This window comes from Streptomyces sp. AB3(2024) (assembly GCF_041862025.1).
Classification (GTDB): Bacteria; Actinomycetota; Actinomycetes; order Streptomycetales; family Streptomycetaceae; genus Streptomyces.
In genome coordinates, this window is the sequence record NZ_JBGWAB010000040.1 from 1 (window position 1) to 55,471 (window position 55,471).

Genomic DNA, 55,471 nt, shown 5'->3' on the forward strand with positions numbered 1-55,471 from the left:
CGATCTCGCGGGGCTGCCGGGGGCTCCCCGGCGGCCGGGCCGCGGCCCGCGCGGCGCCCTCACCGGGGAACACCGCCGGCGGCCACTGGCTAGCGCAGGGCGTCGGCGACCTCGCGGGCGGCGTCGACCACGCGCGGGCCCACCCGCTCAGGTACGGCGTCGGCCAGCATCACCACGCCGACGCTGCCCTCCAGCCCGGTGATGCCGACCAGCGGGGCGGCGGCACCGCTGGCGCCCGCTTCGAGTTCGCCGTGGGTCAGGGTGTAGCCGGGCTCTATGAGCGTGCCCTGGCGGGCGGCCAGGATGGCCCGGCCGGCCGCACCGCGGTCCAGGGGGTGCCGGAAACCGGCCCGGTAGGCGACGTGGTAGTCGGTCCAGGTCGGCTCGACGACGGCGACGGCGAGCGCCTCGGTGCCGTCGACGAGGGTCAGGTGCGCGGTGGCGCCTATGTCCTCGGCGAGCGAGCGCAGCGCGGGCAGCGCCGCCTCCCGCACGAGCGGGTGGACCTGACGCCCCAGCCGCAGCACGCCGAGCCCGACGCGGGCCCGGCCGCCGAGGTCGCGGCGGACCAGGGCGTGCTGTTCGAGGGTCGCGAGCAGTCGGTAGACCACGGTGCGGTTGACACCGAGGCGGTTGGAAAGCTCGGTGACAGTCAGACCGTGGTCGGTGTCAGCGAGCAGCTTGAGGACTCTCAGCCCTCGATCGAGAGTCTGGGAGGTTTCCGCGGTCACGACGCTTCTCCCTCTCCTTCGGGTGGGCGGCGGTGACTCTCACGGGGTGGAGCGCTGCCGGTCCCTCGGCGACGCACGGAGAGGCCGCCGGTAGCGGCCATGGCACCGGCTGCGCTCCCGCGGCGGCGCTGCCACGGGGCGTTCGATGCGGGGACAGTAGCGAGCAGGTTCGCTCAGCGGAAGGCCTCGTCCAGAATCCGGGCGCCTACTGTCGGTTTGTGTCATTTTCTGAGGACGGCTGTGCCAATTCGTAATGTTCCTCAAGCGAAAACCGCTTTACAGCACCCTTAGTCTGATCACGTTCAAAAAGATTTTTGGGGGTGGGCAGGGCGTGCAACGCCGTGCCCACGTAGGGGAAAGAAGTACAAGTGAAGCTGAAGCGCATGGCCATCGTCGCCGCCGCTGCCGTGGTGGGCCCGACGGTCCTCATGGCCACGCCCGCCATGGCGGACGAGGTCCAGAACCCGGCGATCACCACGCCGGACGCGGCTCCGGCCGCCGACGCCGCCGCCAAGCCGGCCGCGGAGGCCCCGGCGACCCCGGCGGAGGCTGCCAAGCCCGCCGCGGAGACCCCGGCCGCCGAGACCCCGGCCGCGAAGCCCGCCGCCGAGACCCCGGCGACCCCGGCCGCCGACGCCGCGAAGCCGGCCGCGGAGACCCCGGCGGTTCCCGCCGCCGACGCCGCCAAGCCCGCCGCGGACGCCAAGCCCGCCGCCCAGACCCCGGCTCCGGCCGCGAAGGCCGCGGACGCGGCCGACGCCAAGGACGCCGCGAAGTGGGTGGCCGACGGCCCGAAGCTCGCGATCAAGGACCTGCCGTCCTCCTTCAAGGCCGGCGGCGGCTGGCAGGAGTTCACCATCCAGGTGGACAACACCGGCGGCAAGGACCACAAGGACTACTCGCTCGGCGTCGACCTGCTGACCCGTACGACGAAGTTCGACAACGGCTACATCGCCCTTGAGGTCTACCTCCCCGACGAGGAGGGCAACTGGGACTGGTACCCGGCGGAGTCCAGCGGCTCCGACGGCGTGTTCAACCTGGACTTCGGCCGCGGCGCGATCGCCAAGGACGACAAGTTCGACATCAAGCTCCGCCTGAAGTTCGCGAAGAACGCCCCGGCGGACGACATCGCGATCACCCCCACCGGCTGGAGCAACGAGGAGGGTGACGAGAGCTTCTCGAAGAACAACTACGTGACCTCCAAGCTGGAGGGCGCCGGCTCCAACGGCGGCGGCAACACCGGGAACGGCGGCCACACCGGCAACAACGGTGGCGGCCACACCGGCGGCGGCACCAAGCCGAACGGTGGTACCTCCACCACGCCGATCGTCGACCACAACACCGGCACCGGCTCCACCGGCACGGGCACCACGGGCACCACCACCAACGCCGGTGGTCAGCTCGCCGAGACCGGTACCGACGCGGCCACCACCTGGGCCCTCGGCGCCGGCGGCGTCGCGCTCGCCCTGGGTGCGGCCCTCGTCGCGGGCAACGGCCGCCGTCGGCGCGTCGGCGCCTGACGGCAGCCGGTAAACAGCCAGTAGGCAGTACGGGAACGGGGTCCGTGCGCAGCAGCGCAAGGACCCCGTTCCGCGTGTCACACCCCCCGCGGACGCGCTACCGCATCCGCGTGGCCCACTCCTGCACCTTCTTGATCCGCTCGCGCAGCTGCCCCGCCGTCGCCTCCGCGCTCGGCGGTCCGCCGCACACCCGGCGCAGCTCCGTGTGGATCACCCCGTGCGGCTTGCCGCTCTGGTGGACGTACGCACCGACCATCGTGTTCAGCGACTTGCGCAGCTCCAGCAGCTCCTTGTGCGAAACCACCGGCCGCCTGTCGGCCGGCAGCTCCAGCAGGTCCGCCTCCGAGTCCGGCTTGCGGCGGCTGTGCGCGATCTGGCGCGACTGCCGCTTCTGGAGCAGCATCTGCACCTGGTCCGGCTCCAGCAGCCCCGGGATGCCGAGGTAGTCCTGCTCCTCCTCGCTGCCGGGGTGCGCCTGCATGCCGAACTCGGCGCCGTCGTAGAGCACCCGGTCGAACACGGCGTCGGACTCCAGCGCCTCGAAGGACATCTGCTCGTCCTCGCCGGTGTCCTCGTCCTCCTGCCGGTTCGCCTCGTCCATCTCCTTCTCGGACTCGGCGTACGGGTCCTCCTCGCCCTGCTTCTTCGGCTTGTCGAGGACGTGGTCTCGCTCGACCTCCATCTCGTTCGCGAAGCCGAGGAGGTAGGGGATCGTCGGAAGGAACACGGACGCCGTCTCGCCGCGCCTGCGCGATCGCACGAAACGCCCGACCGCCTGCGCGAAGAACAGCGGCGTCGAGATCGTCGTCGCGTACACGCCGACCGCCAGGCGCGGGACGTCGACACCCTCGGACACCATGCGGACCGCGACCATCCAGCGGTCGTCGTTCCCGCTGAAGGTGTCGATGTTCTTCGAGGCGCCCGTGTCGTCCGAGAGCACCAGGGTCGCCTTGGTCCCGGTGATCTCGCGGATCAGCTTGGCGTACGCGCGTGCCGAGTCCTGGTCGGAGGCGATGACGAGGCCGCCCGCGTCCGGGATGCCCTTCCTGACCTCCGTCAGGCGCTGGTCGGCGGCGCGCAGCACGTTCGGCATCCAGTCGCCGCGCGCGTCCAGCGCCGTGCGCCAGGCCTGCGAGATGGCGTCCTTGGTCATCGGCTCGCCGAGGCGGGCCGCGATCTCGTCGCCCGCCTTGGTGCGCCAGCGCATGTTGCCGCTGTAGGAGAGGAAGATGACCGGCCGCACGACGCCGTCGCCGAGCGCGTTGCCGTAGCCGTACGTGTAGTCCGCGGAGGACCGGCGGATCCCGTCGTTGCCCTCCTCGTACGTGACGAAGGGGATCGGGTTCGTGTCGGACCGGAAGGGCGTGCCGGTCAGGGCCAGGCGCCGGGTCGCCGGGTCGAAGGCCTCCAGGCAGGCCTCGCCCCAGGACTTCGAGTCGCCCGCGTGGTGGATCTCGTCGAGGATCACCAGGGTCTTGCGCTGCTCGCAGCGGTTGCGGTGCAGCATCGGGCGGACGCCGACACCCGCGTAGGTGACGGCGACCCCGTGGTAATCCTTGCTCAGCGGCCCGGCGGAGTACTCCGGGTCGAGCCGGATGCCTATCCGGGCCGCCGCCTCCGCCCACTGCTTCTTCAGGTGCTCGGTCGGCGCGACGACGGTCACCTGCTGCACCACGTGGTGGTGCAGCAGCCAGGACGCGAGGGTCAGCGCGAAGGTGGTCTTTCCGGCTCCGGGGGTCGCCACCGCGAGGAAGTCGCGCGGCTGCGTCTCGATGTACCGGGTCAGGGCACCCTCCTGCCAGGCACGCAGCTTGCTCGCGGTGCCCCACGGCGCGCGGCCGGGGAAGGCGGGTGAGAGGTGGTGGGAGGCGGTAGTAGTCACGGTCTCCGGTTCGTCTCAGTCACGGTCGCGGTCGTACGTAGGACAACCGGGCCACCTTACCGGCCCCCGCCCGCCCCTTCCGGAGGGACAGGCCCGTGACCTCGGCGGGTGCGGCGAGCGTCACATCGCGCGCAACCGCTCGGCGATCACGGCGACATCGGCCTCGTGGCCGGCGGCCACGTCGATGACCAGGTCGTACGCCGTGTCCTGGTCCACCGCCGCGAGGTCCACGCCGTTCACGGCGAGGAAGGTGGCGGCGGCCAGCCAGGCGGTGCGCTTGTTGCCGTCGACCAGGGGGTGGTTCGCGGCGATGCCGTGGAGCAGCGCGGCGGCCTGCTCGTACGGGTCCTCGTAGGCGGGCGTCCCCAGCATGCGGGCCCGTGGCCGGTGCACGGCGGACTCCAGCAGCCCAGGGGCGCGCAGCTCCACGGGCTGGTCCTGGGCCAGGCAGGCGTGCCGGGCGAGGTCGAGGACCTCGGCGAGGGTGAGGTGGCGCACGGCAGGGGTCTCGCTCACTGCCCGAGCCTCTCCAGCAGCGGGGCGTGGGCACGGGCTAGGCGCGCGGCGGCCTCCCCGACGCGCTCACGCTCCGCCCGCAGGTGCTCCCGTACGGCGTCCAGCGCGAGCGCCTCGGGCGTGCGGCCGGTGGCGTCGGCCAGGTCGGAGAGCTCGGCGCGCTCGGCGTCGGAGAGGGGGACGTTCAGCTCGTACATGCCGCCGAACCTATCCCCTCGGGCCGACCGCCTCCTCAGCTTTTCCGGGTGCCCGTCCCGGCGGGGGCGGGAGCCGTCCCCTGGCTCTCCGGGGCGGGGTCCAGCCGGGTCGCGACCCACGCCCCCACCAGCGCCACGCACGCCATCGGCAGGAACACCGCCAGGAAGGCGGCGGGGTGCGAGGCGGAGGCGGCGCCCCCGGTCGGGGTGTGCCCGGCCGACCCCACCGCTCCCCCGCCGAGCCCGGCGAAGGCCGCGCCCACGGCCGCGAGCAGCACCACGTTCGCGAGGGCGTCGGAGATCTGGAGCGCGGCGGAGTTCGCGCCGGCCTCCTCGGGCGCCGACAGTTCCAGCAGCAGCACGCTGGTCGGGCCGATCACCAGCCCCATGCCGAGGCAGCCACCCGCCCACGCCAGCGCCACCGTCCAGACGGGGACGGCCTCGATGAGCACCGCCGGGGCCGCCGCGATGGCGAGGGCCACCATCACCATCCCGGCGACCATGAGCCGCTCCCGGTACGGCGCCATCCGCCCCTTGGACTGCACCCAGGAGCCGACCGCCCACGTCACCCCGCCCAGCGCCAGCGAGAAGCCGGCCATCGTGGGGCTCAGCCCCCGCTGGGTGACCAGCATCAGCGGCACGAAGCTCTCGGCCCCGATGAAGGCCCCCGCCGCGACCCCGCGCAGCAGCACCACGGACGGCAGACCGCGCCGGGCCAGGTACGTCCCGCGCGGCATCAGCGCCCGCACGGCCGGCACCAGCAGGGCCACGCCCGCGGCGCCGGGCAGCAGCGAGAGCCAGCACAGGTCCTGGGCGGCGTACTGGAGCAGCCCCGCGCCCAGCGAGATCCCGAGGGCGAACCCGATCCGGCGCCGGTCGAACGCGACGGCCGCCCCGGGGTCGACGGGCCCGGAAGCGGTCCGCCGGATCGCGGGCAGGGCCACCACCAGCGGTACGACGACCAGCGCCGGGATGCCGAGGAACACCCAGCGCCAGCCGAGGTGCTCGGTGACCGTCCCGGCGGCGAGCGGCCCGACGATGGACGGCACGACCCAGCTCGCGGCGAAGGCGGCCATGATGGCGGGCCTCAGCCGCTCCTCGTAGGCCCGGCTGACCACCACGTAGAGCGCGACGATGACCAGCCCGCCCCCGAACCCCTGCACGGCCCGCCCGAGGACGAAGACCTCCATGCCCACGGCGGTCCCGGAGCACACCAGCCCGGCGGCGAAGGCCCCGATCCCGACGGTGAGCGGCCGCAGCGGCCCTTGCCGGTCGGACCACTGCCCGGACAGGACCATGCCGAAGAGGCTGGTGGTGAAGTAGGCGGAGAACGCGAAGGCGTAGAGCCCGATCCCGTCCAGCTCCCGGGCGGCGACGGGCATGGCCGTCCCGACGGCGGTGGCCTCGAAGGCGATCAGGAAGATGACGGAGATCATCCCGACACTGAGCGTCCGGTACGCGGGCCCGAGAACGCCGCCCTGCGGGGGCGGGGCGGCGTCGGGCACGGATATCCGGGGTTCAAGGGCGCTCATCGCCCCAGAGTAAGGCCCGCACCGCGCTGACGCCCCTGTCTTTTGGGCTGATCCCTCCTCGTCCCCGGGACCTAGGACTGTGAACGCGACATGGCAGTCACATTGCACCCCACCCGCCACCCTTCCCGGCTCCGCGGACCACCCGTAGCGTCGTACGCGTCACCACCACAGCCGTGTGCCCGAGTGGTTGAGGGACTCGCCTGCAAAGCGAGTTACGCCGGTTCGATTCCGGTCACGGCTTCTCACCGAGGCCGCCCGGGGGATCCGTCCCCCGGGCGGCCTCGCCGGTGTGCGGGACCCTACGGGGCGGGGCTTCCGGCGGGCGCCGAGCCGGCACCGGCCGCCGGCGGCAGCTCCTGCGCCCGGGCGGGGAGCCCGCCGTCATCCACGCACCCGAGCGCCTTGGCGACGGCCAGCGCCGCCGAGTGGGTGACGGCCAGGTAGTCCTGAGCGAGGGCGGCCGCACCCTTGCTCGCCTGCCACTGCTCTTGGAACGCCGCGGTGACCTGCAAGGGAACGTCAGAGGTCGAGCCGACCCGCGCACTGACACAGTCAAACGTGAGGTCGACCGACTTCCCCTGCGCCCAGACCCTCGGCCCCCGAGCGCTTACTCCCGGAAGATCGGCCGGGTCTGCGTCGTACTTGCTGTATGCGGTGAACATGACATGCGCTATTGGACGGTAACCGCCCTTCCCCATCCCTACGATCCTGCAGACCGGTTGAGGTGCGTAATGGATCTTTGAGCCGGAGCGGTAGGCGTCCTCCATGGCCCGCGCGACCACCCCGACCTCCGGGTTCCCCTTCTCGTCGCGGACCTGAAACTCCGTGGATTCGAGAATCCGCTCCAACGCCTTCCCTGCGTCGTCCGCGAAGAGCCCGGCGCAGACCTGGCTGACGGAGAGCAGCGGCTCAGCGGTGGTCGAGGCGGCGCGCTCCGGCTCAGCGGCAGAGCAGCCCACCACCGCCGCACCGAAGGCCGCCCCCCAGAGCATCAGGGCAACCGGCCGCCGCGGTATCGGGCTCCGGCTCACTCGACACCCTTGGTCTGGGCCTCATGGCCCTGCTGACGGGCGATGGAGTTGCCGGTTTCGTACCCGATGCGCATCGACTCGACGAAATCGTTCCCGAAGTCGCTGTTCGGATCGATGCGATGGCGCTCCATGAACTTCCGCATGGGCGCCTCGGCGCTGTGCTCACCCGCCTGGAACATGGCCTTGTTGCTGTCGTGTGTCGCGCCGTCGATCTTGTCCTTGTGCTCTTCCTTGACCTCGTCCGACCACTCTCCCACGACCCCTGAGACCGCCTGCTCGGCAGCACCACTGCCGAGATCGATGGCCAGCGGAACGACGACCGCTGCCGCTCCCGCTGCTGCGGCCGTGGCGGGCAGGAAGGCCACACCGCCCGCGATGGCCGCCGTCGTCCCGAACTCGACCCAGGCGGACTGCTGTTCGTGCGCCCTCTCGTACTCCTCGTGCTTCTTCTCCCCGACGCCCTGAACCTGTCCCGCTCGGGACTCGTCGAGGATGCCCTGCACCTCCGCCGTGGTCCGGATCGTCGAACGGGCCCGGCCCTCATCGATCTTTCCGTCGTGCTCCGCCTGGCCTTCCAGCACGCTCGCGGAGTAGACACGCTCTGCGGTGGAGACGGTGGCGTATGCATCGGGATGCTGCCCGAGCACGGCCAGCAGGTCACGGGCGCCGTCGCGCTCGAATTTCACATGGGCCTGGTCGTCCCCGTCCCGTGGGGCGAAGACGCTGTGGTCGGGGTCCGAGCTCAGCGCGCGGTTGACGTCATCGATGTACCCGGCGGTCATATTGCCCAGGCTGTCGGCCAGGACGTCCTGGTGATGGAGGAGTCCGGCGTCGCCGCCGTACTTGGCCGCGGCCGCCGCCATGACCGCCGCGCCGGTTTCGGTCCGGTGGAGCTCAGGCTTCGGGTCGTCCCAGGCATGACCGAGGGCGGCCGCCTCCAGGGCATGGCCCAGGGCATCCGGCATGTGCTTCTCGACCTTCTTCAGGTCGTCGAAGTTCGTGCCCTCCATGTCGATGGTGCAGTCGTAGTCCTCCCGGGCGAAGAAATCGAGGTAGCCGGTGATCGGCTTGCCCTTGGCGTCCTTGCCCAGGTTCGCAACGCCGGGCTTCTCCGTGCCGTCCTGGTTGTAGGCGTGCGGAGGCCGTTCGGGGTCGAAGAACGCGGCCGAAGCCTCCGGGCTGTGCCCCAGTGCCTCCAGGAAGCTGACCACCGGGTCGTATCCGGCGCCGTTGATCCCGGAGGGGTTCAACAGGTTCTTGCCGAGACCGTCCAGGCGGCGGGTCCCGTTGAAGAAGTCGGGGTCCTTCGCGTGGATCTGGGTGGCGTGTTCGGCGATGGGGACCAGGAACTTGGGGTCGTAGTTGCCGTAGCGCATGATCCCGCCGAGCAGCTGGTAGCCGTAGGGCGGGTTCTGGTCGTACTTCGCCAGCGGGATGTGCTGGGTGCCGAGCTTGCGCAGCTCCTGCGCGTAGCTGTCGGGGAGGTGCGGCTCGGACGTGGAGCGGGTCGCCGTCGCGAGGTTCAGGCCCAGGTTCTTCTGGAGTTCCTGGACGTCCTTGAGCCGCTGTTCGTCGACCTTGCCCCACTCCTGGGTGTCGGTCGACATGGAGCCGAAGAACTGGAGCGCGCCCTTGGGTCCCAGCTCCTGGTAGAAGGCCGTCGAGAACTCCGGAGCCTTCGCGTTGTCCGCCAGCAGCTCGTTCAGCTCCACGAGCTCGGCGTGGGAGAGGTCCCGCCCCTTCTTCGCGAGGGCGGCGGCGTGGCCGGCCTGCTCGGCGGCGAGGCCGGCGTACTTGGGTGAGCCGAAGTTGTGGTCCTCGGCGACGTTGGCGCCCAGGAGACGGGCGAGCGACTGGTCGACGTCGTCGCAGGCGTCGACGGCCGCGTCGATCTTCGCCTGCCACTGGGGCAGGTTGACGCGGATGGACTCCTGGTAGTCGGGGTCGTGCCGGGCAGCGTAGCGCTCCTCCCCGGTGACGAGGGGGGCGGCCTGCACCTTGCCCTTGGCGTCCACCCGGAAGCCCGCGGCCGGCACCTCTTCCTCGGAGAGCTTCTTCAGCCGGTCACGGGACGAGGTGAACGTGGCGTGGGCCTGGGTGAGCGCCTGGTGGATGCCCTTGGCCTCCTTGGCGGCGTCCTCGAACTCCTTGGCCGTCTTCGCCACGAATGGCCGTGCCACCCCGGCGGTGACCCCGCTCCACTCGGCCTTGTCGGCCTTGGCCTTCATGCCGTTGCGGGCCGCCTCGGCCAGCTCCTCCAGCTTCGCGGCCATCGCCTGCCAGTCGGTGGCCGCCGTCTGGAGCTTGTCGACCGGAGCGTTGAGCACGTTCTCGTACGTCAGCACGGGCGCCGCCTACTTGAGGTATTCGTCGAGCTTCGAGGTCGTGAACTCGGCGTAGAGCTGCTGCTCTTCCTTGTTGTGCGAGGAGAGGGAGTAGTTCAGCCCGTTGGAGATCTGCGCGCAGGCGGCGACCAGGGTCTTCACCTGGCTATCCCAACGAGAGTTGAGCTTCGTCAGGGCCGCCCCGCTCGCGAAGCCCTCCTTGCCGAGCGCGCCAGCCGCTTCGGCGGTGGCGGTGGCGGCGTGCTTGCCGTCGGTCTGGAGGCGGGAGTGCAGAGTGTGGGCCTCGGTGCCGATGGCGCCGATGTGGTCCTGGTTGAGTTCGAGGTCCTGGCCGCCGGTGCCCGGGGCCGCCTGGTTGAGCCGCATGGAGACGTTGGCCGCTGCGGTGGTGCGCGCGGCGGCCCATTCCTCGTCGAACGACATCCGGGCCTCCATGGGCGGTCGGTTCGGTTCAGCGACGGTTGCGACGTACGACGACGGCGGTAACGGCTCCGCCGATGACGACACAGGCACCCAGCCCGAGGGCGATCCACGGGAGGCTACTGCCGTCACTCTTTTTAACGCCTGCCTCGGGCTGCGGTACGGGCTTGGACGCGCCAGTTTCCGCCGTTTTCCCGCCAGAGGCGCCTGCCGCCGCCAGATCAGGAAGCGGATAGACGTCCGCGGGCCCCGGATCCCCGGGCGTGGGTACGGCAACGCGCGGCCGCACGACGCCGTACCCGACGTAGTCGTTCCGCGCGGCACCGTCGACGGGCTTGCCGGCGGTGTTCAGCAGGACCCGCAGGACCTGGTTGTTGGTCCAGTCGGGGTGCGCGGACCAGAGGAGGGCGGCGGAGGCGGAGGCGAGGGCGGTCGCGTCACTGGTGCCGTGGCTGGAGCAGAGCCCCGTCTTTCCTCCGCAGGCTGTGACGATGTCCATGCCCGGGGCCGCAATGTCGACCTGTGGGCCGTGTTGCGACTCCTTGGTGGCAGCGCCGTCCTGGTCGACCGCCGCCACTCCCACTACTCCCGGCGTCGCAGCCGGGTAGAGAACCGAGTTCGTCGTATCCCCGTCATTGCCGACACCAGCGAAGATCAACTTTCCTTTGGACAGCGCATACTTCACGGCGTCCGCCCGTTCGGGATCATCCTCGCCAGTCACCAGCGAGATGTTGATGATCTTGGCATCCGAGTCCGCCGCATACCGAATCGCTGCCGTAAAAGTCGGCCTCGTCGAATTCATTTCGTTCGGCACCCGAATCGGAATAATCTTGGCCCCTGGCGCCAGGCCAAAGGCCCCATCGCCGCTCGGATGCCTTCCAGAACCGGCAATCACGGCAGCCATAGAGGTACCGTGCTTGTCGTAGTCGGTCCGCTCATCGCCCTCGTAACTCTTCTGCCCGGCTGCGAAGTCCTTGCCCGGAAGAACCTGCCCCTCAAGTTCGGGGATGCGATCTACACCAGTGTCAATGACTGCGACAGTGACACCTTTGCCGGTGCTGGTCTTCCAGATGTCATCGGCCTTCATGGCATCGAGGTGCCACTGCCGCTCGCGGATCGTCTGCGCATGCGCAGGGGTAACGGCGATCCCCGCCAGTAGCAGACCCACCAGGGCCGAGGCCGCCTTGCGCATACGCATCGCCTGTAACGTCCGTTCTCGCTCAGTCGATCACCGGTGGAACGACACGGCGGTCACCCTGCCAGGTCTCTTCATCCTCAGCCAGATAGTCGGGACGCCCCGTTCCCGGGCCTCCACGAGGCTTACCGGGGCCTGAGACACCACCGCCACCATGCCCCAACGCGCCAGCCCCTGAGCCGCCGCGCACCAGACCGGAACCGCCCTGGGTGAACGACTGGCCGCCTGCCACAGACCGGCTGCCGCCAGCATTCTGGCGCCCTCCGACCACCCCACCTGGCTCCATCGCCAACCGACGGCCGGCTACCGAACCGCTGCCCGAGGGGCCGTGTGGGCCTCCAAGGCCTCCACCACCCATCATTCCGCCCCTTGCACCCGTCTGCGTGCCCTCCGCGCCGATTACCGTGCCACGCGAAATGCCCGGCGTCGGACTGTTCGGGGAAAGAGGCTTGCCACCCACGATTCCCGTGTCCCGCGGGGACAGGACGGGGATGCCACCACCCTTGCCACCGACGCCAACCGGAGGCCTCGTGCCCGAAAAGGGGCCGCCCGTGCGACCCACATGGCCAGGGACCGGGGGAAGCGGCGGTGGCAGGAGAGGCCCACCGGAAGGAATGCTGGGGCCGACCGGACTTGGCCCACCAGGCCCACCGGTTGCCGGAGGCGCTGTCCTGTCTGGCAACGTGGCCACGTGGTCAAGGTCCACGCCAACGTCGCGCCCTGAAATGATCTGCGACGGGGACGGAGTCGGGTGAGGCTGCGTAGGCAGGTTACTGTCGGGCGGCAACTGGTGGGTCCCCGAGCTCTGCACATTCGAGGACGCACCGCTTCCCGGCGTAGGCGGCACGTACGAAGCGCTCCCTGAAACTGAACCGCCGATGGAACCTCCCCTCGCACGATCCAGGTCGGTATCACCGGCAGAGACGCGAATCGGCTCGAACACCTTGGGCGGTGGCGGGAACGTAGGGATCTCCGCCTTGTTCATCTGGGTCGCCGACAGGTCATACGACTGCGCCAGCTTCGTCAGCTGCTGGATCGCCTCCTGGCGGTCGCCATTCAGCTTCGAGTGGGCCGTGCGGCCCAGCTGCTGGGCGTCCGGGTCGTTGTGAAACTTGTGTGCCGCCGCCAGATCCGCCGCCGCCGACGTGTCGTACTTCGGGGTGTTGGTCTTGACCTCCAGCATCGTCTGGGCAGCCTGCGTCATCCACTTGCTGCCCTCCTCGCTGTAATCCGCCAGCCGCAACGTCGCGTTGCCCGCCCACGTCACCCACTCCTGGAAGCTGTCGGCCGCCTCGCCCTCCCACCCCGTCACCTGGTGCTTCCGCAGGCTCTCACCGATGTCCTTGATCGCGACCGCCGCACCCTGCAGCTGCGTGGCGCGCGCGACGACCGTCGCCGAGTCCAGAGAGGCGATCATCGCGAGCAACTGTTCGTGCGAGTAGGCCTCAAAATCCGTCGCCATCAGAAGGAACCCTTCGACGTGCTCGGAATCAGAGTGAGTTTCAAGGTCTCATCCTCCTGGAGGCGTCAGCGGCGGTTGCGGCGTACGGCGACGGCGGTCACGGCCCCGCCGATGACGACGCAGGCACCCAGCCCGAGGGCGATCCACGGAAGGCTGCTGCCGCTGTCGCTCTTGCGCCCGGCGGACTCAGCCTGGGGTGCGGGCTTCGAGTCGGTGGAGGGAGCCGTGGGCTTGTTCGCGGCGGCGGCTGCCGCCAAATCGGGAAGCGGGTAGACGTCCGCGGGCCCCGGATCCCCGGGCGTCGGAACGGCAACGCGCGGCCGCACGACGCCGTACCCGACGTAGTCGTTCCGCCCGGCCCCGTCGACGGGCTTCCCGGCGGTGTTCAGCAGGACCCGGAGAACCTGGTTGTTGGTCCAGTCGGGGTGCGCGGACCAGAGGAGGGCGGCGGAGGCGGAGGCCAGGGCGGTTGCGTTACTGGTGCCGTGGCCGACGCAGACTTCCGTCTTACCCAGGCAGGCGCCGTAGATATCAACTCCGGGAGCGGACAGGTCCACCTGCGGGCCATGCTCCGATTCCTTGGTGGCACCGCCGTCAGGGCCGATTCCCGCCACACCCACCACCCCTGGCGTCGCTGCCGGGTACTTGAGGTTATTGAGCGTTTCCCCATCATTCCCGACGCCCGCAAAGATCAACTTTCCTTTGGAGAGCGCATACTTCACCGCATCAATCCGCGCAGGGTCATCCTGATCGGTCGCCATGGAGATGTTGATGATCTTGGCATCGGAGTCCGCCGCGTAACGGATCGCCTGCGTCCAACCAGGGTTCGTCTGATCGTTTTCAATCGGAACGCGAATCGGAAGAATCTTCGCGCCTGGTGCCAGTCCGAATGCCCCGTCGCCGCTGGGGTGCTTTCCGGTCCCAGCGATGAGCGCAGCCATCGTCGTGCCGTGGTTGTCGTAGTCGGTGCGTTCATCGCCTTCTTGCGTAGTGGCGAAATTCTTACCGGGAAGAACCTGCCCCTCCAGCTCAGAAACGCGCGCCACGCCACTGTCGATCACAGCCACGGTGACACCCTTGCCAGTGGCGGTCTTCCAGATCTCGTCAGCTTTCATGGCATCGAGATGCCACTGACGCTCCCGGATCGTCTGCGCATGAGCCGGGGTCGCGGCGATGCCGGCCAGCAGAAGACCCACCAGGGCCGAGGTCGCCTTGCGCATACGCATCCCGTGCAACATCCGTTCCGCTCAGTCGATCACTGGCGGAACGACACGACGATCACCCTGCCAGGTCTCTTCGTCCTCGGCCAGGTAATCGGGACGGCCGCCCCCCTGGCTCCTTCGCCGCTCAGCCGGAGCCGACGTACCAGCAATGCCCTGGTGCAGTCCGCTCCCAGTCATCCCTGGACCTGGTCCATTCCGGACTAGGCCCGATCCTCCCTGGGTGAATGACTGGCCAGCCGTTGCCTGACGCCCACCAACAACGCCACCCGGCTCCATCGCCAGGCGGCGGCCGACCGGGGAAGTGCCCCGGGGCCCCTGCGGACTGCTGCCGACGCCAGCACCCATCGGACCACTCACCCCCCGACCACCAGGCTGCGCGCCTTCCGTGCCGATGACGGTGCCACGGGGAATACCAGCACCCGAGGGGCCGGCGGAAATGGGCCTTCCCCCTACGATGCCGGTGTCGCGAGGCGGTAGGCCAACCTGGCCACCAATACCAGCCCCCGGCGGCCTCACGCTCGGCAGCGGTCTGATGCCCGGGCCAGGCACCCCGGGCATCGGGGGCAGCGTCAAGGCCGGCGCAGGCGGCATGGGGACCGGGCCGCCCCCGCCCGGAAGGACGGGCCCACCTCCGCCAGGCAAACCAGTGACGGGCGGCAAGGTCGTAACCGGAAATGTCGCTGCGTGATCGAGGCCTACGCCGACCCCGCGATCGGGAGGCAGCAGTGTCGGGGCAAGCCCCGTCGACAAGTCACCACCTGTAGAGGGATGGCGACCCGGCACCCCGACAGCTTGGTTCGTTGAAACATTGCCGTAGGAGGGCGACGGAGCGGAGGAGGCGCCGCCCACCCCTGACGCGCTAGAGCTGCCGGTCGAGCGATCAACGCTCGTCAGAGGGGTGACACCTCTGGGCTCGAACACCTTGGGCGGTGGCGGGAACGTAGGGGCCTCCGCCTTGTTCATCTGGGTCGCCGACGTGTCGTACGACTGCGCCAGCTTAGTCAGTTGCTGGATCGCCTCATGGCGGTCACCGCTCAGCTTCGAGTGGGCCGTCTGGCCCAGCTGCTGGGCGTCCGGGTCGTTGTGGAACTCGTGCGCCGCCGCCAGGTTCGCCGCCGCCGACGTGTCGTACTTCGGGGTGTTGGCCTTGACCTCCACCATCGTCTGGGCCGCGTGCGTCATCCACTTGCTGCCCTCCTGGCTGTAATCCGCCAGCCGCAGCGTCGCGTTGCCCGCCCGGGTCACCCACTTCTGGAACTCGTCGGCCGCTACCCCCTCCCACCCCTTGACCTGGTGCTTCCTGAGGCTCTCGCCAATGTCCTTGATCGCGACCGCGGCACCCTCCAACTGGGTGGCGCGCGCGACGACCGTCGCCGAGTCCAGAGAGGCGATCATCGCGAGCAGCTGCTCGTGCGTGTAACCCTCGAAGTCCGTCGCCATCAGAGGGAACCCCCGGACGTGCTGGGGGTGGGAGTCGGGGTGCCTTGCTGGGCCGCGGCCTTTCGGCGGGCTTCCTCCTCCTCGCGGACCAGCGGGTCGCGGTCGCGGACGTAGTCCCGCTTCGACTGCCGGATGATGGCCCGCATGCGCGCCTGCGTGTCCTCGTCCACCCCCGCGTAGCCCTTGCCCGTCGTCAGGACCGCGATGCCGAGGGCCTCGATCTGGGATGCCAGGCCCTGGGAGAGCTTCTGCAGCTCCGAGTGGACCGTCGAGTACGCCTTGAAGAGGGAGTCGGCCTCCGGGAAGCCCGTGCCGAGGGTGCCCGTCGGGAGGGTGCCGTCGGCGAGGTTCTTGTCGGCCGCCTCCGAGCCGTCCAGCTTCTTCAGGAGGGCGTCGACCAGTTTTTTGTAGCCGGCCATCGACTCGTACTCGACCCTGAGGGCCTGCGCCTGACTCATGATGGCGTCCGCCACGCCCGCGCTGACGTTGCCCCCCAACAGCATCGGCCCGTTGTCCTCTGCCACGCCGGCCTCCCCGCTTCCCCGTCTCCCCGCGGGCGCGGCGCCCGTCTGCGGCGCCGCTCCCCGTCCCCGTTCGCACCCGCACGCTCCGGGTGCCGCCGATCACTCTAGCGATCGGCGCCGACAGGCCCAAGCTCGGGTTGCACGTGCAATGCGGGTCACACGGTTACGAGTTGGACGCCGCCACCGCCGCCGATGGCCGGATCGGGATCCTGTTCACGGGCCGTCCCGTCGCCGCGCGGACCGCCGACGCGATCGCCGCCGGGGTGGTCACCACCGGTACCGCGCTCGCCGCCTTCGCGCCGAACGGGGCCACCACGTCACGCTCCTCCACCAGCCGCACGATGCGCACCGCCGGGGCGTCGAGGGAGGTCGGCAGGGCGTAGCCGGTCAGGTCGGGGTGGCGGACCAAGCCCGCGACCGAGCGGAGGTTCTCCGTCAGTGCCGCGCCCACGCCCTGGGTGACGCCCGCTTCGATACGGGCCTCCAGCTGGCGGGGGTTGAGGATGCGGCCCACGTCCTGGGCGACCGCGAGTTCCACGACGCGTACCGAGCCCAGCTCGATGTCGACGTCGACCACCGCGCGGATCGCGCAGAAGGCGAGGCCGACGAACGCGTCGCCCTGGCCGTCCGCGTCCAGCGGCTCCGTCGGATGGGGGCGGCACTGGGCCGTCGCCCAGAGCTCCTTGCCCTCGATCGCCTCCGCGACCGTCGTCGAGAAGGCTCCGTCGTACGACGTGATCCGGCCGTCCTGGATCTGCAGGAGTTCCGTGGACATGCCCAGCTTGTGGGCCATCGGCTGGAGGAGCTGGGTGCGGACCATCTTGGCCGCGCGCTCGACCGCGCCGCCCGAGACCCAGGTGTGGCGGCCGTGCGCCGACGGGCCCGCCGACGGCTGGTCGGTGTCGACGGGGGCCATCGCCACCTCATCCACGCCGAGGACCTCCTGGACGATCTGCCGGGCGAGGGTCGCGAAGCCCTGCCCGGTGTCGACGGCCGCACAGATGACGGTGGCCGTACCGCCGACCACCTTCACGGTGGCCGTAGAGACCTCGTCCGCGCCCTCGGCTCCGAGCATGTGGACCATGCCCACGCCGTAGCCGACCCCGCGTCGCACCGCGCCCGGCTCGCCCGCGCCCTCGGGACCGCCGGGCAGCAGCCACTCCTCCTCCGGAGTGTCCTTCGGGAGGGAGGGCAGCGGGAAGTCACGGACGGAACGGAGGAGTTCGGCGACCGGGGCCGGGCAGGTGACCGTCTGGCCGGTGGGGAGCAGGTCGCCGGTGGCGAGGGCGTTGCGCATCCGCACTTCCGCGCCGTCGATGCCGAGGGCGGCCGCGAGCTTGTCCATCTGGCCCTCGTAGGCCGCGCAGACCTGCATGGCGCCTTCGCCGCGCACGTGGCCGGACGGGGGGTTGTTGGTGCGGACCGCCCAGCCCTCCACGAAGGCGTGGGGGACGATGTACGGGCCGCACGCGAACGCCACCGCCGCCGCGAGGGATTCCGCGGAGGAGTCGGCGTAGGCGCCCGCGTCCATCAGGATCTGGGCCTCGACCTTGACCAGCCGGCCCTCCGCGTCCGCGTGGTGGCGGTAGCGCAGCAGCGTCGGGTGGCGGTGGGCGTGGCCGAGGAAGGACTCCTCGCGGGTGGCGGCCAGCTTCACCGGGCAGCCGGTGCGCAGGGCGAGCAGCCCGAGCGGGAGCTGGAACGCGGGGTCCTCGCGGTCTGCCGTCGCGCCCGGCACCCCGGTGACGACGACGCGAACGCGGTCCGGGTCGAGGCCGAAGCAGGCGGCGGCGAGGTCGCGGTCGGTGTGCGGGTCGGTGGAAGCGGTGTAGATCTCCACCCCGCCGTCGGGGCGGGGCACCGCGAGGCCGGCCTCGGCGCCGATGGGGGCGGGGTCCTGGCGGCCGATCCGGTAGAGGCCCTCGACCACCACCTCCCCCGTCGCCTCGGGGTCGCCGTAGCGCAGCGGGATGTGCCGGATCAGGTTGCCGTCCGGGTGCAGCGGGACGGCTCCGAAGGACTGCTCGGGGTCCGTGACGGCGTCCAGCAGCTCGTACTCGACGGTGATGGCGGCGGCCGCGAGGCGTGCGGTGTCGGGGTGGTCGGCGGCGACGGCGGCGATGGGCTCGCCGTGGTGGCGGACCACGTCGTGGGCGAACACCGGCCGGTCGGCGATCCGGCGGCCGTGCGTGGTCGCGCCGGGAACGTCGGCGTGGGTGATCACGGCACGGACGCCGGGCATCTCGGCCGCGGCCGAGGTGTCGATGGACAGGATGCGGGCGTGGGCGTGCGGGGACCGCAGCACGGCCGCCCACAGCAGACCCTCGGCCCACAGGTCCGCGGCGTACGGGAAGGTGCCCTCGGTCTTGGCACGGACGTCCGCCGAGGGGACGGAAGCGCCGATTCCGCGCACGCGCGGCGATGTCGGCTCACCTTCCGCCGCGGCACCGACCGTGGTGACGGCGGTCGTCGCCGTGGCCGCGTCCTGCCCGCTCACGCCATGCCTCCGTTGTGGTGGATCCCGTGGATGCCCTGGATGCCCTGGCCGCCGTGGGTGTCGTGGCCGCCCTGGACGTGCTGCCCGCCGTGGTGGGGGTCGTGGACGCCGTGGTGGGGGTCAAGCCCGACCTGGTGGGGGTCGTGGACGCCGTGCTGCTGGGGGTCGTGGAGGCCGGGGAGGCCCTGGCCGCCGCCGTAGGTGTCGTGGACGCCGGGGAAGACCTGGTCCCCGCCCAGCGTGTCGTGACCGCCATGGAGGACCTGCTCCCCGCCCAGCGTGTCGTGACCGCCGTGCATGGCCTGGCCGCCGCCCATGGTGTCGTGACCGCCGTGCATGGCCTGGCCGCCGCCCATGGTGTCGTGACCGCCGTGCATGACCTGGCCGCCGCCCATGGTGTCGTGGACGCCGGGGAAGGCCTGGCCGCCGCCCAGCGTGTCGTGACCGCCGTGGGCTCCGTACGCTCCGGGGCCGCCGTGGACGCCGCCCTCGCCGGGCGGTGCCTGGTGCGGGATGCGCGGTTCGGCCGCGGCGGGGTCCCCGGGGGCGGGCGCCGCCGCGGCCTCGGCCGCCGTCGCCTCGCGCTCCGCGACGACCTCGCGGACCGCCTCGACGACGCCCTTGTAGCCGGAGCAACGGCAGAGGTTGCCGCACAGCGCCTGCCGGGTCTCCAGGTCGCTGGGGGCATGGTTGCCCTCCAGCAGGTCGTGGATGGTCATGGCCATGCCCGGTACGCAGAAGCCGCACTGCACCCCGCCCGACCTGCACAACGCCTCTTGCACGTCAGACAGTTGCCCGCCGGTCGCGAGACCCTCCACGGTGCGGACCTCGCTGCCCGCCGCCGTCGCCGCGGGGACGAGGCAGGAGGCGACGAGCCGTCCGTCGACCTGCACGGCGCAGGCTCCGCACTCGCCCTGCGAACAGCCGTCCTTGGCGCCGGCCAGGCCGAGGCGCTCGCGCAGCACGTACAGGAGCGATTCGCCGATCCAGGCGCCGGTGACGGGCCGGTCGGCGCCGTTGACGCGCAGGACGTAGGAAGCCGCCGGGTGCTCGTGATGGGCGACGGCGGGAAGTCCCTCTTCCTCGTACGTCGCCTCCTGCACCGGCACCCCTTCGCCGCCACCCTCGCCCGGGGGTGTCACAGCGCTGTCGGCAGTGTCCTCACCCGGCACGCCCGCGGCCCCCGCTTCGGCGACGGGAACGGGAACGGAATCAGCAGCGGCAGCAGCATCGGAATCGGAATCGGCAGCATGCTCGGGAACCGCGGCCGGTGCCGCCTCCGCGAAGCCTCGCCCCTGCTCCTGCTCCCGCTCCGGTTCCCGCCCGTGCCCGTACCCGTGCCCGAGTTCCTGCCCGAGCCCCTCCTCGTGCCGCCCCACCGGCCCGGTCTCCGCCTCGGCCTCCACCGGGCGCGGCCGCTGCTCCTCGACCGGCGGCTGCGCCGGGCCGTGGGCGGCGTCGATGTCCGGGGCGGCGTGCAGCACGCCCTCCGGCTCCGGGCCGGGCCGCGCGTAGCCCTCCGGCAGCGGGGTCCCGACCCCGGGCCCGCCCAGCACCCTCGGGCCGCGTCCCAGCGCGCCGGCCCCGGGCCCCTCGCCCGGCAGCACGCCGGAGCTCATCAGCGTCTCGGCGCCGAAGGCACCGCCCGCCCCACCGGCGCCCGCGGCCGGCACCCCCGGCTGCGCCCACGGGGCCGCCGCCCCGCCGGGCAGGGTCGCCGGAGCCTGGCTCCAGTCGGCCGCCCCCACGCCCCCATCGGCCGCGAACCCGTCGGACGGGAACCCGTCGGCCCCGAACCCGTCGGCAGCGAACCCGCCGGCCGGGAACTCGCCCGTCCCCGGCAGCGGTTCACCGACCGTCGGCAGGGTCCACTGCCCGGTGGCCGCCGGCTCGTCGGGCTGGTGCACCGCGTCGGGGAACTGCCACTCGGCCGTCGCCCCCTGGTCGTGCTCCCCGCCCCCGGCCGCACCGGCCGTGCCCCCGCCGCCGCCCGCGGGCTCCCCGAAGGCCGCCGCCACCGACGGCGGCAGCGGGATGGAGGCCGGGATCGGCCCCCGCGCGGGTTCGGCCGGAGCCCGGTCCGTGCCCGCCTCGGGCCACTGCACCGGCATCGTCCAGGTGCCCGTGGCGGTGGGGTCCGTACTGGCCGAACCCAGCGGCACGATCATCGGGGGCGGCACGTACCCGTGGCCGGGCGCGGCGAGGGGTTCCCCGTTGTCGAGGGCGTCCAGCATGTCCTGCGGCAGCTTCACGAAGGCCGTGGCCTCGGAGTCGTACTCGCCGCCCTGCGGCACCGGCTCCCAGCCCCAGCCGTTGCCCGCGCCGCCCGCGTTCCCCGTCGTTCCGCTCACGTTCTCGTTCTCACTCATGAGGTCAGCGCCCTCCCCAGGGCCCTGCGCGCCAGCACGGCCACCGTCCGCCGCAGATGCAGTACTCCGGAGGACACCGGTTCCCCCTGGTCGGGCACGCAGGCGGCCGCGACGTACTCGCCGAAGGCCTCCAGCGCCTCGGGGGCCAGGCTGCGGTCCCCGTCCCAGTCGATCAGCGAGGCCACCCACTGCTCGGCCTCCAGCGGCCGCAGCGGCATCGGGGCCACCGCGCCGATGGCGCACCGCACGCCCCGGCGCGCGGGATCCAGCACCAGCCCCACGGACGCCACCGCGCGGCCCGGCCCCGTACGCCCGGTGGCCTTCAGGAAGACCTGCGGCGCGTGCAGCAGCGGAACGCGCACGAAGCCGATCAGCTCGCCCGGCCGCAGCATCTCGCGCCCGGCGAGCAGGTGGGAGACCGGGATCTCGCGCGAGCCGTCGGGGCCGACGATGACCAGGACCGCTTCCAGCGCCGCCAGCACGGGCAGGGCGTCACCGGTCGGCGCGGCCGTCGCGATGTTCCCGCCGAGGGTGCCGGCGTTGCGGATCTGCGGCGGGCCGGCGGCCCGGGCGGCGGCGGCGAGCGCGGGGATCAGAGCGGCGAAATCCGGCCGCCCCATCCGGGCGTGCGTCAGTCCGGCGCCGAGCAGCGCGTGCCCGTCCTGGTACTGCCAGCCGCGGATCTCGTTGATGCGTCCCAGGCCGACCAGCGCGGCGGGCCGCAGCAGCCCGGCGTTGACGGCGGCCATGAGGTCGGTGCCGCCCGCCACGGGCACGGCTGCGGGCATGGCGGTGAGCGCCGCCACGGCCTCGTCGAGCGAGGTCGGCAGCGTCACGGACTGCGCCGTTTGGGCCGCTTGCGGTGGTTGCGGCCCCTGAGTCGAATGCGATGCGTGCGGTGCGTGCGTGGTCAACCCAGCTGCCCCTTCCCGATGTCCCGGTCCCGGCGCTCACGCCTGTCCGCCGTACGGTACGTGCTCACCGCCGGGACGTGGCAACTCTGGCACATCTTCGGGACCGCCCCGCGCGAGGGTCTCCCCGGTACCTCCGCCGGGCCGAACCCCCCGGCGCGGCCCGTACGGCGGCCGGGTCGGGCCGCGGGGTGCCGCCCGCGGCCCGGCCGCGCACCTCGCCCGCACCCCGCCCGCACCCTGCCCGGACGCCGTCGGGCACCGCCTCGCACCACCTGTTTCCCCTACCTCCCGAACGCCCGTTTTCCCCCGTATCGCTCTGATTCGAGGCAGAGTTCCAAAGGTTTCCGAAGAGTTCCGCTTCCGGTCAACGACGGCCGGGCGGGCGCCACGCCCCCCGGGTCACACGATCGGGGGCGCGCCCTCCAGCGGACGTCCCGGCACCCCCGGCCGACGCTGCCACGGCAACGGTCCCGCCGGTGGCCGGTAGTCGACGCCGAGGGCGTCGAGCCGCGCGTAGTGCGCCGTCATCCGGGCCTCGAAGCCCTCGTAGTCCCTGGATTCCGGTTCCGGCAGCCGGGACCACACCGCCTCCGCGAAGGCGGCCAGCCGCGGGAACACCTGGTAGTCGACGCGGGACTGGTTCTCCATCACCTCGGTCCACACGTTGGCCTGCGCCCCCAGCACGTGGGCGGCGGCCTCCGCGGAGAGCTCGGGCGCCACCGGCTCGAAGCGGTAGACGTCCTCCAGCGAGCGCACGTACCCGATGGGCATCGGCTCGTCCGGGCCGTCCGCCTGACGGTGGTCCAGGTACACGCGCTGCTCGGGGCACATCACCACGTCGTGTCCGGCCTCGGCCGCGGCGATCCCGCCCCCGTAGCCGCGCCAGGAGGAGACGACGGCGCCGTCCGCCAGCCCGCCCTCCAGGATCTCGTCCCAGCCGACGAGCCGGCGCCCGCGCGCGGCGAGCCAGCCGTCGAAGTGCCGGATGAACCAGGCCTGGAGGCCGTCCTCGCCGTCCACCCCCAGTTCCCCGATCCGCTGCTGGGCCGCCGCGGAGGCGCGCCACTGCACCTTGGGGCACTCGTCGCCGCCCACGTGGACGAAGGGCGAGACCTCCACCGGGAACAGCTCCAGGACCTCCTCGAACACTCCCTCGTAGAAGCGCAGTACGTCCTCGGTGGGGGCGAGCACGTTCTCGTTGACGCCCCAGTCGTCCCACACGCCGAGCGCTGCGGTGTCCACGACGTCACGGTTGCCGAGCTCGGGGTAGGCGGCGATCGCGGCCTGCGCATGTCCCGGGATGTCGATTTCGGGGACCACCCGCACGTGCCGTTCGGCCGCGTACGCGACGATCTCGCGGACGTCGTCCCGGGTGTAGAAACCGCCGTGCGGGGTCTCGTTCCACAGCGGTGAGGCCCGGTGCCCCCAGCGGCTGCGCGGGCGCCAGGCGCCCACCTCGGTGAGCCTCGGGTACCGCGCGATCTCGATCCGCCAGCCCTGGTCGTCCGTCAGGTGCAGGTGGAGCACGTTCAGCTTGTGGGCGACGAGGAGGTCGATGTACCGCAGCACCCCGTCCTTGGGCGTGAAGTGCCGGGCGACGTCGAGCAGCATGCCGCGCCAGCCGAAGCGGGGGGCGTCGGCGACGGTGACGTACGGCAGGCTCCAGCCGGGCCGGCCGCGGGGCCCGGCCAGCGGCGCCGCCCTGCGGTACGCGGCGGGCCCGAGCAGCTGACGCAGCGTCTGCGCCCCCCAGAACAGCCCGGCGGCGGAGGCGCCCGTCAGCTCCACCCCGTCCGCGGCCACGGTCAAACGGTAGGACTCCGGCCCGTCGGCCTCCGCGCGCCCGGGGTCGACGGCCAGGCGTACGTCGCCACGCGCGCCGGGCCCCGCGGCCGGCAGCTCCCACCCGGTGGCGGCGCCGAGCTCGCGGCGCAGCCAGCGCGCGACCCCCTCGGCGCCGGGTCCGGCGGCGAGCACCGGCTGCGGGCCGAACGCGTAGCGCCGGCCCTCCTGGTCCACGGCGGCGTCCTGCGGTACGGGGATCAGGTCCATGCGTCAGCCCTTCGCGGCAGCGAGCCTGTTGCACCCTGCGCAACGCTCGTTTCACAGAGTGCTCGTTGGGCCGACCCTAGCCCGCGCCCGGGGCACGCAAAAGGCCCCCGGGCGCGATGGCGCGCACCGAGGGCCTTCGCCTCGACGGTCGGGACTTCCGGCCCCGGGACCACCGGACCCCTGACCCGGACCCACCGGACCAGGGCCGCCGACCCGGACCGACCCACCGGACCCGGTTACTTGTCCTTGCCGCCCTTGTCCTTGTCACCGCCGGCGCCCATGGATTCGTAGATCTCCTTGCACATGGGGCACACCGGGTACTTCTTCGGATCGCGGCCCGGCACCCAGACCTTGCCGCAGAGCGCGACGACGGGGGTGCCGTCGAGCGCGCTCGCCATGATCTTGTCCTTCTGGACGTAGTGGGCGAAGCGCTCGTGGTCGCCGTCGCCGTGGGACACCTGCGGCGTCGGCTCTACGAGGGTCCCCGTACCAGTCCCGCGCTCGGGCTCAAGAGTGCTCATGAAATCCAGGGTACTGAACCCCGCCGGGGTCAGTTCAGCGACGGGTCGTCCAGATAGGTGGCGACCATCGCGAGCCCGCTGCGCTGGCGGCGCAGCACCGCCCGCCACAGCCGTTCGGGGTCGGGGAAGGAGACGTCCCCGGGCTCGGAATCCACCACGTACCAGGCGCCGTCGCCCACCTCGGCCTCCAGCTGGCCGGGGCCCCATCCGGAGTAGCCGGCGAAGATGCGCAGGCCGCCGAGGGCGGCGGCGAGGAGCTCGGGCGGGGTCTCCAGGTCCACGAGGCCGATCGCGCCGTGCACGCGGCGCCAGCCCAGCGGCCCTTCCTCACCCGGGATCACGGCGACCCCCAACGCGGAGTCCAGCGCGACGGGGCCGCCCTGGAAGACCACACCCGGGTCACCGGCCAGCGGCGCCCACGGCAGCAGGATGTCGCGGACGTCCACCGGGGTGGGCCGGTTGAGGACCACGCCGAGGGAGCCCTGCTCGTCGTGGTCGAGCAGCAGCACGACCGCGCGGTCGAAATTCGGGTCCGCGAGGGCGGGGGTGGCCACGAGCAGCCGCCCTGTGAGGGAGGACACCTCGGTCATGCGGACATGATCTCGCACAATCGCCCTCCGGGGGGAGCGGACGGCGGCAATGGATCACGCGCAGCTCAGGGCGCACGGCGGCAGAGAGGAGCGCGCGCCGCCACAGACCCCGGAACGCGACACTCCGCCACCTGTCGCACACGCAGGGTGCTGTACCGAATTCATGACAGTCCTACGGCCACGTCGGCCATACAAACAAGGGGGTAGTGACCCTTACCCTTTTCACTGATCCCCTGCCCATCCTCTCCGGAACGCGAGATCCATGACCGGCAACGATGTCCTGCTTGTCCACGGCGGAACCCCGCTTGAGGGCGAGATCCGTGTCCGCGGCGCGAAGAACCTCGTGCCGAAGGCCATGGTCGCCGCCCTGCTCGGCAGCGAGCCGAGCCGGCTGCGCAATGTTCCCGACATCCGTGACGTGCGGGTCGTGCGCGGGCTGCTCCAGCTGCACGGCGTGACCGTGCGGCCCGGCGAGGAGCCGGGCGAGCTGATCCTCGACCCGACCCACGTCGAGAGCGCCAACGTCGCCGACATCGACGCGCACGCGGGATCCTCCCGGATCCCGATCCTCTTCTGCGGCCCGCTGCTGCACCGCCTCGGCCACGCCTTCATCCCGGGCCTCGGCGGCTGCGACATCGGCGGCCGGCCGATCGACTTCCACTTCGACGTGCTCCGCCAGTTCGGCGCGACCATCGAGAAGCGCGAAGGCGGCCAGTACCTGGAGGCGCCGCAGCGCCTGCGCGGATGCAAGATCCGCCTCCCCTACCCGTCGGTCGGCTCGACCGAGCAGGTCCTGCTGACGGCCGTCCTGGCCGAGGGCGTGACCGAGCTCAGCAACGCCGCCGTCGAGCCGGAGATCGAAGACCTCATCTGCGTCCTGCAGAAGATGGGCGCGATCATCTCCGTCGACACCGACCGCACCATCCGCATCACGGGTGTGGACCGCCTGAGCGGCTACAACCACAAGGCGCTCCCGGACCGTCTGGAGGCCGCCTCCTGGGCGTCCGCGGCCCTGGCGACCGGCGGCAACATCTACGTCCGCGGGGCGCAGCAGCGCTCGATGATGACCTTCCTGAACACGTTCCGCCGGGTCGGCGGCGCGTTCGAGATCGACGACGAGGGCATCCGCTTCTGGCACCCGGGCGGCCCGCTGAAGGCCATCGCGCTGGAGACGGACGTGCACCCCGGCTTCCAGACCGACTGGCAGCAGCCGCTGGTCGTCGCCCTGACGCAGGCGTCGGGCCTGTCGATCGTCCACGAGACGGTCTACGAGTCCCGGCTCGGCTTCACCTCGGCGCTCAACCAGATGGGTGCTCACATCCAGCTGTACCGCGAGTGCCTGGGCGGCAGCGCGTGCCGGTTCGGCCAGCGCAACTTCCTGCACTCGGCCGTCGTCTCCGGCCCGACCAAGCTCCAGGGCGCCGACCTGGTCATCCCCGACCTGCGCGGCGGGTTCTCGTACCTGATCGCGGCGCTGGCGGCCGAGGGCACCTCGCGCGTGCACGGCATCGACCTGATCAACCGCGGCTACGAGAACTTCATGGAGAAGCTCGTCGAGCTCGGCGCCAAGGTCGAACTGCCGAACGGCGACCTCGTCTGAGACCGCTCCCGGTCCGGATCCTGAGACCCGATGGGGGTCCCGGTCCGGACTGATCCCTTCCGGGGCCCTGCGAGGCCCTGGAAGGGCCCGTGGGGCCCCTCCTGGGGGCCGCGCACGGGCCGGGCACGACCGAAGGGCGGCCACCCCCGTGGGGTGGCCGCCCTTCGTCGTACGTACTACTGCCGTCCCGAGGGCCTGTGCGGCCCTCGGCACAAGGGCGTACTACTTGCCCTTGGCGGCTTCCTTGAGCTTGGAGCCCGCGGAGACCTTCACGCTGTAGCCGGCCGGGATCTGGATGGGGTCGCCGGTCTGCGGGTTGCGCGCGGTGCGAGCGGCACGGTGGGTGCGCTCGAAGGTCAGGAAGCCGGGGATGGTGACCTTCTCGTCGCCCTTGGCGACGATCTCGCCGACGGTCTCGGCGAGCGCGGCCAGAACGGCGTCGGCGTCCTTGCGGGTCACCTCGGCGCGCTCGGACAGAGCGGCCACCAGCTCACTGCGGTTCATGTTGTACTCCCGTGTTCAACTTGCCTTAGAGGCGTGAGATCGAAGCCGATGCTGCCAGGGCCCTCGGACAGTCCCCGGACCCGGGTCTGAACGTCAGACCCTCTCGCCCGGTTACGCATCCTGCCCCCACCAGCGGCGGGAAAGCCAATCCGGCACCCGCCAGGGTCACACGAAAAGCGCCACAGTCACGCCGCGGTGACGCTCCGTCCGCATCGGAGGCTTCAGCGGTCCCGTGGGCCGGGTGGACCCGTCGGACCGCCGTGGATGCGGACCGCGGGCCACGCGGGCATCCCCGCAACCCTAGAGGCGCCCTGCCCGGCCCGCACCACGCGACGCGCCGGATCAGACGGACGTGGGCGCCGTCACAGGAGCGGAGGCCGCCTTGCGGACCGCGCCGGCGACCGCGCCCGCGACCTTGTCGTTGAAGACGGACGGGATGATGTAGTTGGCGTTCAGCTCGTCCTCGCCGACGACGTCGGCCAGGGCGCTCGCCGCGGCCAGCATCATGTCGGTGTTCACGGTCCTCGACTGGGCGTCGAGGAGGCCGCGGAAGACGCCCGGGAAGACCAGCACGTTGTTGATCTGGTTCGGGAAGTCGGAACGGCCGGTGGCCACCACGGCGGCGGTCTGACGGGCGATGGCCGGGTCGACCTCCGGGTCCGGGTTCGCGAGCGCGAACACGATGGCACCTTCGGCCATGGCGGCGACGTCCTCGCCGGAGAGCACGTTCGGGGCGGAGACGCCGATGAAGACGTCGGCGCCGACCACGGCCTCCTTCAGGGTGCCGGTGTACCCCTCGGGGTTGGTGTTGTCGGCGATCCAGCGCAGCGGGGAGTCGGGGGCCGCGTCGACGAGGTCGGGGCGGTCCGCGTGCACGACGCCGTGGATGTCGGCGCTGACCGCGTTCTTGACGCCGGCCGCGAGGAGCAGCTTGAGGATGGCGGTACCGGCCGCGCCGGCGCCCGACATGACCACCTTGACGTCGCCAACTGCCTTGCCCACCACGCGAAGTGCGTTGGTCAGGGCGGCGAGGACGACGATGGCGGTGCCGTGCTGGTCGTCGTGGAAGACGGGGATGTCGAGGGCCTCGCGCAGGCGGGCCTCGATCTCGAAGCAGCGCGGCGCGGAGATGTCCTCCAGGTTGATGCCGGCGAAGCCCGGGGCGATGGCCTTGACGATCGCGACGATCTCGTCGGCGTCCTGCGTGTCCAGGCAGATGGGCCAGGCGTCGATGCCGGCGAAGCGCTTGAAGAGGGCCGCCTTGCCCTCCATGACGGGCAGCGCCGCCATCGGGCCGATGTTGCCCAGGCCCAGCACGGCGGAGCCGTCGGTCACGACTGCGACGGAGTTGCGCTTGATGGTGAGGCGGCGCGCGTCCTCGGGGTTCTCGGCGATGGCCATGCACACGCGGGCGACGCCCGGGGTGTAGATCATCGAGAGGTCGTCTCGGTTGCGGATGGGGTGCTTGGACGACATCTCGATCTTGCCGCCGAGGTGCATCAGGAAGGTTCGGTCGGAGACCTTGCCCAGACTGACGCCCTCGATGCCGCGCAGCTTCTCGACGATCTCGTCGGCGTGCGCGGTGGAGGTGGCGGCGATGGTGACGTCGATACGGAGCTTCTCGTGACCGGATGCGGTCACGTCGAGGCCGGTGACCGAGCCCCCCGAAGACTCCACGGCGGTGGTGAGCTGGGAGACCGCGGTTCCGCTCGCGGGCACTTCCAGACGGACCGTCATCGAATACGAGACGCTGGGCGCCGTTGCCATGGCCGTGTTCCTCTTCTGTCCCTGATTTCGCTGTACACGGGCCCGCACACGGCAAGCGTGAACGGACCCGTTGTCCGATCGTCCCACCTACCAGCCGGTACAAGGTAACCAGCTACAAATTTCGGAAGAACACTTCCACCATACGAGATTCCGAGGGCCGGTGGAATGGTGGGTTGATACGAAACAGGTCCGCGCCCCCCACTGGGTGGAGGGCGCGGACCTGGTGTTCCCACTAAGACTGACGACACCGACCCGCCATGCTCGCCTCGCGGCAAGTGGTCGCTCTAGGCGACGAAGGTTGGGCCCGGGGGCTTGGATCGAGCCGGTGTCGTACCCAGGCTAACAAAGGATCGCCGGATGTGATCCCCCCTCCGACGAGTCGGTCTTCCGGCTCACGCGCCTGGCCGCGGGCCATCCGGCCCCACCGGACCCGTCAGGGCCGCAGCAGCTCCGGCACGCCGTCCTCGCCCGCCCGGTCGCCCGCCGCCGAGACCACCGTCAGCTGCTGCGTCGCACGCGTCAGGGCCACGTAGAGCACGCGCAGGCCCGCCGGGGACTCCTCGGCGATCTCCGCCGGGGAGACGACCACCGTGGCGTCGTACTCCAGGCCCTTGGCCTCCAGGCTGCCCAGCGCCACCGCCCGCCCGCCGAGGTCCGCGAGCCAGCCCGCGGCCTCCGCGCGCCGGTCCATGGCCACGACCACGCCGACCGTGCCGTCCACCTGCTCCAGCAGCCTCCGCGTCTCCTCCCGGACCGCCGCGCCCAGATCGTCCCCGGCCGCCGCGAAACGGGGCTCCAGGCCGGTGGAGCGCACCGCGGTCGGCGGCTCCATGCCGGGCGCCGCCAGCTTCAGCACCCGGGAGGCCACCTCGGCCACCTCGGCCGGGTTGCGGTAGTTCACGGTCAGGGTGAACCGCCTGCGCGGGCGGCGCCCCAGGGCCTCGTCACGGGCGGCGGCCGCCTCGTCGGGATCCGTCCACGAGGACTGCGCCGGGTCGCCGACCACCGTCCAGGTGCCCGACCTGCCGCGCCGGCCCACCATCCGCCACTGCATCGGCGTCAGGTCCTGGGCCTCGTCCACGATCACGTGCGCGTACTCGGTGCGCTCGGCCGCGATCCGCTCGGCCCGCTCCCACTGCGTCTCCTCGCGGGTCGGCATCAGCTCCTCCAGCCCGCTGAGCTGGTCGAGCGGGTCCATCTCCCGCTTGCGCTTCGGCCGCGCCGGCGCGCCGAGCAGCTGGTGCAGCTCGTCCAGCAGGGCCACGTCGTGCACCGACAGGGGCCCCTTGCCGTCCGGGCCGACCCGGCGCAGGGAACGGGCCAGCTGGCGGGCCTCGCGGGGGTTCAGGTCCCGCCGCGACCAACGGCCCACGCGCCGCTCGTCCGCCATGGCGGCCAGCACCTTGCGCGGGGTCAGTTCCGGCCACCAGGCGTTCAGGAACCCGATGAAGTCGTCCTCGGTGGAGATGTCCTCGTCGAACGCGGAACGCAGCTCCGCCGCCAGCTCCGGATCGCTGTGCCGGCCCGACTGGCCGGACTTCGCGTAGAGGGCGTCGAGCAGCAGCCTGCGGGCGCGCGGGCGCAGCAGGTTCACCGGGGCCGTGCCGCTGAGCACGGTCTGGCGGATCCGGTCGAGCTCGGGGGCCTCCAGCTCCTGGCGCCGCCCGAAGGCCACGACGCGCAGCCGCTCGGGCGCGTTCCCGAGCTCCAGCGCGCCGCGCACGGCCTTGCGGAGCACCTTGAGCATCCGGGAGGAGCCCTTGATCCGCGCCACCGGCGGGTCGTCGTACGTCGTGGCCTCGGCCCCGTCGACGAGGGAGCCCAGCGCGCGGATGGCGACCTGGCCCTCCTCGCCGAGGGAGGGCAGGACGCCCTCGGTGTAGGCGACGAGCAGCGGTGTCGGGGAGACGATCAGGATGCCGCCGGAGTAGCGGCGGCGGTCCTGGTAGAGCAGGTACGCGGCCCGGTGCAGGGCGACGGCCGTCTTCCCGGTGCCGGGCCCGCCGGCGACCTCCGCGACGGAGGCGGCGGGAGCGCGGATCACCAGGTCCTGCTCGGCCTGGATGGAGGAGACGATGTCCCGCATGGAGTGCGTACGGGCCCGCCCGAGCGCGGCCATCAGGGCGCCGTCGCCGATGGCGGGCAGCTCCTTGCCGTCCAGGGTGGCGGTGAGCTCGGGGCGCATCAGGTCGTCCTCGACGCCGAGCACCTTGCGGCCCTTGGAGCGGATCACGCGGCGGCGCACGACGCGGCCGGGGTCCTTGGGGGTGGAACGGTAGAACGGCGCGGCCGCCGGGGCGCGCCAGTCGATGACGAGCGGCGCGTAGTCGGTGTCGAGCACGCCGATCCGCCCGATGTGCAGGGTCTCGGCGATCTCGGCGGTGAGGTCGGGGCGGATCGCGTCGTCGGCGGGCTCGACGGAGGTGAACGCGCCGTCGGGGCCGCGCTCACCGTCCTTGCCGAGGACGAGGTCGATGCGGCCGAAGAGGAAGTCCTCGAACTCGTTGTTCAGCCGGTTGAGGTGGATCCCGGCGCGGAAGACCTGCGCGTCGCGCTCGGCGAGGGCGCCGGGCGTGCCGACCTGCCCCCGCTTGGCGGCGTCGTTCATCAGGAACTCGGCCTCGTGGATCTTCTCCTCAAGGCGTCGGTACACCTGATCGAGATGCGTCTGCTCGGCCGCGATCTCCCGATCGCGGACGGAATCCGCCGTGCTGTCGACAGCGGCATTCTGCGCGGCCACCAAGGCCCCCTTCTGACGTGCATGGGCGACCGTCAACCGTACGCGAACCCAGGCCCTGTCCGCACGCCGGTTCCGCGCGCCGGGACGGGGTCGGGGGGTGCGGGGCCCCGGCTGGTCCGGATCAGGGAGGGTTTGGGGGTTCATGAGCGAGGGACGGGTATCCCAGCGATGCGCGAGCCATCTCCGCCCAGTCCCCCATTCCGGCCCCCTACATCCATCGGCCCCCGGGACGGGCCAGACCACCCGGCACGACGACCACAGCGTCCAACGGGCCCCACGCGCGTCGGATCGCTACGCGCTTCGCCCGGCATGGCGTCCGGCGGCCGTCCGGGGCCGATATCCGCACACAGAGGCTTTCCCACTCCTTTGATACTTTGGAAGGGTGTCTGAGACGACGTACGGAATCGGCGAGGGCCCTGCGGCCAGAGTGAGTCTGTCGCTGCCCGAAGGCACGGCCGAGGCCATCCGCGCACGCGTGGGCAAGCGGGAGTTCTCCGCCTTCGTCACCGCGGCGGTGGAACGGGAGCTGCGGGGCCGGATCCTGGACGAATACCTGGCCGACTACGAGCAGCGGCGTGGTCCCCTGTCCCCCGAATCCCAGCAAGCGGCACGGCGGGTCTTCGACGAGGTCTTCGCGGAGGATGGGGAATGGCCCGCCGCAAGCTGACCCACGAGGGGGCCTTGCTCCTGGACAGCGAGGGACTGTCGAAACTGCTGGACGACGAGGAACCGGTGGTCGCCCTCGTCGCCGAGGCGCGCAGCCGTGGCATGGAGGTCGTGACCTGCGCGTTGACGATCATCGAGGCCGTACACGCGCGCACCGACAAGGCGCGGTTGAACTGGATCCTCTCCGGTGTGCGCGTCACCTCCGTGGGCGATGAAGAAGCCCGTGCCGCGTCGGCCCTCCTGCGGGAGGCGGGCCTCCACGGCCACAAGTACGCCATCGACGCGACTGTCGCAGAAGCCGCCTTGCGCCAGCGCCGCCCCGTCGTCCTCCTGACCTCGGACGTCGACGATATGACGAAGCTGTGCGGCGACCGGGTTCACATCGTCGGCGTCTGACGCGGCGGGCTAGGCCTCGAACTCGTACTCCAAGACGTAGGAGGCGGAGTCCAGGGTCATCTCGTTGACCTCGACGGCGCGGCCGCCCTCGGCGAACGCGGTGCGCACGATCCGGACGACCGGCGTGCCCACCGAAAGGGCGAGCCGCTCGGCTTCGTCGGCCGAAGGCATCCGGCAGCGGATCTCCTCACGGAAGTGAACGGGCTCGTGACCCAGTTCGGCCAGCCTGGCGTACGTTCCGCCAGGGCCGGTGTCGGCCCGTGTGATGGCGGAGTCGGCGACCACGTCGGACGGCAGATACGACGTCGCGAAGAGGACGGGCTTGCCGTCGAGCACGAAACGGCGACTGCGCACCCACACCCGGGACCCGGCGGAGAGGCCGAGAGCGTCGGCGACGCGGCCGGCCGCCTCCTCCCGTACCTCGACCTGGTCGACGACGAGCTCCCGGTCCTCGGTGTCGGCGGACCAGACGGAGTGCCCCGAGCCCCACCGCCCCTGCGCCAGCCGCTCGATGCCTCGGCGCCGCAGCGGCTTGAACGTCCGCACGAAGACGCCGGCGCCCTTCCGCGCCTCCGCGAGGCCTTCGTTCCGGAGCACGCCAAGGGCCTGACGCGCGGTCATCCTGGCGACGCCGTAGGTGGCCATGAGGTCGTTCTCACCCGGCAGGCGGTCGCCCGGGCCGTATTCGCCCGACTGGATGGCCGCCCTCAGCGCATCAGCGATCCGCTGGTACTTCGGCTGGCCGGTGCTGCCCTGGCTGGTCATCGAACCGATCACTCCTTCTCCTCTCTAGACACCCTAGGGCCAGAGGTGGACCGCCGCACGGACCGGCGTTCGACCCCATCAACCATTCCGACACACATCTCTAGAGATGTATTGACGAAGCCATTCCAGATCGACTGTAGTAGGTCACGTCTCTAGAGAGGTAGCCGCTGAGGCGGTCTCGCGACTGAGGAGTGATCTGCATGCACCGGATTCCCTTCGATGCCCCGACCTCCGGCGACATAGCCAACCGGCGACACGCGCACGCTGGACTCATCGTCGACATCGAGGCAGCCGACACCTCCGCAGAGCTGCTCGACCGTGCTCTGGCCGGCTGGGATCGGTTCCTCGACTCCTTCGAGGCGGTGTCGCATGAGTGAGGGCTACGAGTACATGCCGCACCGGCTCCTGGGCCGCCGGGTCCGCGACATCGCGTCCGGTACCTAGGGCGAGCTGATGGCTGTGGTCAACGAGAACGTCTCGGACAGCGGAGCCGAGCGGTGGGCGCGGCTGGCCTACATCCGCGACTCGTCCGGCCTCGAATTCACCACCGCAGTGGGCAACATCGTGCCCGCTGGATACATCGAGACCTTGGAGGGATCCCTGTACCGCCCCGCCAGGATCCTCCCAGGACGGGCCGCAGACGCCGAGACATGAGGAGCGCGTAGCGATCCGGTGCGTCCGGGGGCTCCGCAGGGCGCTCTGGTCGTCGTTTCGTGCGGGTAGCGGCCCCGGACGGCCGCCGGACGCCATGCCGGGCGAAGCGCGTAGCGATCTGGTGCGCGTGGGGCCCGTTGAACGCTGTGGTCGTCGTGTCGGGTGGTTTGGGCACCCCGGGCCGGGGGCCAGGACTTGTGGGCCCGGATCGGGGGCTTGGGCGGAGACGGGTCTCGCTTCGCTGAGGTGCCCGCCCCTCCCTCTCTTCCCCGTGGACCGTTCTTTTGGGGGGTTCCCGGCAGTCTTCGGATGTCCGTGGCGGGTCGGTCGGTCAAGGGTGGCCGAAGGCCATCGCGATGCAACACCGCTTAACTACGCGGCATTGCATCGCGAAGCGACGCGACGAAGGAGCGCCCTTGACGGGCCGGCCCGACGCGGAGAGACGATGGGACTGACGGGAACCCCCCAAACCCTCTCTGATTCCGGGCCGGGTCAGGCCCCGCTCCCCCCGACCCCCTCCCCCGCCCCCACCGCCGTCCGCACCCGCCTGCGGTGGCGGGCCACGCGTTCGCGGTTGCCGCACAGTTCGCTGGAGCACCAGCGGCGGCGGTGGCCCCGGGAGGTGTCGAGGTAGACGCGGGCGCAGCCGTCGCCCTCGCAGGCGCGCAGCAGGGCCAGGTCGCCGGGGTCGGTGAGGAGTTCCACCGCGTCCCGGGCCACCGCGGCCAGCAGCCCCGCGCACTCGACCCCGCCGCACAGCTCCCGTACCAGGTGCCCCTCCCGGTCCCGTACGGCACACAGACCCGGGGGTGGACCGGCAGCCGCCGCGTTGACCCGGGCGAGGGCGCCCTCCTCGGGGCCGGCCCCGGCCAGGGCGGCCCGTACGAGGGTGCCCACGTCGGCGCGCAGGCCGCGGAAGGCGGCCACCCAGTCGGGCCCGAGGCGGGCGAGCGGGGTCCGGTCGGGCACCAGTCCGGCGCCGACCAGCCACAGCCTCAGCTCGTCGGTGTCACCGATGTCCTCCGCGTCCCCGTGGGGCGTGGAGGTGGCCAGCAGGTCAAGACAGACCCGCCCGGAGTCGAACCACATGCCGGTCACCGCCTCGGTCGCCGTGGGCCCCCGTGGGTCGCCTCCCCAGAGTGCCGTCGCCACGTGCGTTGCGGAACCCCCCGTGCGGGGCGCGGCGACCCCGTGCGTCACCTCGGCGGCGGGTCGTCGTGCAGGAGGCGCTGGAAGAGGCGGTGGTCGCGCCAGGCGCCGTTGATGTGGAGGTAGCGGGGGGCGACTCCGAACTCGGTGAAGCCCGTCTTGGCCAGGACCCGCTGGGAGGCGAAGTTGTCGAGCAGGGTCCCGGCCTCGACCCGGTGGAGGCCGACCTCGTCGCGGGCGATCCGGCAGACCTCCTCGACGGCGGCGGTGGCCAGGCCCTTGCCGTGCCAGTCCCGGTCGACCCAGTAGCCGATGCCGCCGCTGCGCAGGGGGCCGAGGGCGATGGAGCCGAGGTTGATCGAGCCGACCGGGGTCCCGCCCGCGACCAGCAGGAACGGGAGGGTGAGGCCGGACTCGCGCTCCGCGAGCAGCGCCTCGATCCGGGCCCGCTGGCCCGCCTCCGTATAGAACTCCTCGCGCCGGAAGGGCTCGTAGGGCTTCATGGCCTCCCGGTTGCGGGCCACCACCTCGGCCAGCGCGGCGGCGTCGTCGACCGCGACGCCCCTCATCTCCACTCCGTCAATGATCATCCGAGCACGCTAACCGGCCCCCACGGCCCCGCACAGCCCCTCAGCGGGCGGAACCGTCGCCTCCGCACTCCCCGGCGTCCAGCGACAGCCGGTACCCCCGCTTGACCACCGTCTGGATCAGCTTCGGCGCCCCCAGCGCCGCCCGCAGCCGGGCCATCGCGGTCTCCACGGCGTGCTCGTCGCGCCCCGCCCCCGGCAGCGTCCGCAGCAGTTCGGCCCGCGACACCACCCACCCCGGACGCCGGGCCAGGGCCGTCAGCAGCGCCATCCCGGCGGGCGGCACCGGCCGCAGCGCGCCGTCGACGAGCACCGCCCGGCCCCGGATCTCCAGCCGGTGCCCCCCGACCGGCAACACCCGCGCCCGGCCGGGGAGTTCCTGGCAGAGCAGCTGCACCAGCGGCCCGAGCCGGAACCGCTCCGGCGCCACGGTGGGGATGCCCTCGGCCTGGAGCGGCAGCGCCGTCACGGGCCCGACGCAGGCGCTGAGCACCGGCCCGCGCAGCGCCTCCACGACGGCCTCCCGCAGCCCCCGTTCCCCGGCGCGCGACAGCAGCGAGGCCGCGGCGGGCGCCGAGGTGAAGCTGACGGCGTCCAGCGCCCCGACGGCGACCGCGTCCAGCAGCCGGTCCAGCGGTGCGAGGTCCTGCGGCGGCATCCACCGGTACACGGGCACCGGCACCACCTCGGCCCCGCCCGCGCGCAGCGCCTCCACGAACCCGGGCAGCGGCTCCCCGTGCAGCTGCAGCGCGATCCGCCGCCCGGCGACCCCGTCGGCCAGCAGCCGGTCCAGCACCTCGGCGAGGGACTCGGACCCCGGCGACCAGTCCTCCACCAGCCCCGCGGCCCGTACGGCCCCCTTCACCTTGGGCCCGCGCGCCAGCAGTTCGGCGGTGCGCAGCCGCTCCAGCAGGCCCTCGCCGATCCCCCATCCGTCGGCGGCCTCGATCCAGCCCCGGAAGCCGATGGCGGTGGTCGCGACGACCGCGTCCGGGGGGCAGTCGATGAGTTCCTTGGTGGCGGCCATCAGCTCGCCGTCGTCGGCGAGGGGAACGATCCGCAGCGCGGGTGCGTGCACCACGCTCGCGCCGCGCCGGCGCAGCAGGGCGATCAGATCGTCGGCGCGCCGGGCGGCGGTCACGCCGATGGTGAAGCCCGCCAGGGGGCCGTGCGTTGCTTCGTCCATCGTGGGTGACCTGCCTCGGCTGCCGTTGCCCGGGGTCCGGGCGGGTGTCACGTCGCGGGACCGAGCCTGTCAAGGGGTCGTGTCAGGCTCGGTTCCGCCGTATTTCGGTGCCGTAACGCACCCGGCACCGGGCGTGCGTCACACGGAGGTGAGCTGCGCCTTCGCCGTGGTTCCGGGGGCTCCCGGGGCTCCGGGGGCGGCCGGGGCCTGCTGCCGCGGCCGGCGAAGGTATACCGCCCAGGTGACGGCGCAGCACGCCGCGTAGAAGGCGAGGAAGGTGACGAAGGCGGCCGTTCCGGAGCCGGAGTCCTGGAAGGCCCGGCGGAACACCAGGTTGATGCCGAGCCCGCCGAGCGCCCCCACGGCGCCGATCAGGCCCATGGCGGCCCCGGAGATCCGCCGCCCGTACGCGGCCGCCTCCTCGCCCTCCAGGCCCCGCGCCAGGGCCTCGGCGTGGAAGATCCCCGGGATCATCTTGTAGGTGGAGCCGTTGCCGGCCCCGCTGAGCGCGAAGAGGGCGACGAAGCCGGCCAGGAACACGGGCAGGGATTCGCGTACGGAGGCCAGGACGACCACCCCGGTGGCCGCGGACATCGCCACGAAGGCGGCCAGGGTGATCCGCGCCCCGCCGAACCGGTCCGCGAGCGCCCCGCCCACCGGCCGGGACAGGGAGCCGAGCAGCGGGCCGAGGAAGGTCATCGAGGCGGCCTGGAGCGGGGTGCGCCCGAACTGGGTCTGCAGGACCAGCCCGAAGGCGAAGCCGTAGCCGATGAAGGACCCGAAGGTGCCGACGTAGAGGAGGGCCATGATCCAGGTGTGGGGCCGGCGGGCCGCCTCCCGTACGGCGCCCGCGTCGGCGCGCACGGGTGCCAGGTTGTCCATGCGTACGAGGGCCAGCACGGCCGCGGCCACGATCAGCGGGAGGTAGGCGGCGAGCAGCAGGCGCGGGTGTCCGGCCCCGGCGGTGGCGATGACGAGCAGCGCGGCGAGCTGGACGACGGGGACGCCGATGTTCCCGCCGCCCGCGTTGAGGCCGAGCGCCCAGCCCTTCTTGCGGAGCGGGAAGAAGGCGTTGATGTTGGTCATCGAGGAGGCGAAGTTGCCGCCGCCGACGCCGGTGAGCGCGGCCACGGCCAGGAAGGTCCCGTACGCGGTGCCGGGCTCCATGCCCACCAGCGCGGCCACGGTCGGCACGAGCAGCAGCAGGGCGCTGACGACGGTCCAGTTGCGTCCGCCGAAGCGGGCGACGGCGAAGGTGTAGGGGATCCGGACCAGGGCGCCGACGCAGGTGGCGGTGGCGATGAGGAAGAACTTGCCGGCCGGGTCGATCCCGTAGCCGGGGCCCATGAAGAGCACCATCACGGACCACAGGGACCAGATGGAGAAGCCGATGTGCTCGGAGAACACCGAGTAGAGGAGGTTGCGGCGGGCGATCCGCTCGCCCGATTCCCGCCAGAACGTCTCGTCCTCGGGGTCCCACCGCTGGATCCAGCGGCCCCCCTCGCGTGGTGCGGTGGTACGGGTCATCACACGCCTCCCCGGCTGTCTCGTCCGTGGGAACGACGGTAGGAACGGCCCGTTTCGGCCCCGGTCCCCACCGGATGACCGGCGGGAAACCTCCCGCTCACCCGGGGGCGGCGCCCGGTGTGAGCGCCGCCGGGAGCCAGCTGCCCGGCGGTACTTCCAGCCAGCCGTGCGCGGCCGCCAGCCCGTCGGCCGCCCGCTGGAGGGCGTCCAGACCGGGATGGCGCAGGTCCCGGCGCCACACCAGGGCGAGCGGGGACAGCGGTACGGGGTCCACCAGGGGCCGTTTCACGCAGCCGGGCAGTTCTGCGAAGTCGACGGTCGCCAGGACCGGGGTGCGGGTCTTGGCCATCACCCGCCCGAACTCCTCCTTGCCCACCGCCACCGGCGCGGGCGGGGCCAGCGCGATGCCCCGCCCGGCGAACAGCTCGCGGGCCAGCCCGGTCCACTCCAGGGTCCGCGGGTTCCCGGCGCCCGCGTACACGCTCTCCCCGGCCAGCGCGGCCAGCGGCACCTCGGCGCGGGCGGCCAGGGGGTGGTCCTCGGGCAGCAGTACGGCGAGCGGTTCGTAGCGGACGGGCCGGTGGGCGAGCCGGGAGCACAGCCCGGGGGCCAGCCCGGCCGCGTACCCGAAGGAGACGTCGAGCCGGCCGGCGGCGATCTCGGCGGCGGCGTGGGTGAGCCCGCTCTCGAAGCGGGCCATCAGCTCGCAGCCGGGGGCGAGTTCGCGGGCGTGCTCCAGCACCCGCCGGCCGGTGCCGGGCCCGTCGGTGTTCACGTCGACGAGCAGGGCCCGGGGCGGACCGGCGAAGGCGGCGGCCAGCTCCTCGTGGGCGCGCAGCACCTCGCGGGCGTGGGGCACCAGCCGCTCCCCGTCGAGGGTGAGCTCCACCGCCCGGGTCGTGCGGACGAACAGCGCGGAGCCCAGTGCCCGTTCGAGGCGGCGCACATCGCGGCTCAGGGCCTGCTGGGCGACGTAGAGCCGGGCGGCGGCGCGGGAGAAGTGCAGCTCCTCGGCCACGGCGAGGAAGCCGCGCAGCAGCCGGGGGTCGACGTCACGGGAGTTCACCCGCGGAGACTAACAACGCGGATTGACAACACGGGTGCGTGAATGGCTCCGGAACAGGTGTTGGACCGCCGCACGGGCCCGACCGCAGGATCGGGGCATGCCGCAGAGAACCCCGCTGATGGCCGTGACCGGCAGCACCCTGGTCCTGGCCGCCCCCGCCTCCACCCCCGCACCCGCCCGCCCCTCGCCCGCCCGCTCCCGCGGCCCGTACGCCCGTCTCTTCGCCCTCCCCGGCACCCGCGGCTTCACCGCCGGGAACCTCCTCGCCCGCCTCCCCATGGGCATGTTCGGGATCAGCGCGGTCATGATGATCGCCGGACAGCGCGGCTCGTACGCCCTCGCCGGCGCGGTCACCGCAACCGGACTGGCCGCCACCGCCGTGGTCGCGCCGTGGACGGCCCGGCTGGTCGACCGCCACGGCCAGGCCCGGATCGCGGTGCCGGCGACCGTGATCGCGGTCCTCGGATCGCTCTGCCTGGTCGTGTGCGTGCGCACCGGAGCCCCCGCCTGGACCCTGTTCGCCTCCTACGCGGCCACCGCGACGACCCCCAACATCGGCGGCATGTCCCGGGCCCGCTGGACCCATCTGCTGCCCCGGGAGGCGCACCACGCGGCGATGTCCTTCGAGCAGGCGGCCGACGAGCTCTGCTACATGCTGGGCCCGGTCCTCGCGGCCCTGCTGTGCACCTCCGCCTTCCCCGAGGCGGGCACCCTCACCGGGGCGGTGCTGCTCCTCACCGGCATGCTCGTCTTCACCGCGCACCGCGCCACGGAGCCTCCGCCGGCCGGGCGCCGGTCCGTCCGCGGGCCCTCTCCGGTGCGCACGCTGTTCCCGCTGCTCGCCCTGTTCCTCGCCACCGGGGTGGTGTTCGGGTCGATGGAGGTCACCTCGGTCGCCCACCTCTCCGGGCGGGGGCTCGGCGCCGCGAGCGGCCCCGTGCTGGCGCTCCAGGCGGCGGGCTCCTGCGCGGCCGGACTGCTCTACGGGACCCTGCGGCCCCGGAGCCTGCGGGCCTGCCTGGCCGGCCTGGCCTGCGCGATGACGCTGCCCTGGGCCGCGGCGGCCACGGGTTCGCTGCCTCTGCTGGCGGGGGCGCTGCTGCTGGCGGGGACGGCCACGGCCCCGGTGATGGTGACGGCCATGTCCCGCGTGCACGCCCTGACGCCCGAGGGCCGCCTCAACGAGGGCATGACCCTTGCGGTCACCGCGATCCTGGCGGGCATCGCCGTCGGCTCGGCCACGGCCGGTCTGGCCGTCGACCACCTGGGGACGACGACCGCGTACGCCCTCCCGGCCATGGCTGCCCTGTCTGCCCTCTTTGTTCGGCGCCCGAGTGACCGTACCCGCGTGGTACTCACGACCGCCTCGCGCGATCCGCAATAACCGGGGGGTCTTCCCAGCACCTTCCCTTCGCGGAGGAACCCCCCTTGCCTGCTTCCCGTTCCGTCTCGGCCGCCCTCTTCGTCGCGGCCGTCACCGCCTCCTGTCTGGTGCCGACGGCACCCGCCCTGGCCGCCGACTCCTCGCCCCTGCGGCTCTCCCAGCCGTACGCCCCCTCGATCGCCCCCGGCTGAGGGGCCTGCCCCCGTCCAGGGCCCCTACAGCAGGACCTGTACCACATTCCGGTACAACACCAGTACCATAAGGTCGTACCATCACGAGTGGAGGCGGCAGATGCCCATAAGCGCCAGCGAGGCACGCAAGACCCTGTTCCCCCTCATCGAGCGCGTCAACGACGACCACGTGCCCGTGCGCATCAGCTCCAAGAACGGGGACGCGGTCCTCATGTCGGCCGCCGACTACGACTCCTGGCAGGAAACGGTCTACCTGCTGCGCTCTCCCGCAAACGCCCGCCGGCTGATGGAGGCCGTCGCTCGGGACAGGGAAGGGATCGCGAGCGTCACGAAGAGCATGGAGGAGCTCCAAGCCCTGGCCGGTGAGGAGTGAGGAGCGTCCACTTCGACCCGGACGCCTGGGAGGACTTCCTGTTCCGGCTCGGGGCGGACCGCAGGATGGCCAGGCGGATCACCCGCCTGATCGGCGAGATCCAACGGTCTCCGTTCGCGGGCATCGGAAAGCCCGAACCCCTCAAGGGCGACCTGACGGGCTACTGGTCCCGCCGGATCGACGACGAGCACCGCCTCGTCTACCGGGCCGACGACAAGGAAGTGAAGATCGTCAAGGCCCGCTACCACTATGCGGACTGACAGCGCACGCGCCCACCGGCTCGGACCGCACGGGAAAGCCGAAGGCCGCCGCCCGGATAACCGGCTGAACCGCGCCGCCTGCATCGACGGCAACGAAGCCACGGAGATCACGCCCGTCGGCAGATACTTCCGGGCGCACTCATCTCGGCCGGAAGAGATCGAATGCCTCTCCAGTCTCGTGCCACCCTCGACGCCTACCAGTGGCCCACATGACCAGGCCCGCGAGAGCAGTTCCGGCAACGGTGGCCACCCCGTCCTGTCACGGCAACGACGCCGCCGACCATCAGGACCGTTTGCCGGCCCTCGCGATGCCGAACGGGCGTCAGCTCTTGAAGGTCACCGCTCGGCAGCAGAGCGCCCAGCTGCCCCTTGGAGTATCGGTTCGCGATCGTGAGGAGCAGGTCGGCCAACCGTTCCAGGGCCTCGTCTCGGTCTGGCCCATCAAGACGAAGCGCCTCCTTCCTGATCGCAGCTGCGACCAGACCGGCATGGTTTCGCAGCGCGTCCTTCCGGTGCCCCTTCGACCGCTCTGCACGCCTCGGCCAGCGCCTCCACGCATTCAGCACTGCAAGCTCAGCGCTCGCCAGGGTCCTTTCGACCATGTCGGCCGCCGATGGCCCCCAGGGGGTCTTCTGCGCCCGGTGGGTGACCCCGCACTGGTGCGCTCCCAACACGAGGATGGCCGTCGTCCGGAACCTGCGCTCCAAACCGGCCGTCCAGATCAACGTCTTTCCCCAGCGCTGCAGCGGATGGGTCCAGGCCGGGGGATCCAGCTCGCGTCGGACCTTGGCATTCGGAAGGCCGCGGAAGAGGGCGTAGAACACAGTGATCATGAAGGCCCAGCGCAGAGCCAAGTCCTTGATGAACTTCAGCAGGGCCCACGGGTGATCTCATGCCCCCCCTTGCCGCCAGCGCCCTGGCACGGCGGAGTGGTGTGGCCCTCAGGCCTTCGGTACAGCGGGATGCGGCCAACTTCGGCATTGATATGGCCTCGCGCATCGTCTCGCTGGTTGGGTGAGCTACACGCAAGATCTCGCAATCGGCTCGACGCAGGAGGCGAACATGCCGCTACGGTTCATGGGGATCGACCCGAACACGGACACGGGCCAGTGTCCGACGGTATGGGTGGATGAGAACAACGCCGACGTGGTCTTGCAGGGGTGGAAGGCCGACGAGGCGACCCGGGCCGAGTGCCTGGAGACCGGCACGATCCCCGACAGCGAGGCAGTGATCCGGATTCCCGCCCGCATGGTGTCGATCTTGAGGGAGGCGTGCGATGCCGCAGAACGACGTGCCGGTACCGAGCTTTGACGAACTGCTCGATTCAGCCAAGCACTCAGCCGTGCACTTGGAGATGCGCGACGCGTACGGCGTGGCACACGAATCCCAGGGCTTCGCGGATTGGCTTCGCACCGGGGAGCGCGAGACGGACCCCGACTCTGATTACTGGCGCCCCTGGGTCAGCCTGGTCCGCCGGACGGTGGCGAGAGGGGTGCAGGTTCGAAGGGCGAGGATCCTGTCCGAGCCACTGAGCGACTACGCCCGGTACGGTCACGTCGGCGCCCCGGTCAACATTGCCGCCGGGGAACAGCTGCGCTACCTCCCCCGTCGCCAGGCTTCGGATATCGCCCTGCCCGGGAATGACTTCTGGCTCATCGATGACCGCGTCATCCGGTGGAATCACTTCACCGGCAACGGGGGCTCCGCAGGCGGGGAGATGTGTGATGATCCGCGTGTAGCCGACCTGTGCGCGACTGCGTTCGAGACGGTTTGGAAGCGTGCCGTACCGTTCGACGACTACAAGGTCTGACCGCCCCAGGTAAGTCCGGATCTCCATCGATGCCCTCGCCCCTGTCCAGCGTCCAGGCCGCTCGTGTCGCTCTCGCCACCAGACTGCGAGACCTGCGGCTGGACGCCGGGCTGGCCGGGCACGAGTTGTCCATCGCCTGCGGCTGGCACCCGGCGAAGACCTCCCGCATCGAGCATGCGAAAGCAGCCCCCACCGATGCCGACGTGCGCGCCTGGTGCCAGGCCTGCGGGGCCCCCGACCAGGCCCCTGACCTGATCGCCGCTGCCCGCAGCGCCGACTCCATGTACGTCCAGTGGAAGAGGCTGAACCGCGCCGGCCTCCGGCACCTCCAGGAGGAGGTCGTCCCCCTCTTCGAGCGAACGCGATCCTTCCGGGTGTACTGCTCCAACGTGGTACCCGGGCTGCTCCAGACCGAGAGCTACGCACGGGCTGTCCTGAGCGCCTACGGCACCTTTCACCAGACCGCGACGGACATCGACGAAGCGGCAGCTGCACGCGTGGCCCGATCACACGTCATCCGGGACGGTCGCCACCGCTTCGCGCTGCTCGTGGAGGAATCGGTCCTCCATTCAGGTATCGCCCCTGCCTCCACTGCGGCCGAGCAACTCGGCAGCCTCCTGGAGGTCACGACCTTCCCCTGGGTTTCCTTCGGGATTCTGCCGACCGGAGCCGAGCGCCCGCTGTGGACGCTGGAAAGCTTCACCATCTACGACGAAATCCAAGTGGGCATCGAGTTGCTGTCCGCACGCGTCACCCTCACCTCGCCGGGCGAGATTTCCCTTTACGCGAAGGCCTTCGGAGAGCTGGCCGGACAAGCCGTCTACGGCGCGTCGGCCCGTTCCCTGATCACGGCTGCCATCGACAGCCTCGGGTGACCGTGCGCAAGTTTCCGCAAGAACGTTGAGGCCCAACTTGGTTGATCCGTAGCTTCGTTGTCATGACGAACACCCGCACAGAGGGCGTCACAAACCCCGTTACCACTCTGGCCCTCGCCTGTGCGCGGCATCGGTGCAGTTGGAGCATGCCATGGCTGCTCGGGTTGATCGGCCACCAAGAGGTCGCTGAGGACCTGCACCACCCGGACATCGCCGCCACCGCCCCGGACGCCGACCCCGTCCTGTAGCCCTCGGCCGTCGGACATGGACGAGAGCCGAGACTCAGCCGCGGCAGGTGACGGGGAGCACCCGCCGACGCAACTAAGACTCCCCCGCACTAGCGGCCACTCGGCAGGTAGCGGGGGTTGTTCCAGCCCTGCGGCTGACGGAGAGGAGGAACGACATGGCACAGGCCGATGAACAGAAGGCACCGAAGAGTGTCGCGGAACGGCCCGAGGTGATCGACCTCGGCGACGCGGCGACCCTCACGAAGGGCAACACGTCCAGCTCGGTTGAGAGCAAGCAGACGCCGTACAGCTAGGCCACGCGCCGCTGAACGGCTGAGGAGCAGCGCACGGTGGCGGGCCCCCGCCCGGGGGCGCCCCCCCCCGGACCCCGCAAACTATGGGGGTAAACCTCAATTTTTTTAGTTTTCGTTAAAAAGGTTGGGGAGAGAAAAACAAAACAAAAAAAAAAAAAAACAACAGAGTTACAAAATACATACCACAACAAGAAACCCCCGCCGCCCCGCGGCGGCGCCCGGGGGGCCCCCCCCCCCGCCCCCCCCCCCCCCCCCCCCCCCCCCCCCCCACTTCCTGTCCGGCTACATGGAGGGGTGAACACGTGCTTTGGTTCGGAGGAGGTTCATCGGGTGCGCCTGTTCCTGAGGGGGCTCACCTGGTCTGGTCCGACCCGCCCCTGTGGGTTGTCGGACCGATCCCGGAACGGACGGCCAAGACGGTGCAGCGCGACGGTGTCCAGCTCGCCGTCCTCGGCCCGTGCGGCGCCGGTGGGGTAGAGCTGGAGCGAGCCATGTCGGCGCGGGACCTCGCGAGCGCAGCCGGCCTGTGGGCCGGTTCTTACACCGTGGTCCGGCACCGCCGGGGCCGGAACGAGGTGGAGATCCTTACCGATCCGGCAGGGGGCTGTCCGCTCTACCGGGTGAGCACGGCGGACGGGACGGTGTGGGGCTCCAGCTCCCGTGCCCTCGCCGGTCTCGTCGGCCGGCAGGTCGATACCGAGTGGCTGGGGGTGTTCCTGGCGGACAAGCAGAACCCGCTGCCCGGTCGCAGCTCGTGGGCCGGGGTGGTACCGGTCCCGGCCGGTCACCTGATGACGTTGACGCAGGAGGGCGCAGCCTCGGTGACGCCGTGGTGGCAGCCCTCGCGCCGGTCGTACGAAGAAGCTGTGTCGCTGGTGTCGGAGCTGCTGGCCGATGGCGTTCAGGCGCGGGTCGACGGCGTCGCGGTCTCGGCAGACCTGGCGGGCACCGACTCCACGACCGTGGCGGTGCTCGCCGCCCAGCACGGTCGAGTGCTGGCTTTGACCGCTCACCCCGAGGGGGTGACCTGGGGTGGAGACATGAAGTACGCCCGGCAGCTCCGCCACCCATCGATCGAGCATCTGCACTTTCCCCTGGGCCGAGCCCATCTCCCGTTCGCCCCCACCACCACGGCGCTTCCCCCGACCGACGAACCAGCGCCGTCCTCGGGGCTGTGGTCGATGCTGTCCGAGCAGTTGCTGAGCGTCGCGGCTCAGGGGGCGACCTGCCACCTGACCGGCGACGGCGGCGACAACCTGTTCATGGCTCCCCCGACCCATCTCGCCGATCTGGCACGGCGCGGCCGGATGGTGCGTCTGGGACACGATGCGATGGCCTGGGCCCAGCTGCGCAGGGTCAGCCCGTGGCCGCTGCTGCGCTCCGCGCTCCGCCGGGACACAAGAGGGTTGGCCCGCCCGTGGCTGGAACGGCCGGCCTGGCTTCTGGCCCCTGCTGCCGAGGCCCCCTCCCACCCCAACGGTGCGGACGCCGCGCTCTTTGCCGACGTACGCGGCGCAGCGCACGCGACCCATCAGGACGTTCAGCTCGCTGCTGCCCTCGGCATCGAGCTGAGCAATCCCTACTTCGACGGGGCCCTGCTGGACGCCGTGGTCTCTGTACCCGCCGCCGAGCGGTTCACGGTGCGTCGACACAAGCCGCTGCTCGTGGACGCGATCGGACCTCTCCTCCCGGATGCTCACCGGTCGAGGGCTACGAAAGGGGTGTTCGCCGGGGACTTCCACCGTGGAGTCCGGGAGAACCTTTCTCCCCTCCTGGCGCTCGCCGACGGGCAACTGGCCGAGAGGGGCCTGATCGATCCCGGACCGCTGCGGGCAGCGATCCACCGGCTTGCCCTCGGTGTCGAGTCGGTCTGGCCACCGATTCTCGCCGCACTGACGGCGGAGATGCGGCTCGGCGCCGTGGCGGCCCCCACCCCGACCGTATGGGCTCCAGTCAGCGAGGTGGCCCGGTGAGCGCACCTTCCTCAGTGGCCGTCGTCTTCCCGGCCGTCGCCGTCCTCGTCAACTACGAGACCGGGCGCACCCACCTGCGGCCGGCACTTCCCTGGAACATCGACTTCCCCGGCGACACCATCGTGATCCACCACCCGCACGAGGCGCCGTCCTGGGGCACGATCGAGGTCGAGGCGACCCTCACCCCGCCCCCGTACGCCCCCCTGCTCTGGCGACTGGCGGCCCTGCCCGCCCTGCTGGCCACGGCCGTCGTCGGCACGGCGGGACCGCAGGGAGCCAAGTTCCACCGCCTCGTACGACTGGCGAGCATCGGCAGGTCTCTGCCCCCGGCCGGTGAAACCCAGGTCCGTCATGCCGTCCGCGCCGTACGGTGGGCCTCCCGCCTCATGCCTGCACGCTGGGCCTGCCTGGAGCAGTCCGCCGCCGGGGCGCTGCTGCTGGCCGCCTCCGGGCGCCGCGCCGAGTGGCGCCACGGCGTCGCGACCGATCCGGTCCGGCTGCACGCCTGGATAGAAGATGCTGCGGGGCAGCCGGTGGAGGAGCCTGCCGACACCTCCCTGTACGTCGTGACCTACACCCCGGACGGACCGGGCCCCGAGCGCAAGGGCCCGGAGAGGAGCTCTCCGTGAGCGATCCGCAGATCCTGCTGCGCGGTGACCGGCTCGGCCTCGGCCAGCCCCGCCGCGAGATGCTGCCCGAGTACCACCGATGGGAGAACGACCCAGGGACGATCCTGGGGTATGGCAACCAATTCCCGCAGGCGTGGGAGGTACGCGAAGGCGGATGGTCCGGCCAGCGCGGCAACCACAACTACCCGCAGTTCGAGGTGGTCCGCCTCGACGACATGACCCCGGTCGGCATCACCACCCTCATCGTGAACACGTTCGTGAGGACGGCCGAGTACGTGATCCTGGTGGCGCCCGAGGAGCGGGGCAAGGGGTACGCGGAGGAGGCGACCCGCCTGACGCTGGACTGGGCCTTCCACCTCGGCGCGCTGCGCACGGTGTGGCTCAAGGTCCTGGAACCCGACACGGCCGGGATCACCGCGTACGAGAAGGCCGGGTTCAAGCAGTCCGGCCGTCTGCGGAAGTCGGGGTTCTGGCTTGGAGAACCGGTCGATGAACTTCTGATGGATGCACTGCCGGAGGACTTCTCCGGCCCGTCCGCCATGAAGTAGCGGTCCGCCGGTCGAGCCGCGGAAGGTGACCTGGAGCACCTCGCCGGCTTCCGGAGACGGCAACCGTGCCCCCACCGTGCCCCCAGGGCATGAAAAAAGCCTCTGACCTGCGGGTGTCTTCGCAGGTCAGAGGCTTACATGGGGTGGTGGAGATGGCGGGAATCGAACCCGCGTCCAACGGTGCAGAAGCAGGGCTTCTCCGAGCGCAGTCCGCTGCGCTTTTCTCAGCCCCGGAGATCACACGGACAAGTCTCCGACGGGCTCAGTCACTGTTTGATTTCCCTCCAACCCCCGTGACCGGGGCTAGAGGTTTAGATCCCTAGTTGACGCCAGGATCCGGACCGGGACCACTTCCGGGCTGACGCTCCTCACAGAGGCTTCAGCTCACTGTTATTAGGCAGCGAGGGTGAAGCGGGAGTTATCGCTCTTGGAGTTGGCGATTATTGTTTGCGACATGTGGTTAGCGAGATCATTGCCGCTTCCTCGGCTCGCTTCCCCTGCATCGACATCCGCTGTCGAAACCGATCATCCCCATGTTTTGTTTTCAACGGCACCACCCGCGAGCGGGAGGCGCTGACGCCATGGTACGCGAAGTGGACCACCGCGTGCCAGAAGATTAAACCGTGCCCCGCTGCTTGCGCCGGATCGCCGAGATGGCACGGTTCGTCTCGCGGGTGTCCTGCTTCTCCCGAAGGGTCTGCCGCTTGTCGTACTCCTTCTTGCCCCTCGCCAGCGCGATCTCCACCTTCGCGCGGCCGTCCTTGAAGTACAGGGCCAGCGGCACGACGGTGTGGCCCGACTCGTCCGCCTTGCGCTCCAGCTTGTCGATCTCCTCCCGGTGCATGAGGAGCTTGCGCTTGCGCCGCGCGCTGTGGTTGGTCCAGGTGCCCTGGCTGTACTCCGGCACGTGGACGTTGTACATCCACACCTCGCGGCCCTCGACCGACACGAAGCCGTCCACCAGCGAGGCCCGGCCCTGGCGCAGGGACTTGACCTCGGTGCCCGTGAGCACGATCCCGCACTCGTAGGTGTCGATGATCGTGTAGTCGTGCCGCGCCTTCTTGTTCTGGGCGATCAGCTTGCGCCCTTTTTCCTTAGCCATAGTGCGGTCATTTTCGCACTACGGACCCACCCCGGTGCCACCCAATACCTTCCGCGCCCGCTCCTCCGCGCCGTCCCCCGCCGCCGTCAGGTCGGGGGTGATGCCCCCGCCGTCGAGGCTGCGGCCGGCCGGGGTGCGGTACGTGCCCACCGTCAGCTCCGCCACCGAACCGTCCGGGAGCTCGGTGGGCATCTGCACCGATCCCTTGCCGAAGGTGCGGGAGCCGACGGTGACGGCCCGGCCCCGGTCCTGGAGGGCGCCCGTGACCAGCTCGGCCGCGCTCATCGTGCCGCCGTCGACCAGGGCCACCAGGGGACGGACCGTGTCCCCGCCCGGGGCGGCGTACAGGGCGCGCTCGGAGCCCCGTACGTCGTACGTCGCCACGAGCCCGCCGTCCAGGAACGCGGAGGCCGCCGTCACCGCCTCCGTGACCAGACCGCCCGGGTTGCCGCGCAGGTCCAGCATCACCCCGGCGCCGGGCGGGGCCGCGCGGACGGCTTCGCGCACCCGCTCCCCCGAACCCCGGGTGAAGGAGGCCACCTTGATCACGGTGATGCCGTCCGCGAGCCTGCGCACGGTCACCGGGTCGACGCGCAGCCGCTCCCGCCGGAGGGTCTCGGTGAGGCCGGCGCCGTCCCGGCTGAGGCCGAGCACCGCCGGGGTGCCGGCCTCGCCGCGCAGCAGCGCCACCACCTCGGCCACGGCGAGCCCGGTCACGCCGCGGCCGTCCACGCTCAGCAGCCGGTCCCCGGCGCGCAGCCCGGCCCGGGCGGCGGGGCTGTCGGGCTGGACCCGTTCGACCTCGATCACGCCGTCGTGGTGGCGCCCGGCCCAGAGGCCGACCCCGGTCCAGCGGCCGTCGAGGTCCTCGGCGAAGGCCGCGTACTCACCCTGGTCGTAGACGGTGCCCCAGCGGTCGCCGCTGCGGCTGACCACCTCCTGGGCGGCCTTCTTGCCGGACTTGCCCTCGGCGACGGCCTCGGCGGCGGCGCGCGCGACGGCCTCCCGGTCCGCGGTCCCGCTCTGGCGCGGGACGGGTAAGGGAGTACCGGTGAGGGCGAGCGGCCGGGCGTCCTCCGTTTCCTTCGGCGCCCAGGAGCCGGTGCCCGCCCCGGCACCCACGGAGGCGAGGAAGAGCAACGTCAGAACGGCCCCGCGACGCAGGTCGCGGGGCCGGAGACAGAGAGCGGGCAGACCCGGCATGGCGCCGAGTCTAGGACAAGCCCCGCCGCGGTACGGCTGGTTGGCCGGACCGGGAGCGGGGCGCTCATCACACTTTCAGATACTTGCGCAACGCCACGAACGCCGCGAGGGAGGGCATCAGGAGGCCGATCACCAGGACCAGGGGGAGCTTGGTGAGGACCGCGTCCCAGCCGATGAAGTTGATCAGCTGGAGCTTGTCGCGGAGCGCGATGCCGTGGTCGATGACGAAGTACTGGCCCGCGCCGAGCATGCCGCAGGCGAGGCCCGCGCCGATGAGGCCGGCCACGGCCGCCTCCATGATGAACGGCACCTGGATGTAGAAGCCGGAGGCGCCCACCAGGCGCATGATGCCGGTCTCCCGCCGACGGCTGAACGCCGAGACGCGCACCGTGTTGACGATCAGCAGCAGGGCCACGATCAGCATGATCAGCATGATGCCGAGCGCCGCCCAGTTGAGGGTGCCGAGCAGGGCGAAGAGGTTGTCGAGCTCGCTGCTCTGGTCGGCGACCGACTGGACCCCGTCGCGGCCCGCGAAGGCCGAGGTGATCACCGCGTACTTCTCCGGGTTGCGCAGCTTGACCCGGAAGGAGTCGGGCATCTGGTCCGGGGTGACCACCGAGGCGAGCGCCGTGTGCCCGAAGCGTTCCTTGTAGTGCTTGTAGGCCTCGTCCGAGGACTCGTACATGACCGTCTGGACGAGGGCCATCTTCTTGAGCTCGGTCTCGATGCCCTGCTTCTGCTCGGGGGTCACGGCCCCCTTGGAGCAGGGCTTGCCGCCGCCCGCGGCGGGCGCCCCGGCGGCGGGGGCTCCGGCCGCGTCGATGGCGTCGTTCTTGGTGCAGAGGTAGACGGTGACGTTGACCTTGTCGTACCAGAACCCCTTCATCGCGCTGACCTGGTCGCGCATGAGGAGGGAGCCCCCGAAGAGGGCCAGCGACAGGGCCACGGAGATGATGACCGCGAAGGTCATGGTGAGATTGCGGCGGAGGCCGACGCCGATCTCCGACATGACGAACTGGGCGCGCATGGCGTCTGGGGACCTTTCAGTGCTGGTAGCCGTAGACGCCGCGCGACTGGTCGCGCACGAGTCGGCCCTGTTCGAGTTCGATGACGCGCTTGCGCATCTGGTCGACGATCTGCTGGTCGTGCGTCGCCATGATCACGGTGGTGCCGGTCCGGTTGATCCGGTCCAGCAGCTTCATGATCCCGACCGAGGTCTGCGGGTCGAGGTTGCCCGTCGGCTCGTCCGCGATCAGCAGGGCGGGCCGGTTGACGAAGGCGCGGGCGATGGCGACGCGCTGCTGCTCACCGCCGGAGAGCTCACCCGGCATCCGCCCTTCCTTGCCGCCGAGGCCGACCAGCTCCAGCACCTGCGGGACGGCCTTGCGGATCTCGCCGCGCGGTTTGCCGATCACCTCCTGCGCGAAGGCGACGTTCTCGGCCACCGTCTTGTTGGGCAGGAGACGGAAGTCCTGGAAAACGGTCCCCAGCTGGCGCCGCATGTGCGGGACCTTCCAGTTGGAGAGCTTCGCGAGGTCCTTGCCCAGGACGTGCACCTGACCGTGGCTCGCCCGTTCCTCGCGCAGGACCAGCCGCAGGAACGTGGACTTGCCGGAGCCGGAGGAGCCGACCAGGAAGACGAACTCGCCCTTGGCGATGTCCAGGGAGACGTCTCTGAGTGCGGGACGGTTCTGCTTCGGGTAGGACTTGGAGACGTTGTCGAATCGGATCACGGGTGCACCACGGTCGCCGGGAGTAGGTGTGCGTGACCATACGCGACCGGGCGCGAGGTGTGGACCCGGCATCCACACTTGCCCGATATATCCCGGCTCTCGGCGGTGCGGTTTCGCGATTGCCAGGACGGGCCGCGCCGAATGTCGGCGGAGCTGGCACAGTGGTAGGGGGAACGGACTCGGTCCCCACGCCGTTAACGAAGGGGACGAGAGGAGGAGCGCATGACATATGACCGGCTCGTGTGCGCGAACTGCGCGGCACCCGTGAGCCAGGGCCGATGCCCTGTGTGCCGGGCGAACCGGGAGCGCCTCCAGCAGGAGGGTCCCTTCGCCGGGCTGAATCCGGTGACGCTCATCGCGCTTCTGGTGGCGCTGGTGGCGGCACTGGCGTTGGTGGCTCGGACCGCGTAGCCGACGCCGCGTCCCGATCACACGTAAGGACGAAGGGCCCGGACACCTGAGGGTGTCCGGGCCCTTCGCTCGTTCCGGGCGTCACGCGTTACGCGCTCTGCTCCTGCTGCTTGCGCCAGCGGATGCCGGCCTCCAGGAAGCCGTCGATCTCGCCGTCGAGGACCGCCTGCGGGTTGCCGACCTCGAACTCCGTGCGCAGGTCCTTGACCATCTGGTACGGGTGCAGGACGTAGGAGCGCATCTGGTTGCCCCAGGAGCTGCCGCCGTCCTTGAGGGCGTCCATCTTGTCCTTCTCCTCCTGGCGGCGCCGCTCCAGCAGCTTGGCCTGGAGGACGTTCATCGCGCTCGCCTTGTTCTGGATCTGCGAACGCTCGTTCTGGCAGGAGACGACGATGCCGGTCGGGAGGTGCGTGATGCGCACGGCCGAGTCGGTCGTGTTGACGCCCTGGCCGCCGGGGCCGGAGGCGCGGTACACGTCCACGCGCAGCTCGGCCTCGTCGATCTCGACGTGGTCGCTGGTCTCGACGACCGGGAGGACCTCGACGCCCGCGAAGGAGGTCTGGCGGCGGCCCTGGTTGTCGAAGGGCGAGATGCGCACGAGGCGGTGGGTGCCCTGCTCGACGGAGAGGGTGCCGTAGGCGTACGGGGCCTTGACGACGAAGGTGGTCGACTTGATGCCGGCCTCTTCCGCGTACGAGGTCTCGTAGATCTCGGTGGAGTAGCCGTGCCGCTCGGCCCAGCGCAGGTACATGCGCTGGAGGCGCTCGGCGAAGTCGGAGGCGTCGACGCCGCCGGCCTCGGCGCGGATGTTGACCAGCGCCTCGCGCTCGGCGTACTCGCCGGAGAGCAGGGTGCGGACCTCCATCTCGTCCAGCGCCTTGCGGACGGAGACGAGCTCGGTCTCGGCCTCGGCGAGGGTGTCCGCGTCGTCCATCTCCTGGGCGAGCTCGAACAGCACCGCGAGGTCGTCGATGCGGCCGCGCAGGGACTCGGTCTTGCGGACCTCCGCCTGGAGGTGCGAAAGCTTGCTCGTGATCTTCTGGGCGGCTTCCGGGTCGTCCCACAGGGACGGCGCGGCGGCCTGCTCCTCGAGCACGGCGATATCTGCCCTCAGCTTGTCGAGGTCCAGGACGGCCTCGATCGACCCCATGGTCGAGGAGAGGGACTTCAGCTCTTCGGAAACATCGACGACTGCCACGGGTCCAGCGTAGCCGGTCCCCGGACGGCACTCTCCGGCCAGGCCGGATCAACCCGTACGGAGAGGGGTGGGTACGGGCGTACCCTCACCGTATGACCGTTCTCCTCGTGAAGCGCCGCCATGTGGACCACATGCGTGTCACCACCACGAGCTGTCTGCCGCCGGACCTCGCACGAGCCTGATCCACCCCGATCCGACTTCGGTCCTGTACGCGGCCCCGCCGCCCCGGCGCCATCCCTGCCGGCGGCGCGTTGCCATCCGCTGCCCCGCCATCTCTGGGGCACAGGACCCCGTGACATCCGAAACGGAGCCGTCATGCCGTCCGCGCATCCCTCCTCCTCTTCTTCTTCCGCCACGCTCCCCGCCTCCCCCTCTTCCTCGTCGTCGCTCGCGGTCATCGACCTCTCCCGGGCGGACGACCCGGCCGAGCGGGCCGACTTCCTCAAGCAGTTGCACGCCGCCGCCCGGGACACCGGCTTCCTGTACCTGACGGGGCACGGCATAGGCGAGTCCGAAACCGCCCGGATCCTGGAGCTGACCAGGGCGTTCTTCGCGCTGCCTGAGGCGGACCGGCTCGCGGTGAGCAATCTGAACTCCCCGCACTTCCGGGGCTACACCCGGATCGGGCACGAGCTGACGGGCGGCTCCTCCGACTGGCGCGACCAGCTCGACGTCGGCGCGGAGCGGCCGGCTCCGGTGCTGGGGCCGGACGACCCGGCGTACCTGTGGCTGGAGGGTCCCAACCAGTGGCCGGCGGCGCTGCCGGAGCTGCGGGAGGTGGTCCTGGACTGGCAGACGCGGCTGGCGGCGGTGGCGCACCGGCTGCTCCGGGAGCTGCTCGCCTCGATCGGCGCCCCCGCCGACTTCTTCGACGCGGCCTTCGCGGACCGCCCCCACCTGCACACGAAGCTGATCCGCTACCCCGGGTCCGCCCCGTCGGGCGCCGACCAGGGGGTGGGCGCGCACAAGGACTACGGGTTCCTGACGCTGCTCCTGCAGGACTCGGTGGGCGGGCTCCAGGTGGTCCGGGACGGTGCGTACGTCGACATCCCGCCACTGCCGGGGGCCTTCGTCGTCAACCTGGGCGAGCTGCTGGAGATCGCCACCGAGGGGTACCTGCGGGCCACCGACCACCGGGTGGTCAGCCCGCCGGGCGCGGTGGAGCGGTACTCGGTGCCGTTCTTCTACAACCCCCGGCTGGACGCGGTCGTGGAGACCGTCCCCGGGGACTACCTGCGCGGGGCGCCGGGCATCGCCCAGGACGCCTCGAACCCGCTGCACGCGGAGTACGGGCGCAACGAGCTCAAGGGCTGGGTCCGCGCGCATCCGGAGGTCGCCCGGCGCTGGCACCCGGAACTCGCCACCGCGTAGCCCACCCGGCGGCCGGGCCCCGGACGGGGCCGGCGAGGGCCGGGACGGAGCCGGCGGCGTGCCGGGGCGGCCCTAGCGGGGTGCCGGGGCGGAGTGCTTGCCGTCCTGCTTCGGCGGTGCGGGGTCCTCGCCGCCCGACACCGCGAGCCAGCTCCCCACGCCCACCGCGGCGGCCAGCGCCAGCGCCGACGCCGAGAGCACCAGGCGCCGCTTGCGCGCGGCCTCGGCCCGGTGCCGGGCTGAGCCCGGGCGGTGGCCGCCGGCCGGACGCGGGACGCGGGCGGTGCCCAGGGCGCCGCCG

54 protein-coding genes, 1 tRNA gene and 1 other RNA gene (1 of these 56 cut by a window edge) are annotated in these 55,471 nt (G+C 71.5%); 20 read left to right on the forward strand and 36 right to left on the reverse strand.

Annotation, left to right across the window (positions count from 1 at the left end; all coding sequences use genetic code 11):
• Positions 1–89: 89 nt before the first annotated feature.
• On the reverse strand, positions 90–731 hold the full coding sequence (locus tag ACEPPI_RS17820) for an IclR family transcriptional regulator (RefSeq protein ID WP_008742627.1): 642 nt from the start codon (positions 729–731) through the stop codon (positions 90–92).
• Positions 732–1,099: 368 nt separating this feature from the next.
• Between ACEPPI_RS17820 and ACEPPI_RS17825 the strand changes: the two genes are divergently transcribed.
• Positions 1,100–2,251, forward strand: coding sequence for a hypothetical protein (locus ACEPPI_RS17825; protein WP_373916204.1), 1,152 nt, complete (start codon positions 1,100–1,102; stop codon positions 2,249–2,251).
• A 97-nt stretch (positions 2,252–2,348) separates the two neighbouring features.
• Here ACEPPI_RS17825 and ACEPPI_RS17830 read toward each other — a convergent pair whose 3' ends face one another.
• From ACEPPI_RS17830 to ACEPPI_RS17845, 4 genes are all read right to left on the reverse strand, one after another.
• Positions 2,349–4,133 (reverse strand): DEAD/DEAH box helicase, encoded by a 1,785-nt coding sequence (locus tag ACEPPI_RS17830; RefSeq protein WP_373916205.1) that lies wholly within the window; start codon positions 4,131–4,133, stop codon positions 2,349–2,351.
• A 120-nt stretch (positions 4,134–4,253) separates the two neighbouring features.
• Positions 4,254–4,649 carry a type II toxin-antitoxin system death-on-curing family toxin gene (locus tag ACEPPI_RS17835; RefSeq protein ID WP_373916206.1) on the reverse strand — a complete coding sequence of 132 codons (396 nt, stop codon included), beginning with the start codon at positions 4,647–4,649 and terminating at the stop codon, positions 4,254–4,256.
• The gene (locus ACEPPI_RS17840; RefSeq protein ID WP_373916207.1) at positions 4,646–4,846 is read right to left on the reverse strand and encodes a hypothetical protein; all 201 of its coding nucleotides are present in this window, start codon (positions 4,844–4,846) and stop codon (positions 4,646–4,648) included. Before ACEPPI_RS17840 ends, ACEPPI_RS17835 begins: the two co-directional genes overlap by 4 nt.
• A gap of 35 nt (positions 4,847–4,881) precedes the next feature.
• Entirely contained in the window at positions 4,882–6,378 is a 1,497-nt protein-coding gene (locus tag ACEPPI_RS17845) for an MFS transporter (protein WP_373916208.1), read from the reverse strand.
• A gap of 169 nt (positions 6,379–6,547) precedes the next feature.
• Here ACEPPI_RS17845 and ACEPPI_RS17850 point away from each other — a divergent pair.
• A tRNA-Cys gene (locus ACEPPI_RS17850) sits at positions 6,548–6,619 on the forward strand.
• 58 nt (positions 6,620–6,677) lie between these two features.
• Here the strand turns inward: ACEPPI_RS17850 and ACEPPI_RS17855 are convergent.
• The 14 genes from ACEPPI_RS17855 to ACEPPI_RS17920 all read right to left on the reverse strand — a co-directional run bounded on the left by ACEPPI_RS17855 (position 6,678) and on the right by ACEPPI_RS17920 (position 24,961).
• Positions 6,678–7,370 (reverse strand): hypothetical protein, encoded by a 693-nt coding sequence (locus tag ACEPPI_RS17855; RefSeq protein WP_373916209.1) that lies wholly within the window; start codon positions 7,368–7,370, stop codon positions 6,678–6,680.
• A gap of 35 nt (positions 7,371–7,405) precedes the next feature.
• Positions 7,406–9,754: a hypothetical protein gene (locus ACEPPI_RS17860; RefSeq protein WP_373916210.1), complete on the reverse strand. Its 2,349-nt coding sequence runs from the start codon at positions 9,752–9,754 to the stop codon at positions 7,406–7,408.
• 9 nt (positions 9,755–9,763) lie between these two features.
• Positions 9,764–10,177, reverse strand: a complete 414-nt coding sequence (locus tag ACEPPI_RS17865) for a hypothetical protein (RefSeq protein ID WP_373916211.1) — start codon at positions 10,175–10,177, stop codon at positions 9,764–9,766.
• Positions 10,178–10,205: 28 nt separating this feature from the next.
• Positions 10,206–11,372: a type VII secretion-associated serine protease mycosin gene (gene mycP / locus ACEPPI_RS17870; protein ID WP_373916212.1), complete on the reverse strand. Its 1,167-nt coding sequence runs from the start codon at positions 11,370–11,372 to the stop codon at positions 10,206–10,208.
• 22 nt (positions 11,373–11,394) lie between these two features.
• Positions 11,395–12,831, reverse strand: coding sequence for a WXG100 family type VII secretion target (locus ACEPPI_RS17875; RefSeq protein ID WP_373916213.1), 1,437 nt, complete (start codon positions 12,829–12,831; stop codon positions 11,395–11,397).
• Between the two features lie 65 nt (positions 12,832–12,896).
• Positions 12,897–14,057, reverse strand: a complete 1,161-nt coding sequence (gene mycP, locus ACEPPI_RS17880; RefSeq protein WP_373916214.1) for a type VII secretion-associated serine protease mycosin — start codon at positions 14,055–14,057, stop codon at positions 12,897–12,899.
• 21 nt (positions 14,058–14,078) lie between these two features.
• Positions 14,079–15,494 (reverse strand): WXG100 family type VII secretion target, encoded by a 1,416-nt coding sequence (locus tag ACEPPI_RS17885; protein WP_373916215.1) that lies wholly within the window; start codon positions 15,492–15,494, stop codon positions 14,079–14,081.
• Positions 15,494–16,018, reverse strand: coding sequence for a hypothetical protein (locus ACEPPI_RS17890; protein ID WP_373916216.1), 525 nt, complete (start codon positions 16,016–16,018; stop codon positions 15,494–15,496). The genes ACEPPI_RS17885 and ACEPPI_RS17890 overlap by 1 nt, the downstream gene beginning before the upstream one ends.
• A 163-nt stretch (positions 16,019–16,181) precedes the next feature.
• On the reverse strand, positions 16,182–18,515 hold the full coding sequence (locus ACEPPI_RS17895; protein WP_373916217.1) for a xanthine dehydrogenase family protein molybdopterin-binding subunit: 2,334 nt from the start codon (positions 18,513–18,515) through the stop codon (positions 16,182–16,184).
• Complete coding sequence (locus ACEPPI_RS17900) at positions 18,512–20,884, reverse strand: 2Fe-2S iron-sulfur cluster-binding protein (protein WP_373916218.1); 2,373 nt, start codon at positions 20,882–20,884, stop codon at positions 18,512–18,514. Before ACEPPI_RS17900 ends, ACEPPI_RS17895 begins: the two co-directional genes overlap by 4 nt.
• Positions 20,881–21,798 carry a xanthine dehydrogenase family protein subunit M gene (locus ACEPPI_RS17905; RefSeq protein WP_371678329.1) on the reverse strand — a complete coding sequence of 306 codons (918 nt, stop codon included), beginning with the start codon at positions 21,796–21,798 and terminating at the stop codon, positions 20,881–20,883. The genes ACEPPI_RS17900 and ACEPPI_RS17905 overlap by 4 nt, the downstream gene beginning before the upstream one ends.
• 399 nt (positions 21,799–22,197) lie before the next feature.
• Positions 22,198–23,850 (reverse strand): beta-N-acetylhexosaminidase, encoded by a 1,653-nt coding sequence (locus ACEPPI_RS17910; protein WP_373916219.1) that lies wholly within the window; start codon positions 23,848–23,850, stop codon positions 22,198–22,200.
• Positions 23,851–24,086: 236 nt separating this feature from the next.
• Entirely contained in the window at positions 24,087–24,371 is a 285-nt protein-coding gene (locus ACEPPI_RS17915) for a DUF3039 domain-containing protein (RefSeq protein ID WP_007264396.1), read from the reverse strand.
• 29 nt (positions 24,372–24,400) lie between these two features.
• A complete protein-coding gene (locus ACEPPI_RS17920) occupies positions 24,401–24,961 on the reverse strand; it encodes a YqgE/AlgH family protein (RefSeq protein ID WP_373916220.1) in 561 nt (186 codons plus the stop codon).
• A gap of 262 nt (positions 24,962–25,223) precedes the next feature.
• Between ACEPPI_RS17920 and murA the strand changes: the two genes are divergently transcribed.
• Positions 25,224–26,561, forward strand: a complete 1,338-nt coding sequence (gene murA / locus ACEPPI_RS17925; RefSeq protein WP_030239179.1) for a UDP-N-acetylglucosamine 1-carboxyvinyltransferase — start codon at positions 25,224–25,226, stop codon at positions 26,559–26,561.
• A 222-nt stretch (positions 26,562–26,783) separates the two neighbouring features.
• Here the strand turns inward: murA and ACEPPI_RS17930 are convergent, their stop codons facing one another.
• The 3 genes from ACEPPI_RS17930 to ACEPPI_RS17940 form a co-directional block, all read right to left on the reverse strand.
• On the reverse strand, positions 26,784–27,065 hold the full coding sequence (locus tag ACEPPI_RS17930; RefSeq protein ID WP_007264399.1) for an HU family DNA-binding protein: 282 nt from the start codon (positions 27,063–27,065) through the stop codon (positions 26,784–26,786).
• 342 nt (positions 27,066–27,407) lie between these two features.
• Positions 27,408–28,832 carry an NAD-dependent malic enzyme gene (locus ACEPPI_RS17935; RefSeq protein ID WP_373916221.1) on the reverse strand — a complete coding sequence of 475 codons (1,425 nt, stop codon included), beginning with the start codon at positions 28,830–28,832 and terminating at the stop codon, positions 27,408–27,410.
• 433 nt (positions 28,833–29,265) lie between these two features.
• Positions 29,266–31,572: a UvrD-helicase domain-containing protein gene (locus tag ACEPPI_RS17940; protein WP_373916222.1), complete on the reverse strand. Its 2,307-nt coding sequence runs from the start codon at positions 31,570–31,572 to the stop codon at positions 29,266–29,268.
• Positions 31,573–31,954: 382 nt separating this feature from the next.
• Here ACEPPI_RS17940 and ACEPPI_RS17945 point away from each other — a divergent pair, with 382 nt between their 5' ends.
• The gene (locus ACEPPI_RS17945) at positions 31,955–32,239 is read left to right on the forward strand and encodes a hypothetical protein (RefSeq protein WP_373916224.1); all 285 of its coding nucleotides are present in this window, start codon (positions 31,955–31,957) and stop codon (positions 32,237–32,239) included.
• Positions 32,221–32,634 (forward strand): DNA-binding protein, encoded by a 414-nt coding sequence (locus tag ACEPPI_RS17950; protein ID WP_373916225.1) that lies wholly within the window; start codon positions 32,221–32,223, stop codon positions 32,632–32,634. The genes ACEPPI_RS17945 and ACEPPI_RS17950 overlap by 19 nt, the downstream gene beginning before the upstream one ends.
• A 9-nt stretch (positions 32,635–32,643) precedes the next feature.
• On the opposite strand, the gene ACEPPI_RS17955 is transcribed toward ACEPPI_RS17950, so the two are convergent.
• The gene (locus ACEPPI_RS17955) at positions 32,644–33,399 is read right to left on the reverse strand and encodes a GntR family transcriptional regulator (protein ID WP_373916226.1); all 756 of its coding nucleotides are present in this window, start codon (positions 33,397–33,399) and stop codon (positions 32,644–32,646) included.
• Positions 33,400–33,599: 200 nt separating this feature from the next.
• On the opposite strand from ACEPPI_RS17955, the gene ACEPPI_RS17960 reads away from it, so the two are divergent.
• Together ACEPPI_RS17960 and ACEPPI_RS17965 are read left to right on the forward strand one after the other, a co-directional pair.
• Positions 33,600–33,776, forward strand: a complete 177-nt coding sequence (locus ACEPPI_RS17960; RefSeq protein WP_373916227.1) for a hypothetical protein — start codon at positions 33,600–33,602, stop codon at positions 33,774–33,776.
• A 76-nt stretch (positions 33,777–33,852) separates the two neighbouring features.
• The gene (locus ACEPPI_RS17965) at positions 33,853–34,053 is read left to right on the forward strand and encodes a hypothetical protein (protein ID WP_373916228.1); all 201 of its coding nucleotides are present in this window, start codon (positions 33,853–33,855) and stop codon (positions 34,051–34,053) included.
• Positions 34,054–34,545: 492 nt separating this feature from the next.
• Here ACEPPI_RS17965 and ACEPPI_RS17970 read toward each other — a convergent pair whose 3' ends face one another.
• The 5 genes from ACEPPI_RS17970 to ACEPPI_RS17990 form a co-directional block, all read right to left on the reverse strand.
• Complete coding sequence (locus ACEPPI_RS17970; protein WP_373916229.1) at positions 34,546–35,142, reverse strand: ABATE domain-containing protein; 597 nt, start codon at positions 35,140–35,142, stop codon at positions 34,546–34,548.
• A gap of 107 nt (positions 35,143–35,249) precedes the next feature.
• Entirely contained in the window at positions 35,250–35,792 is a 543-nt protein-coding gene (locus ACEPPI_RS17975; RefSeq protein WP_373916230.1) for a GNAT family N-acetyltransferase, read from the reverse strand.
• A 40-nt stretch (positions 35,793–35,832) separates the two neighbouring features.
• Entirely contained in the window at positions 35,833–36,975 is a 1,143-nt protein-coding gene (locus tag ACEPPI_RS17980; protein WP_373916231.1) for a uroporphyrinogen-III synthase, read from the reverse strand.
• 138 nt (positions 36,976–37,113) lie between these two features.
• Entirely contained in the window at positions 37,114–38,502 is a 1,389-nt protein-coding gene (locus tag ACEPPI_RS17985) for a nitrate/nitrite transporter (RefSeq protein WP_373916232.1), read from the reverse strand.
• Positions 38,503–38,599: 97 nt separating this feature from the next.
• Positions 38,600–39,568: a LysR family transcriptional regulator gene (locus ACEPPI_RS17990; RefSeq protein ID WP_373916233.1), complete on the reverse strand. Its 969-nt coding sequence runs from the start codon at positions 39,566–39,568 to the stop codon at positions 38,600–38,602.
• Positions 39,569–39,665: 97 nt separating this feature from the next.
• Here ACEPPI_RS17990 and ACEPPI_RS17995 point away from each other — a divergent pair, with 97 nt between their 5' ends.
• From ACEPPI_RS17995 to ACEPPI_RS18010, 4 genes are all read left to right on the forward strand, one after another.
• Positions 39,666–40,952, forward strand: a complete 1,287-nt coding sequence (locus ACEPPI_RS17995) for an MFS transporter (RefSeq protein ID WP_373916234.1) — start codon at positions 39,666–39,668, stop codon at positions 40,950–40,952.
• Positions 40,953–40,996: 44 nt separating this feature from the next.
• Complete coding sequence (locus tag ACEPPI_RS18000) at positions 40,997–41,143, forward strand: hypothetical protein (protein WP_373916235.1); 147 nt, start codon at positions 40,997–40,999, stop codon at positions 41,141–41,143.
• 100 nt (positions 41,144–41,243) lie between these two features.
• Positions 41,244–41,516, forward strand: a complete 273-nt coding sequence (locus ACEPPI_RS18005) for a type II toxin-antitoxin system Phd/YefM family antitoxin (RefSeq protein ID WP_373916236.1) — start codon at positions 41,244–41,246, stop codon at positions 41,514–41,516.
• Complete coding sequence (locus ACEPPI_RS18010; RefSeq protein ID WP_373916238.1) at positions 41,513–41,776, forward strand: Txe/YoeB family addiction module toxin; 264 nt, start codon at positions 41,513–41,515, stop codon at positions 41,774–41,776. The genes ACEPPI_RS18005 and ACEPPI_RS18010 overlap by 4 nt, the downstream gene beginning before the upstream one ends.
• Before the next feature lie 194 nt (positions 41,777–41,970).
• Here ACEPPI_RS18010 and ACEPPI_RS18015 read toward each other — a convergent pair whose 3' ends face one another.
• Complete coding sequence (locus ACEPPI_RS18015) at positions 41,971–42,609, reverse strand: hypothetical protein (protein ID WP_373916239.1); 639 nt, start codon at positions 42,607–42,609, stop codon at positions 41,971–41,973.
• Between the two features lie 229 nt (positions 42,610–42,838).
• On the opposite strand from ACEPPI_RS18015, the gene ACEPPI_RS18020 reads away from it, so the two are divergent.
• The 7 genes from ACEPPI_RS18020 to ACEPPI_RS18050 all read left to right on the forward strand — a co-directional run bounded on the left by ACEPPI_RS18020 (position 42,839) and on the right by ACEPPI_RS18050 (position 48,152).
• Complete coding sequence (locus ACEPPI_RS18020) at positions 42,839–43,087, forward strand: hypothetical protein (protein WP_373916252.1); 249 nt, start codon at positions 42,839–42,841, stop codon at positions 43,085–43,087.
• Entirely contained in the window at positions 43,053–43,586 is a 534-nt protein-coding gene (locus tag ACEPPI_RS18025) for a DUF6879 family protein (protein WP_373916240.1), read from the forward strand. The genes ACEPPI_RS18020 and ACEPPI_RS18025 overlap by 35 nt, the downstream gene beginning before the upstream one ends.
• Positions 43,587–43,615: 29 nt before the next feature.
• Positions 43,616–44,461 (forward strand): helix-turn-helix domain-containing protein, encoded by an 846-nt coding sequence (locus tag ACEPPI_RS18030; RefSeq protein ID WP_373916241.1) that lies wholly within the window; start codon positions 43,616–43,618, stop codon positions 44,459–44,461.
• Positions 44,462–44,864: 403 nt separating this feature from the next.
• Positions 44,865–45,002, forward strand: a complete 138-nt coding sequence (locus ACEPPI_RS18035; RefSeq protein WP_373916242.1) for an albusnodin family lasso peptide — start codon at positions 44,865–44,867, stop codon at positions 45,000–45,002.
• A 302-nt stretch (positions 45,003–45,304) separates the two neighbouring features.
• Positions 45,305–46,975 (forward strand): albusnodin/ikarugamycin family macrolactam cyclase, encoded by a 1,671-nt coding sequence (locus ACEPPI_RS18040; RefSeq protein ID WP_373916243.1) that lies wholly within the window; start codon positions 45,305–45,307, stop codon positions 46,973–46,975.
• Entirely contained in the window at positions 46,972–47,604 is a 633-nt protein-coding gene (locus tag ACEPPI_RS18045) for a lasso peptide biosynthesis B2 protein (protein ID WP_373916244.1), read from the forward strand. The genes ACEPPI_RS18040 and ACEPPI_RS18045 overlap by 4 nt, the downstream gene beginning before the upstream one ends.
• Entirely contained in the window at positions 47,601–48,152 is a 552-nt protein-coding gene (locus ACEPPI_RS18050) for a GNAT family N-acetyltransferase (RefSeq protein ID WP_373916246.1), read from the forward strand. Before ACEPPI_RS18045 ends, ACEPPI_RS18050 begins: the two co-directional genes overlap by 4 nt.
• 144 nt (positions 48,153–48,296) lie before the next feature.
• Here ACEPPI_RS18050 and ssrA read toward each other — a convergent pair.
• The 5 genes from ssrA to ftsE all read right to left on the reverse strand — a co-directional run bounded on the left by ssrA (position 48,297) and on the right by ftsE (position 52,190).
• Positions 48,297–48,685, reverse strand: a transfer-messenger RNA (tmRNA) gene (ssrA, locus tag ACEPPI_RS18055).
• Positions 48,686–48,768: 83 nt separating this feature from the next.
• Positions 48,769–49,254, reverse strand: coding sequence for an SsrA-binding protein SmpB (smpB, locus tag ACEPPI_RS18060; protein ID WP_266839332.1), 486 nt, complete (start codon positions 49,252–49,254; stop codon positions 48,769–48,771).
• A gap of 18 nt (positions 49,255–49,272) precedes the next feature.
• The gene (locus ACEPPI_RS18065) at positions 49,273–50,457 is read right to left on the reverse strand and encodes a S41 family peptidase (protein ID WP_373916247.1); all 1,185 of its coding nucleotides are present in this window, start codon (positions 50,455–50,457) and stop codon (positions 49,273–49,275) included.
• Positions 50,458–50,524: 67 nt separating this feature from the next.
• Positions 50,525–51,484, reverse strand: coding sequence for a permease-like cell division protein FtsX (gene ftsX, locus ACEPPI_RS18070; RefSeq protein ID WP_373916248.1), 960 nt, complete (start codon positions 51,482–51,484; stop codon positions 50,525–50,527).
• A gap of 16 nt (positions 51,485–51,500) precedes the next feature.
• Positions 51,501–52,190, reverse strand: a complete 690-nt coding sequence (gene ftsE / locus ACEPPI_RS18075) for a cell division ATP-binding protein FtsE (protein ID WP_030240478.1) — start codon at positions 52,188–52,190, stop codon at positions 51,501–51,503.
• Positions 52,191–52,412: 222 nt separating this feature from the next.
• On the opposite strand from ftsE, the gene ACEPPI_RS18080 reads away from it, so the two are divergent.
• Positions 52,413–52,601 carry a hypothetical protein gene (locus tag ACEPPI_RS18080; protein WP_030240481.1) on the forward strand — a complete coding sequence of 63 codons (189 nt, stop codon included), beginning with the start codon at positions 52,413–52,415 and terminating at the stop codon, positions 52,599–52,601.
• A gap of 88 nt (positions 52,602–52,689) precedes the next feature.
• Here the strand turns inward: ACEPPI_RS18080 and prfB are convergent, their stop codons facing one another.
• Positions 52,690–53,799, reverse strand: coding sequence for a peptide chain release factor 2 (prfB, locus tag ACEPPI_RS18085; RefSeq protein ID WP_373916249.1), 1,110 nt, complete (start codon positions 53,797–53,799; stop codon positions 52,690–52,692).
• Between the two features lie 315 nt (positions 53,800–54,114).
• On the opposite strand from prfB, the gene ACEPPI_RS18090 reads away from it, so the two are divergent.
• Positions 54,115–55,170 carry an isopenicillin N synthase family dioxygenase gene (locus ACEPPI_RS18090; RefSeq protein ID WP_373916250.1) on the forward strand — a complete coding sequence of 352 codons (1,056 nt, stop codon included), beginning with the start codon at positions 54,115–54,117 and terminating at the stop codon, positions 55,168–55,170.
• Between the two features lie 72 nt (positions 55,171–55,242).
• Here the strand turns inward: ACEPPI_RS18090 and ACEPPI_RS18095 are convergent, their stop codons facing one another.
• A protein-coding gene (locus ACEPPI_RS18095; protein WP_373916251.1) for a serine/threonine-protein kinase crosses the window boundary here: on the reverse strand, positions 55,243–55,471 show its final stretch. The gene runs 1,025 nt beyond the window's last position; 229 of the gene's 1,254 nt are visible here — the last part of the coding sequence; its start codon lies off the right edge, out of view; the stop codon is at positions 55,243–55,245.

What these genes read in the sequence shown, in the direction of transcription:
- ACEPPI_RS17840 (WP_373916207.1), bottom strand. Translation starts at nt 4,846, where the DNA reads ATGTACGAGCTGAACGTCCCCCTCTCCGACGCCGAGCGCGCCGAGCTC.
- ACEPPI_RS17845 (WP_373916208.1), bottom strand. Translation starts at nt 6,378, where the DNA reads ATGAGCGCCCTTGAACCCCGGATATCCGTGCCCGACGCCGCCCCGCCC.
- ACEPPI_RS17855 (WP_373916209.1), bottom strand. Translation starts at nt 7,370, where the DNA reads ATGCTCTGGGGGGCGGCCTTCGGTGCGGCGGTGGTGGGCTGCTCTGCC.
- ACEPPI_RS17865 (WP_373916211.1), bottom strand. Translation starts at nt 10,177, where the DNA reads ATGTCGTTCGACGAGGAATGGGCCGCCGCGCGCACCACCGCAGCGGCC.
- mycP (WP_373916212.1), bottom strand. Translation starts at nt 11,372, where the DNA reads ATGCGTATGCGCAAGGCGGCCTCGGCCCTGGTGGGTCTGCTACTGGCG.
- ACEPPI_RS17875 (WP_373916213.1), bottom strand. Translation starts at nt 12,831, where the DNA reads ATGGCGACGGATTTTGAGGCCTACTCGCACGAACAGTTGCTCGCGATG.
- mycP (WP_373916214.1), bottom strand. Translation starts at nt 14,057, where the DNA reads ATGCGTATGCGCAAGGCGACCTCGGCCCTGGTGGGTCTTCTGCTGGCC.
- ACEPPI_RS17885 (WP_373916215.1), bottom strand. Translation starts at nt 15,494, where the DNA reads ATGGCGACGGACTTCGAGGGTTACACGCACGAGCAGCTGCTCGCGATG.
- ACEPPI_RS17900 (WP_373916218.1), bottom strand. Translation starts at nt 20,884, where the DNA reads ATGAGTGAGAACGAGAACGTGAGCGGAACGACGGGGAACGCGGGCGGC.
- ACEPPI_RS17910 (WP_373916219.1), bottom strand. Translation starts at nt 23,850, where the DNA reads ATGGACCTGATCCCCGTACCGCAGGACGCCGCCGTGGACCAGGAGGGC.
- ACEPPI_RS17915 (WP_007264396.1), bottom strand. Translation starts at nt 24,371, where the DNA reads ATGAGCACTCTTGAGCCCGAGCGCGGGACTGGTACGGGGACCCTCGTA.
- ACEPPI_RS17920 (WP_373916220.1), bottom strand. Translation starts at nt 24,961, where the DNA reads ATGACCGAGGTGTCCTCCCTCACAGGGCGGCTGCTCGTGGCCACCCCC.
- murA (WP_030239179.1), top strand. Translation starts at nt 25,224, where the DNA reads ATGACCGGCAACGATGTCCTGCTTGTCCACGGCGGAACCCCGCTTGAG.
- ACEPPI_RS17930 (WP_007264399.1), bottom strand. Translation starts at nt 27,065, where the DNA reads ATGAACCGCAGTGAGCTGGTGGCCGCTCTGTCCGAGCGCGCCGAGGTG.
- ACEPPI_RS17935 (WP_373916221.1), bottom strand. Translation starts at nt 28,832, where the DNA reads ATGGCAACGGCGCCCAGCGTCTCGTATTCGATGACGGTCCGTCTGGAA.
- ACEPPI_RS17950 (WP_373916225.1), top strand. Translation starts at nt 32,221, where the DNA reads ATGGCCCGCCGCAAGCTGACCCACGAGGGGGCCTTGCTCCTGGACAGC.
- ACEPPI_RS17955 (WP_373916226.1), bottom strand. Translation starts at nt 33,399, where the DNA reads ATGACCAGCCAGGGCAGCACCGGCCAGCCGAAGTACCAGCGGATCGCT.
- ACEPPI_RS17960 (WP_373916227.1), top strand. Translation starts at nt 33,600, where the DNA reads ATGCACCGGATTCCCTTCGATGCCCCGACCTCCGGCGACATAGCCAAC.
- ACEPPI_RS17965 (WP_373916228.1), top strand. Translation starts at nt 33,853, where the DNA reads ATGGCTGTGGTCAACGAGAACGTCTCGGACAGCGGAGCCGAGCGGTGG.
- ACEPPI_RS17970 (WP_373916229.1), bottom strand. Translation starts at nt 35,142, where the DNA reads ATGTGGTTCGACTCCGGGCGGGTCTGTCTTGACCTGCTGGCCACCTCC.
- ACEPPI_RS17975 (WP_373916230.1), bottom strand. Translation starts at nt 35,792, where the DNA reads ATGATCATTGACGGAGTGGAGATGAGGGGCGTCGCGGTCGACGACGCC.
- ACEPPI_RS17980 (WP_373916231.1), bottom strand. Translation starts at nt 36,975, where the DNA reads ATGGACGAAGCAACGCACGGCCCCCTGGCGGGCTTCACCATCGGCGTG.
- ACEPPI_RS17985 (WP_373916232.1), bottom strand. Translation starts at nt 38,502, where the DNA reads ATGACCCGTACCACCGCACCACGCGAGGGGGGCCGCTGGATCCAGCGG.
- ACEPPI_RS17995 (WP_373916234.1), top strand. Translation starts at nt 39,666, where the DNA reads ATGCCGCAGAGAACCCCGCTGATGGCCGTGACCGGCAGCACCCTGGTC.
- ACEPPI_RS18005 (WP_373916236.1), top strand. Translation starts at nt 41,244, where the DNA reads ATGCCCATAAGCGCCAGCGAGGCACGCAAGACCCTGTTCCCCCTCATC.
- ACEPPI_RS18015 (WP_373916239.1), bottom strand. Translation starts at nt 42,609, where the DNA reads ATGATCACTGTGTTCTACGCCCTCTTCCGCGGCCTTCCGAATGCCAAG.
- ACEPPI_RS18020 (WP_373916252.1), top strand. Translation starts at nt 42,839, where the DNA reads ATGCCGCTACGGTTCATGGGGATCGACCCGAACACGGACACGGGCCAG.
- ACEPPI_RS18025 (WP_373916240.1), top strand. Translation starts at nt 43,053, where the DNA reads ATGCCGCAGAACGACGTGCCGGTACCGAGCTTTGACGAACTGCTCGAT.
- ACEPPI_RS18030 (WP_373916241.1), top strand. Translation starts at nt 43,616, where the DNA reads ATGCCCTCGCCCCTGTCCAGCGTCCAGGCCGCTCGTGTCGCTCTCGCC.
- ACEPPI_RS18035 (WP_373916242.1), top strand. Translation starts at nt 44,865, where the DNA reads ATGGCACAGGCCGATGAACAGAAGGCACCGAAGAGTGTCGCGGAACGG.
- smpB (WP_266839332.1), bottom strand. Translation starts at nt 49,254, where the DNA reads ATGGCTAAGGAAAAAGGGCGCAAGCTGATCGCCCAGAACAAGAAGGCG.
- ACEPPI_RS18065 (WP_373916247.1), bottom strand. Translation starts at nt 50,457, where the DNA reads ATGCCGGGTCTGCCCGCTCTCTGTCTCCGGCCCCGCGACCTGCGTCGC.
- ftsX (WP_373916248.1), bottom strand. Translation starts at nt 51,484, where the DNA reads ATGCGCGCCCAGTTCGTCATGTCGGAGATCGGCGTCGGCCTCCGCCGC.
- ACEPPI_RS18080 (WP_030240481.1), top strand. Translation starts at nt 52,413, where the DNA reads ATGACATATGACCGGCTCGTGTGCGCGAACTGCGCGGCACCCGTGAGC.
- ACEPPI_RS18090 (WP_373916250.1), top strand. Translation starts at nt 54,115, where the DNA reads ATGCCGTCCGCGCATCCCTCCTCCTCTTCTTCTTCCGCCACGCTCCCC.